Annotated in this window: 50 protein-coding genes and 1 pseudogene (2 of these 51 running past the window's edge); 19 read left to right on the plus strand and 32 right to left on the minus strand. The window is 34.7% G+C overall.

Annotated elements, in window-relative coordinates; translation table 11 throughout:
* The 12 genes and pseudogenes from tarK to ACXQH5_RS04465 all read right to left on the minus strand — a co-directional run.
* Positions 1–265, minus strand: partial view of a teichoic acid ribitol-phosphate polymerase TarK gene (tarK, locus tag ACXQH5_RS04410; protein ID WP_000167968.1) — the 5' end (the start) only. The gene continues 1,430 nt to the left of window position 1, outside the view; the window shows 265 of its 1,695 coding nt (coding positions 1–265); it begins with the start codon at positions 263–265; its stop codon lies off the left edge, out of view.
* Between the two features lie 21 nt (positions 266–286).
* Positions 287–1,312: an alcohol dehydrogenase catalytic domain-containing protein gene (locus tag ACXQH5_RS04415; RefSeq protein WP_000610193.1), complete on the minus strand. Its 1,026-nt coding sequence runs from the start codon at positions 1,310–1,312 to the stop codon at positions 287–289.
* Complete coding sequence (locus ACXQH5_RS04420) at positions 1,305–2,021, minus strand: 2-C-methyl-D-erythritol 4-phosphate cytidylyltransferase (RefSeq protein ID WP_000638474.1); 717 nt, start codon at positions 2,019–2,021, stop codon at positions 1,305–1,307. The genes ACXQH5_RS04415 and ACXQH5_RS04420 overlap by 8 nt, the downstream gene beginning before the upstream one ends.
* A 526-nt stretch (positions 2,022–2,547) precedes the next feature.
* On the minus strand, positions 2,548–3,591 hold the full coding sequence (locus ACXQH5_RS04425) for a galactitol-1-phosphate 5-dehydrogenase (RefSeq protein WP_000645593.1): 1,044 nt from the start codon (positions 3,589–3,591) through the stop codon (positions 2,548–2,550).
* Positions 3,592–3,614: 23 nt separating this feature from the next.
* Positions 3,615–3,761, minus strand: a complete 147-nt coding sequence (locus ACXQH5_RS04430; protein ID WP_000230358.1) for a hypothetical protein — start codon at positions 3,759–3,761, stop codon at positions 3,615–3,617.
* 1 nt (position 3,762) lies between these two features.
* The gene (locus ACXQH5_RS04435) at positions 3,763–4,818 is read right to left on the minus strand and encodes a zinc-binding dehydrogenase (protein WP_000646199.1); all 1,056 of its coding nucleotides are present in this window, start codon (positions 4,816–4,818) and stop codon (positions 3,763–3,765) included.
* A gap of 17 nt (positions 4,819–4,835) precedes the next feature.
* Positions 4,836–6,095 (minus strand): PTS galactitol transporter subunit IIC, encoded by a 1,260-nt coding sequence (locus ACXQH5_RS04440; RefSeq protein WP_000120115.1) that lies wholly within the window; start codon positions 6,093–6,095, stop codon positions 4,836–4,838.
* A gap of 226 nt (positions 6,096–6,321) precedes the next feature.
* On the minus strand, positions 6,322–6,600 hold the full coding sequence (locus tag ACXQH5_RS04445) for a PTS sugar transporter subunit IIB (RefSeq protein ID WP_000815795.1): 279 nt from the start codon (positions 6,598–6,600) through the stop codon (positions 6,322–6,324).
* Positions 6,601–6,622: 22 nt separating this feature from the next.
* Complete coding sequence (locus tag ACXQH5_RS04450) at positions 6,623–7,090, minus strand: PTS sugar transporter subunit IIA (RefSeq protein WP_000531476.1); 468 nt, start codon at positions 7,088–7,090, stop codon at positions 6,623–6,625.
* A complete protein-coding gene (locus ACXQH5_RS04455) occupies positions 7,075–9,171 on the minus strand; it encodes a BglG family transcription antiterminator (RefSeq protein WP_001012742.1) in 2,097 nt (698 codons plus the stop codon). Before ACXQH5_RS04455 ends, ACXQH5_RS04450 begins: the two co-directional genes overlap by 16 nt.
* Positions 9,172–9,301: 130 nt before the next feature.
* Positions 9,302–9,399: pseudogene (locus tag ACXQH5_RS04460) on the minus strand (hypothetical protein).
* A gap of 109 nt (positions 9,400–9,508) precedes the next feature.
* Positions 9,509–10,444 (minus strand): nucleoside hydrolase, encoded by a 936-nt coding sequence (locus ACXQH5_RS04465; RefSeq protein ID WP_000823215.1) that lies wholly within the window; start codon positions 10,442–10,444, stop codon positions 9,509–9,511.
* Positions 10,445–10,805: 361 nt separating this feature from the next.
* Between ACXQH5_RS04465 and ACXQH5_RS04470 the strand changes: the two genes are divergently transcribed.
* Both ACXQH5_RS04470 and ACXQH5_RS04475 read left to right on the plus strand, forming a co-directional pair.
* Positions 10,806–12,335 (plus strand): PTS transporter subunit EIIC, encoded by a 1,530-nt coding sequence (locus tag ACXQH5_RS04470; RefSeq protein ID WP_000838207.1) that lies wholly within the window; start codon positions 10,806–10,808, stop codon positions 12,333–12,335.
* 26 nt (positions 12,336–12,361) lie between these two features.
* Positions 12,362–12,487: a hypothetical protein gene (locus tag ACXQH5_RS04475; protein WP_001824062.1), complete on the plus strand. Its 126-nt coding sequence runs from the start codon at positions 12,362–12,364 to the stop codon at positions 12,485–12,487.
* Positions 12,488–12,655: 168 nt separating this feature from the next.
* Here the strand turns inward: ACXQH5_RS04475 and ACXQH5_RS04480 are convergent, their stop codons facing one another.
* Together ACXQH5_RS04480 and ACXQH5_RS04485 are read right to left on the minus strand one after the other, a co-directional pair.
* Positions 12,656–13,609 (minus strand): L-lactate dehydrogenase, encoded by a 954-nt coding sequence (locus tag ACXQH5_RS04480; RefSeq protein ID WP_001031880.1) that lies wholly within the window; start codon positions 13,607–13,609, stop codon positions 12,656–12,658.
* A gap of 310 nt (positions 13,610–13,919) precedes the next feature.
* The gene (locus ACXQH5_RS04485; RefSeq protein WP_001791329.1) at positions 13,920–14,027 is read right to left on the minus strand and encodes a hypothetical protein; all 108 of its coding nucleotides are present in this window, start codon (positions 14,025–14,027) and stop codon (positions 13,920–13,922) included.
* Between the two features lie 154 nt (positions 14,028–14,181).
* On the opposite strand from ACXQH5_RS04485, the gene ACXQH5_RS04490 reads away from it, so the two are divergent.
* The 4 genes from ACXQH5_RS04490 (at position 14,182) to nikA (ending at position 17,712) form a co-directional block, all read left to right on the plus strand.
* Positions 14,182–15,327 carry a globin domain-containing protein gene (locus ACXQH5_RS04490; RefSeq protein ID WP_000954819.1) on the plus strand — a complete coding sequence of 382 codons (1,146 nt, stop codon included), beginning with the start codon at positions 14,182–14,184 and terminating at the stop codon, positions 15,325–15,327.
* A 25-nt stretch (positions 15,328–15,352) separates the two neighbouring features.
* A complete protein-coding gene (locus ACXQH5_RS04495) occupies positions 15,353–15,526 on the plus strand; it encodes a hypothetical protein (RefSeq protein ID WP_000773989.1) in 174 nt (57 codons plus the stop codon).
* Positions 15,527–15,682: 156 nt separating this feature from the next.
* Positions 15,683–16,039: a DUF488 domain-containing protein gene (locus ACXQH5_RS04500; RefSeq protein ID WP_000215216.1), complete on the plus strand. Its 357-nt coding sequence runs from the start codon at positions 15,683–15,685 to the stop codon at positions 16,037–16,039.
* 197 nt (positions 16,040–16,236) lie between these two features.
* Positions 16,237–17,712, plus strand: a complete 1,476-nt coding sequence (gene nikA / locus ACXQH5_RS04505; protein ID WP_000669660.1) for a nickel ABC transporter substrate-binding protein — start codon at positions 16,237–16,239, stop codon at positions 17,710–17,712.
* A 313-nt stretch (positions 17,713–18,025) separates the two neighbouring features.
* Here the strand turns inward: nikA and ACXQH5_RS04510 are convergent, their stop codons facing one another.
* Positions 18,026–19,168, minus strand: coding sequence for a PrsW family intramembrane metalloprotease (locus ACXQH5_RS04510; protein WP_078055962.1), 1,143 nt, complete (start codon positions 19,166–19,168; stop codon positions 18,026–18,028).
* A 455-nt stretch (positions 19,169–19,623) separates the two neighbouring features.
* Here ACXQH5_RS04510 and fadX point away from each other — a divergent pair, with 455 nt between their 5' ends.
* The 6 genes from fadX (at position 19,624) to ACXQH5_RS04540 (ending at position 28,102) form a co-directional block, all read left to right on the plus strand.
* A complete protein-coding gene (gene fadX / locus ACXQH5_RS04515) occupies positions 19,624–21,186 on the plus strand; it encodes a fatty acid degradation protein FadX (RefSeq protein WP_000810046.1) in 1,563 nt (520 codons plus the stop codon).
* Between the two features lie 25 nt (positions 21,187–21,211).
* Positions 21,212–22,717, plus strand: a complete 1,506-nt coding sequence (gene fadD, locus ACXQH5_RS04520; protein ID WP_001008406.1) for a long-chain-fatty-acid--CoA ligase FadD — start codon at positions 21,212–21,214, stop codon at positions 22,715–22,717.
* A 111-nt stretch (positions 22,718–22,828) separates the two neighbouring features.
* A complete protein-coding gene (gene fadE / locus ACXQH5_RS04525; protein WP_000142189.1) occupies positions 22,829–24,040 on the plus strand; it encodes an acyl-CoA dehydrogenase FadE in 1,212 nt (403 codons plus the stop codon).
* Between the two features lie 185 nt (positions 24,041–24,225).
* Positions 24,226–26,487, plus strand: coding sequence for a 3-hydroxyacyl-CoA dehydrogenase/crotonase FadB (gene fadB / locus ACXQH5_RS04530; RefSeq protein ID WP_000154527.1), 2,262 nt, complete (start codon positions 24,226–24,228; stop codon positions 26,485–26,487).
* Between the two features lie 29 nt (positions 26,488–26,516).
* Positions 26,517–27,701: a thiolase family protein gene (locus ACXQH5_RS04535; protein WP_001154631.1), complete on the plus strand. Its 1,185-nt coding sequence runs from the start codon at positions 26,517–26,519 to the stop codon at positions 27,699–27,701.
* Between the two features lie 293 nt (positions 27,702–27,994).
* The gene (locus tag ACXQH5_RS04540; RefSeq protein WP_031774836.1) at positions 27,995–28,102 is read left to right on the plus strand and encodes a hypothetical protein; all 108 of its coding nucleotides are present in this window, start codon (positions 27,995–27,997) and stop codon (positions 28,100–28,102) included.
* A gap of 181 nt (positions 28,103–28,283) precedes the next feature.
* Here the strand turns inward: ACXQH5_RS04540 and coa are convergent, their stop codons facing one another.
* Positions 28,284–30,347, minus strand: coding sequence for a staphylocoagulase (gene coa, locus ACXQH5_RS04545; RefSeq protein WP_000744068.1), 2,064 nt, complete (start codon positions 30,345–30,347; stop codon positions 28,284–28,286).
* A gap of 189 nt (positions 30,348–30,536) precedes the next feature.
* On the opposite strand from coa, the gene ACXQH5_RS04550 reads away from it, so the two are divergent.
* The gene (locus ACXQH5_RS04550; protein WP_000211605.1) at positions 30,537–30,881 is read left to right on the plus strand and encodes a complement inhibitor SCIN family protein; all 345 of its coding nucleotides are present in this window, start codon (positions 30,537–30,539) and stop codon (positions 30,879–30,881) included.
* 163 nt (positions 30,882–31,044) lie between these two features.
* Here ACXQH5_RS04550 and ACXQH5_RS04555 read toward each other — a convergent pair whose 3' ends face one another.
* The 4 genes from ACXQH5_RS04555 to pflB form a co-directional block, all read right to left on the minus strand.
* Positions 31,045–32,808, minus strand: coding sequence for a glycerophosphoryl diester phosphodiesterase membrane domain-containing protein (locus tag ACXQH5_RS04555; RefSeq protein WP_001824374.1), 1,764 nt, complete (start codon positions 32,806–32,808; stop codon positions 31,045–31,047).
* Between the two features lie 37 nt (positions 32,809–32,845).
* Positions 32,846–33,040, minus strand: coding sequence for a hypothetical protein (locus tag ACXQH5_RS04560; protein WP_001250185.1), 195 nt, complete (start codon positions 33,038–33,040; stop codon positions 32,846–32,848).
* Between the two features lie 103 nt (positions 33,041–33,143).
* The gene (gene pflA / locus ACXQH5_RS04565) at positions 33,144–33,899 is read right to left on the minus strand and encodes a pyruvate formate-lyase-activating protein (protein WP_000911657.1); all 756 of its coding nucleotides are present in this window, start codon (positions 33,897–33,899) and stop codon (positions 33,144–33,146) included.
* A gap of 22 nt (positions 33,900–33,921) precedes the next feature.
* Entirely contained in the window at positions 33,922–36,171 is a 2,250-nt protein-coding gene (pflB, locus tag ACXQH5_RS04570; RefSeq protein WP_000894660.1) for a formate C-acetyltransferase, read from the minus strand.
* A gap of 587 nt (positions 36,172–36,758) precedes the next feature.
* On the opposite strand from pflB, the gene ACXQH5_RS04575 reads away from it, so the two are divergent.
* The 3 genes from ACXQH5_RS04575 to ACXQH5_RS04585 are packed head-to-tail and all read left to right on the plus strand — an operon-like array spanning position 36,759 to position 40,031.
* Complete coding sequence (locus tag ACXQH5_RS04575; RefSeq protein ID WP_000837101.1) at positions 36,759–37,727, plus strand: ABC transporter substrate-binding protein; 969 nt, start codon at positions 36,759–36,761, stop codon at positions 37,725–37,727.
* Entirely contained in the window at positions 37,724–39,280 is a 1,557-nt protein-coding gene (locus ACXQH5_RS04580; protein WP_000127984.1) for a sensor histidine kinase, read from the plus strand. The genes ACXQH5_RS04575 and ACXQH5_RS04580 overlap by 4 nt, the downstream gene beginning before the upstream one ends.
* Positions 39,273–40,031, plus strand: a complete 759-nt coding sequence (locus ACXQH5_RS04585) for a response regulator transcription factor (protein ID WP_000477521.1) — start codon at positions 39,273–39,275, stop codon at positions 40,029–40,031. The genes ACXQH5_RS04580 and ACXQH5_RS04585 overlap by 8 nt, the downstream gene beginning before the upstream one ends.
* A gap of 358 nt (positions 40,032–40,389) precedes the next feature.
* Here ACXQH5_RS04585 and uhpT read toward each other — a convergent pair whose 3' ends face one another.
* A complete protein-coding gene (gene uhpT, locus ACXQH5_RS04590) occupies positions 40,390–41,769 on the minus strand; it encodes a hexose-6-phosphate:phosphate antiporter (RefSeq protein ID WP_001008722.1) in 1,380 nt (459 codons plus the stop codon).
* 232 nt (positions 41,770–42,001) lie between these two features.
* On the opposite strand from uhpT, the gene ACXQH5_RS04595 reads away from it, so the two are divergent.
* A complete protein-coding gene (locus ACXQH5_RS04595) occupies positions 42,002–42,496 on the plus strand; it encodes an isoprenylcysteine carboxyl methyltransferase family protein (RefSeq protein WP_000603755.1) in 495 nt (164 codons plus the stop codon).
* Positions 42,497–42,856: 360 nt separating this feature from the next.
* Here ACXQH5_RS04595 and ACXQH5_RS04600 read toward each other — a convergent pair whose 3' ends face one another.
* The 8 genes from ACXQH5_RS04600 to ACXQH5_RS04635 form a co-directional block, all read right to left on the minus strand.
* Complete coding sequence (locus ACXQH5_RS04600; RefSeq protein WP_000690414.1) at positions 42,857–43,825, minus strand: sugar phosphate isomerase/epimerase family protein; 969 nt, start codon at positions 43,823–43,825, stop codon at positions 42,857–42,859.
* Between the two features lie 54 nt (positions 43,826–43,879).
* On the minus strand, positions 43,880–44,920 hold the full coding sequence (locus ACXQH5_RS04605; RefSeq protein WP_000163811.1) for a Gfo/Idh/MocA family protein: 1,041 nt from the start codon (positions 44,918–44,920) through the stop codon (positions 43,880–43,882).
* Positions 44,921–44,944: 24 nt separating this feature from the next.
* Positions 44,945–46,021, minus strand: coding sequence for a Gfo/Idh/MocA family protein (locus tag ACXQH5_RS04610; protein WP_000153490.1), 1,077 nt, complete (start codon positions 46,019–46,021; stop codon positions 44,945–44,947).
* Between the two features lie 177 nt (positions 46,022–46,198).
* A complete protein-coding gene (locus ACXQH5_RS04615) occupies positions 46,199–47,038 on the minus strand; it encodes a sugar ABC transporter permease (protein WP_000162661.1) in 840 nt (279 codons plus the stop codon).
* A 1-nt stretch (position 47,039) separates the two neighbouring features.
* A complete protein-coding gene (locus ACXQH5_RS04620; protein WP_000166890.1) occupies positions 47,040–48,308 on the minus strand; it encodes a sugar ABC transporter permease in 1,269 nt (422 codons plus the stop codon).
* 2 nt (positions 48,309–48,310) lie between these two features.
* Positions 48,311–49,582 carry a maltodextrin ABC transporter substrate-binding protein gene (locus ACXQH5_RS04625; protein ID WP_315929843.1) on the minus strand — a complete coding sequence of 424 codons (1,272 nt, stop codon included), beginning with the start codon at positions 49,580–49,582 and terminating at the stop codon, positions 48,311–48,313.
* 12 nt (positions 49,583–49,594) lie between these two features.
* Entirely contained in the window at positions 49,595–50,692 is a 1,098-nt protein-coding gene (locus tag ACXQH5_RS04630; RefSeq protein ID WP_000818914.1) for an ABC transporter ATP-binding protein, read from the minus strand.
* A gap of 383 nt (positions 50,693–51,075) precedes the next feature.
* Positions 51,076–51,654, minus strand: a complete 579-nt coding sequence (locus ACXQH5_RS04635; RefSeq protein ID WP_000166908.1) for a M23 family metallopeptidase — start codon at positions 51,652–51,654, stop codon at positions 51,076–51,078.
* 208 nt (positions 51,655–51,862) lie between these two features.
* On the opposite strand from ACXQH5_RS04635, the gene ACXQH5_RS04640 reads away from it, so the two are divergent.
* Positions 51,863–52,489 carry an FMN-dependent NADH-azoreductase gene (locus ACXQH5_RS04640; protein WP_001151456.1) on the plus strand — a complete coding sequence of 209 codons (627 nt, stop codon included), beginning with the start codon at positions 51,863–51,865 and terminating at the stop codon, positions 52,487–52,489.
* Between the two features lie 189 nt (positions 52,490–52,678).
* Positions 52,679–53,452 carry a tandem-type lipoprotein gene (locus ACXQH5_RS04645; RefSeq protein ID WP_000649320.1) on the plus strand — a complete coding sequence of 258 codons (774 nt, stop codon included), beginning with the start codon at positions 52,679–52,681 and terminating at the stop codon, positions 53,450–53,452.
* Between the two features lie 297 nt (positions 53,453–53,749).
* Here the strand turns inward: ACXQH5_RS04645 and ggt are convergent, their stop codons facing one another.
* The 3 genes in view from ggt to ACXQH5_RS04660 are tightly spaced (at most 37 nt apart) and all read right to left on the minus strand, a layout consistent with a single transcriptional unit that may run on beyond the window.
* Positions 53,750–55,756: a gamma-glutamyltransferase gene (gene ggt, locus ACXQH5_RS04650; RefSeq protein WP_000236434.1), complete on the minus strand. Its 2,007-nt coding sequence runs from the start codon at positions 55,754–55,756 to the stop codon at positions 53,750–53,752.
* Positions 55,757–55,793: 37 nt separating this feature from the next.
* On the minus strand, positions 55,794–57,569 hold the full coding sequence (locus tag ACXQH5_RS04655) for an ABC transporter substrate-binding protein (RefSeq protein WP_000821338.1): 1,776 nt from the start codon (positions 57,567–57,569) through the stop codon (positions 55,794–55,796).
* A 16-nt stretch (positions 57,570–57,585) separates the two neighbouring features.
* A protein-coding gene (locus ACXQH5_RS04660) for an ABC transporter permease (protein WP_000240095.1) crosses the window boundary here: on the minus strand, positions 57,586–57,671 show its final stretch. It continues 1,078 nt past the right edge of the window; only the last 86 of its 1,164 coding nucleotides appear in the window; the start codon falls outside the window, past its right edge; the stop codon is at positions 57,586–57,588.

Here is a 57,671-nt window from a genome sequence, read left to right on the forward strand (position 1 = left end):
ACTCTAACTGGTCATGATAAACAAATAAATATTTATCCATTGGTAAATAATACCCATCGTCTAATATTGCGACGTTGAATCTACATATAAATGTATTACCGTCTATTTTCATTTCATTTGCTTCTAATGTTTTTGTTTCGGTTAAATTCCTCAGAACAAATTGTCCTGATGTTAAATCTACACCTTCACTATGTCCTTCAATATATAACTGAACACGTTCCCAGTATATGTTATCAATATGTATTGCTTGTTTCGTTTTTGTCATTGTTATTCCCCCATCGGTTTATTAAATCGTCCATTTCAATACTGTTTTTCCCCAAGATGTCGATAAATCCATTTCAAACGCTTGGACGATATCTTGCATCGTACATACATTAATTTCATGTCCTTTTAATAATGCTAACTTTTCAACAATGTCTGGGTACTTACGATATAAATCAACAACTTGCTCAAAATCTTTAGAGCCACTTCGACTACTACCAATCAATGTTAATCCTTTTTCAAGTACTAATCGTGTATTCACTTCCACGGGTAATTCACTTACGCCTAACAAAGCAATACTGCCTTCTGGTGAAATATGTTCAACTATTTGTTGAAGTGCAACTTGACTTCCTTTACCTCCAACACATTCAAATGCATGATCAATTTTAAGATCATCTGGTATTTGATTTACTGTAAAGATGTCATCTACAAATGAAAAATGACTTAATTTATAGTCTGTCTTACCAAATACATAAATTTTAGCTTCTGGGTACAACTTACGTAGCAAAATAGCAGTAATATAACCTAAGTTACCATCACCCCAAATACCAAAACTGGTTTTCAAAGGTATAGATTTACGTTCAAATCGTTGTATAGCATGATAACTTACTGACACTAACTCTGTGTATGAAATCGTACTCAAATCAATGTCATTAGGCAGCGGAACGATACGATCATGTGCCATCACAACGTAGTCTTGCATAAAACCATCATAACCACTAGATCTAAAATAACTAGAGGCTAAGTAATTCTCCGCAATAATATGATGTTGCTCTGTAGGTGTACTCGGCACCATTACTACTTTCGTACCTTTTTCAAATACGCCTTTACTATCGAATACAACTTCACCAACAGCTTCATGAACTAGTGACATTGGTAATTTTTTGCGCAGTACATTTTCATCTCTTCGACCTGTGTAATACCTTTGATCAGCTGCACAAATAGACAAGTATAAAGGCCTTACGATGACATGATTACCATAAATATCAACATTATTATATGTGACGTCGAACTGTCTCGGTGCAACGAGTTGATATACTTGATTAATCATCGGCAATATCACCTTGAATAATGGCATTTGCTACTTTTAAATCATATGGTGTTGTCACTTTAATATTGTATAGTTCTCCACGTACCAATTTAACTGCATGTCCAGATTCGACAATGATTTTACATGCATCTGATAAGATTTCTTTTTGTGCACTACTTAAGGCGCGATAACTATCTTGTAATAATTTAATATTAAATGATTGTGGTGTTTGGCCTTGATACATTTCATTCCTTACGGGGATACTGTGTATGTTCTGTTTATCTTTAGACATTACAATAGTATCAATTGCTTCAATGACTGTATCTACTGCACCATATTTGGCTGCTACTTCAATGTTCTCTTTAATAATACGTTGAGTTAAAAATGGTCTTACGGCATCATGAGTTACAATCACATCATCATTATTAATTCCATTTACATTGCGAATATGGTCGATAATGTTCATAATTGTTTCGTTTCGATCCGTACCACCTGCAACTACTTTGACACGTTGATCTGTAATGTTATATTTTTTTAAAATATCCTGTGTATGGGAAATCCACTGTGCTGGCGTTGCGATAATAATCTCATTAAATTCACTCACTAAAATGAACTTCTCAATTGTATGGATTAAAATCGGTTTATTATCAATATCTAAAAATTGTTTTGGTAATGGCACGTTCCCCATTCTCGAACCAATACCTCCTGCTAAAATACCTGCATAAATCATGTTGTCCTCCATTCTGTCATTACATCATTTCCATTTATACATTACTGACCTATGCCCGAACATAAGCCTAACCTATTGCTCACTTGCCTCTTTTATTAAGTCAAAGGTAGTTGTCACAATAGTGTGATAATTTTTATAAAAATGTATTTTTGTAACTGACCTTTCTAAGTTGTTTTGCCATGCAGTTAATCATTAACACTGACGATATTAAATTGTTAAAGGTATTAATGTTTACTCTTTTTCAAATTCATTATTACTGCCATCATTTTACCATATATTATAATAAATTTATCTTATTAAGTGGCTGTACTTGATTTTCACTCTAAAAATTATCAAATATTGCCATCTTATTTTAAGTATACAAAATGCAAAACAACCGATTCACAAGCATATTTCACACAAGTAAACCGGTTATTTAGCAACGTATATTCGAAGATGAATTATTTCGATAGTATCTGTAGACCAGACGGCATTCGCACTTTCATAGCTATAACTATACCAGCGTTTTCGTCCTCAAAGGTGCATGCTAATAAATCGTAAACATGACTTTATCAAATCGTTCTTTCTTGTTAACTAATTTATCAAATGTCTCCGGGCCTTTTTCTAACGGTAAAAAATGAGAAATAATAGGCTTTACATTAATATCTTTCGTCTTCATATAATGTAAGGTTGCCGTCCACTCTTTCCCCGGAAAATTACTGGACAAACAGTTCCAAGAGCCACATATTGTCAACTCGTTACGCAGAATTTTTTCAAAATGAACGCGATCAATCTCAATATCATCATATGGTATTCCGAGTAATACCACCTCGCCACCTTTTTTCGGTAGCGTCAATATTTGACCAATCGTAACTTTAGCACCTGATGATTCTATAGCTAAATCGATTTGATTGGCGTAATGATTTTCGATGAATTTCTCAAGGTTTTCTTCTTTTGAATTGATTGTTTGATGTGCGCCCAATGATTTTGCAATATCTAGTTTATGCGCATCTATATCTATAGCGATGATATGTGCAGCACCAAATATTCGTGCCCATTGAATAGCTAACAATCCTATGCTGCCACACCCCATTACTGCAACAGTCATACCAGGTTGTATATTCGATTTATAAAACCCATGTGCAACAACGGCTGATGGTTCAACCATTGCTGCTTCAATGTAATCAACATTGTCTGGAACCTTTAAAACATTTTGTGCTGGCAATTTGACATATTCCGCGAACGATCCAGGTTCATATGAGCCAATGACGAATAACTTTTCACATCGCGCATATTCACCTTTTAAACAATACTCGCATTGATAACAAGGTATTGCTGGGCAACCTGTCACTTTGTCGCCTACATTAACATGCGTAACATCACTTCCAATGGCATCTACAACACCTGAAAATTCATGACCAAATGGCATACCTTTAATGTATGGCCCCATTTTTTTGTATCGTGACGTGTCTGAACCACATATACCCGTTGCGCGCACTTTAACAATAACGTCATTCGCACTTTCAATGACTGGCTTATCATTATCCTCATACCGTAAATCTTCCACGCCATATAATTTCAAAGCTTTCACTTGTAAATCACCTCAACTCTGATTTAATTCACAACTTTTTTCTTTTTAAAAATACCTGTCGCAAAATAACCTGCAATGACGATAGAATTACTTACGAGTAAATGTTCCATATAAAAATCAGTGATTTGTCTCAATGGCCCAAGCATAAAAGTTAGCATTGATTCTACCATATTAATTCTCTCCTTCATTTTCATCTAAATCGAGCGGCTTAAGTAATGCTTTAATACCTTCGCCAGATTTTAAATGTTGATACGCCTCGTCCCATTTCGAAATATCATATATTTTTGTCACCAGAGCTTCAGCATTTACTAAACCATCCGCCATAAGTTGCAATGAAGGTTCCCAATCTGCTGGCTTTTGACTTCTACTACCAACAACTGTTATTTCTTTTTGAATCACTTTTTCCATATCAAATGGAATTTCAGCATCCTTAAAAATACCTATTTGACTGTAGAAACCTTTTTTGCGTAAAATATCCAAACCTTGTCGTGCTGCTGGAACTGCACCTGAACATTCAACAACAACATCTGCACCGTAACCGTCTGTAATTCCATTGATATACGTTTTTAAGTCTGTTTGTTGTAAATTGACTACATAATCCATGTGCAATGCTTCTGCTTTATCTAATCTGACTTTGTCATTGTCCAATCCTGTTACCACAACAATTGCGCCTTTACTTTTTAACACTTGTGCTACAAGTAATCCGATTGGCCCAGGTCCCATTACAACTGCTACATCGCCAGAGTTCACTTGAATCTTAGAAACGCCATGATGTGCACATGCTAATGGTTCTGTCATAGCTGCAGACTGGTACGATACTTCATCTGGAATATGATGCAAACTTTCTTCACGTGCAATGACATAATTAGTAAATGCGCCATCAACTTGTGTTCCAATACCTTTTCGATAGTTGCATAAATTATAGTCTTTTGATTCACAGTATTCACACTCATTACAAACATAGAATGTCGTTTCAGAAGTGACACGGTCACCAACTTTAAAATCTTTAACGTCTGCTCCAACTTCAACGATTTCACCAGAAAATTCATGACCTAATGTCACTGGAAAATTAACTTTATAATGACCTTCATAAGTATGAATATCTGTGCCACAAATTCCTGCATAATGTACTTTAATCTTTACTTTATCATCTAGCGGTGTTGCAACTTCTTTATCAAGAAGTTCTAAGTTGCCATGTCCTTCTCTTGTTTTTACTAAAGCTTTCACCACAAACACCTCGATTTTTAATTGAATAGACTAAATAGTTTAAAGATAAGATAGTTAACGATATTACCACCTTGATCAATACTTGAAATTTCAGATGAACCTTTTGGCATTTGTACATTCGTACCTTTCGCCATATCTGTGAAAATAGGTGCTACGTCTGTTGCAATATATAGTGAAATTGCAATCATAATCGTACCCACAATGACAGAATGAATAATGTTTCCTCTTGCTGCACCAACAATAAACGCGACAACAAATGGTATAGTTGCTAAGTCACCAAAAGGTAGTACTTGGTTTCCTGGTAAAATAACGGCTAATAAAACAGTGATAGGTACTAAAATTAATGCTGTCGAAATAACCGCTGGATGACCTAAAGCTACAGCCGCATCCAATCCAATATAAATTTCACGTTCGCCAAAACGTTTATTTAGCCATGTTCTTGCAGACTCTGAAACTGGCATTAAACCTTCCATTAAGATTTTTACCATTCTAGGCATTAATACCATTACTGCAGCCATTGACATTCCTAAATTAATGATGTCTCCAGGTTTGTAACCTGCTAACACACCAATACCTAAACCTAAAATTAATCCGACAAAGATAGACTCTCCAAATGCGCCAAAACGTTTTTGAATTGTTTCAGGATCAGCATCTAACTTATTCAGACCGGGTACTCTTTGTAACAATTTAACTAAGTAAATACCTGGTGCATAAGAAATTGTACTTCCTGTAGCAATCGATACACCTGGTAAATCAAAGAACTCACTCATCATCGGTGCTGTCCAATCTGCTACTTTCAAACAGATAACTTGGAAAATAACTGCTGCTAATAACGCTTGCCAAATACTGCCTGATACGGCATAAACCATTGCTGCTGTAAACGTATAATGCCAAAAATTCCAAATATCTACATTCATCGTCTTTGTCACTTTAGTTACTAGCAATACAACGTTAACTATGATTCCGAGTGGAATTATAAATGCTGCGACAGATGATGCCCACGCGATAGATGATGTTGCTGGCCAACCTACATCAATCACATTCAGACTGACGCCTAAATTTTTAACCATCGCTTGTGCTGCTGGCCCTAAATTTTTAACTAATAAATCGATGACTAAGAAAATCCCTACAAAAGCCACACCTATTGTTAAACCAGACCTAAATGCCGCTCCAATTTTCTGCCTAAAGAATAGGCCAAGCAAGAATATGACAACCGGTAAAATAACAGTTGCACCTAAATCTAAAAATCCCCTTACAAAATCAGTGAAGTAACTCATATTTAAACCCTCCCTGTTATATATACATTGTCACGATACTTTCCGATTGTGATTACATTTGTCGTTACGGTCATTTCAACGACTACCCTTGCTACATTCGACTGCAATCACTTTGAATTACAGTCACTGCGTTTCTATGTCATCAACAATCATTTGTCGTGATAGTCATTTATATGCAATTTGCATATATTTATATGTTATTGACCCACATTACATATCAATTCAGTTATTTTTGTAACTCTGTTAAGATTTGTTGTTTTGTTTCTTCAATACCAATACCAGTTAAGAAATTACGTGCGTTGATAACTGGGAATTTATATTCTTTCTTTGTCATTGCAGTTGTAACTAATAAATCTGCAGTGTCTTCATAAGGTCCAACTTCTGTAATTTTGATTTGTTTAATATCTACTTTAATATTGTGTTCCTTTGCCATTTCCTCAATTGCATTATTTACTACTGTTGACGTTGCAATACCTGCACCACACGCTACTAATACTTGTTTCATTTTCAATTCCTCCAATTAATTTTTAGTTATATTCCAAATAATCATTGATTAGTGTTGCTAAAATTGTTTCATCTTTCGTTCGTAGAATCTGCTCCAATTTTTCTTCACTTTGAAAAATTTGCATCAACTGTTGTAACAGCTTAAGTTGATCATCTACTTTATCCATTGCTAACATAAAAACGATTTTCACTTCTGTCTGTTGATCAAGTGTTCCCATTTCAATAAACGGCACTTCTTTTTCTAGAACAGCCACACCTATCGTTCTATGGTTAATATGTTCGACATCTGTATGCGGTATAGCGACCGAACATAGATGCGTTGGTAAACCAGTAGCAAATTCTTTTTCTCTGTCGATGACTGCATCTTTAAACGTTGACTTCACGAACCCATTTTGAAATAACACATCTGACATTTGTGACAATACGGATTCTTTATCAGTTGCCGACAAATTGAGCATTATATTTTCTTTATGCACTAATTGCTGTCCCATCCATTTTCCCTCGCTTCTTTATTTGAATAATTTTTTAAAATCTCATTAACATCAGAATTTCTGCGACTTTGTATGATGCGCTTAATTGCGTCATTGTCTTGCGCCACATCTCTCAATTGTAGTAACGCTCTTAAGTGTGTCACTTTATCAACAGCAGCAATAGGTACAATAATATGGATTGCTGTGCCATCTGACATGTATATTGGTTCTTGTAATATCAACATACTCATCGCTGTTTTATGTACATGCTTTTCAGAGTATGCATGTGGAATAGCAATATTTTGCATGATAACCATATACGAATCATCAAATACCTGTTGCATCTCATGAATATATTTAATATCAATAAAATGATTAGCAACTAACACATCACTTGCTTTAGCAATAGCTTCATCAATATTTTCAACATGATGTATTCTTTTCACGTGCCTTGCTGGTATCAAGTCAGCTAAATCTAATGTCTTATTTTGTGTGACAATCGATCCATTAATGGTTGAAATTGAATTATAATTCGCAATAAAATCTTCTAGACCATCACGTAGTTCTGTAATGTCATTAACTGTCGTTGTGCGTTCAATTAATGCCATTAACTTGTTTATTTCCTTATCAATGTCAGCCGATTCCTTATTAATGTACTTCATCACATCTTTACGTAACTTTCGTTGCTCATTTTCAGATAAAGCTACTTTTGTGATAAATAATTTTTTATGTGTTAGGACAAACATTGGTGAAAAGACGATGTCATAATCTAATGTGTAATTTTCAAATGTTCTAAGTGAAATCGCATCTAAGAAAATAATTTCTGGAAATAAGTTTCGCAACTCGTATAACATCATTTGTGATACTGACGTGCCTTGTGTACACACGATAATAGCTTTTATCTTGCCATCGAAGTTTTCATCTTGACGTCTCAAACTACCTCCGAACAACATGGTTAAATATGCTATTTCATTATCAGGCAACGATTTTCCGAAATATTCAGTTAACGATTGACATGATTGTTTCACCATATGAAATAAGGATTGATAATTTCCTTGTAAAGGATTTATTAATTCATCACGATCCGTTAAGTTATATTTAATCCTATAAAAAGCAGGCGTTAAATGTAACAAGAGTTGCTGTGATAATTTCTCCTTATCTTCAATGTTAATAAAAGTGATTTGTTCAAAATGGTGAATCATTTGAGCGATGGCCATCGTTAAATTCGATATATTATCTGATTCCTGCAAATCAGTCCATTGCACACTTGTTGAAAGTAAGTGTAATGTCAAATATAACTTTTCCGCTTCTGGCAAATCCGGCTCATGTTGCGTCATAATCTCCGTTGCTTGATATTCTTTCGTATCCCTCAAATACTGATAATTAATATTTAATGGATTAATCACATGACCACTTTGAATTCGTCTACGAATCACACAAAGGACATAAGGCAATGAACTAAGTGATTTGTCTATAAAGCGACTCTTCAAAAATTGTTCTACCTGTTTGATCTTGTCTTTTTGATATGCGATATCTTCGAATGTTAAGTTGAGCGCCTTTAAAACTTCACTTTTAGTAATATCATGATTCAACCTTTGATCAATCAACTTAATGAAGAAACGGCGAACTTCAAATTCATCACCAACAATTTCATAACCATGTTTTCGAGAATACTTAAGTGACAAACCATGATTTTCCAATTGCTCTTTCACATGATTTATATCGTGAATGACAGTATTTTTACTGACTTGTAAATCAATTGAAAAATGGTTTAGAGACATTGCGTTTTCCTTACTAAAAAGCATGAGCATTAAATAATAACGACGTGTTTCTATGCTAAAAATGACATTGTTTCCGTTTAACATTTGCTGCTCCGATACATCTCGTTTGAATAACGTCATGATTTCAGAACTTACAATAAAATTTCCTTGGCTTGTTCTTTCAAGTTTTGGATAACCCTCTTGTTCAAGCCACAAATTGATTTTTTGAATGCGATATCCTAGTTGTCTACGAGACAAACCAAATATCGATTCAAGTTCTTTACCATGAATAGTAGGATTCAATACAATTTCTCTGAGTATTTGCTGATTATCCCCGTTCATGTTCGATCCTCCTTTGAGCATCTGAGCTCAATTTATCATCAATCGTCACACCGATGTACACACTTTGAACACATATTTTCAAAATGAGCATGTACATCATTGTGATGTTTTAACAACATTTCAATTATATCTATATTTTTTGTGATTTTAATCTTTTAAAATAAAGCAATTGAAATTTTTGCATATATTTTTGTATTTTGTGTTTTTTGAAGCATTTTTAACATACATAGCTCAATCATTATCAAATTGTCATGACCATTGTAATCCAATACAAAAACCCTAAGGACGCTTAAATCAGGCACCTTAGGGCTAACTGTATCTATTTAATTAAGTATTATTATTCGTATGTACGTAACTTATGATCTATCAAGTTCCACACTTCTTCAACATCAACTGCTGTAGCAAAATAAGCATTGGCAGGCTTACCTGTAACATGATTTAAATCGACAGCCATAGTGCCATAAGTTAGTGGACTTTGATGTTCAATGTCGATATTAACGGGTACCATTGTAAACAATTCTGGTTGTAACAAATACAAAATCGTACAAGCATCATGTATTGGACCACCGTCCATATTAAAGTGAGTCTTGTATGTTTTCTTAAAGAATTGCAATAATTCTACGACGAACTGTGCAACAGGATTATTGATACTTTCAAAGCGTTCAATCACGTGATCGTCGGCTAAAACTTGATGTGTTACATCTAAACCAAACACATTTATAGTAATCCCACTTTCAAAAACACGCTTCGCTGCTTCAGCATCTACCCAAATATTGAATTCTGCTGTAGGCGTCCAATTTCCAAATGTACCACCACCCATCAAAGTAATAGATTCAATATGCTCAGCGATTCTTGGCTCACGAATCAATGCCGTTGCTACATTCGTAAGAGGACCTGTCGCTACAATTGTTACAGGTGTATCACTCGTCATCACTTTGTTAATAATCACATCTGATGCTGGCATTGCAACTGCTTGACGTGATGGTGTCGACGGTAGTTTCGGACCATCTAATCCAGATTCCCCATGTATTTCAGAAGCAAAGGCAGCTGGTTTAATTAACGGCCTATCCGCACCTTTCGCTACTGCTATATCTTGGCGTCCCATAATATCCAATACGTTCAAGGCGTTTGTCGTATTCTTGTCAACTGATTGATTACCTGCGACTGTGGTTACAGCTAATATCTCTAGTGGACTGTCAATTGCCCCCGCTAAAATTAATGCTATTGCATCATCGTGTCCTGGATCACAATCCATAATAATCTTTCTTTTCATTTATATATCCACCTTTCTTAAGTTGTTATCGATTGCTTATGTATATTTATTTATGTGGTGAATCATGTTTATTTTGAAAAATAGTTTTAACTTTCTCATAGTTTTGGATACAAACACTATTTATCTATTTTATGGCTTATAAATTTATCCGATATTCTTTGTCACCCTACCTCGCTAAAAAATAGGATGTCTACAGATTTATACGACTTTTGTCAACTCATTTTCACAACAATATAAACAGCAATTTATATGATTGTTACATGATTCAAACAATTTTTATGAAAAATATTTTCATCCACAGAATATATATTGATATTAAATTTCTCAAAAGCTATATTGAGAATAATTAGGAGGGATGTTGATGAAATCTTTATTTGAAAAAGCACAGCAGTTCGGCAAGTCCTTTATGTTACCTATCGCAATCTTACCAGCTGCAGGTCTATTGTTGGGTATCGGTGGTGCATTAAGTAATCCAAACACCGTTAAAGCATACCCTATTTTAGATATTACCTTATTACAAAATATTTTTACATTAATGTCAGCTGCAGGTAGTATTGTTTTCCAAAATTTACCAGTCATCTTTGCAATTGGTGTCGCAATCGGATTATCTAGAAGCGATAAAGGTACTGCAGGTTTAGCTGCACTGCTCGGTTTCTTAATTATGAACGCAACTATGAATGGTTTATTAACTATCACGGGCACATTGGCAAAAGATCAGCTTGCACAAAATGGACAAGGCATGGTGCTCGGTATACAAACGGTTGAAACCGGTGTTTTTGGCGGGATTATCACAGGTATTATGACCGCAATACTTCACAACAAATATCACAAAGTGGTATTACCACCGTATTTAGGTTTCTTTGGTGGCTCTAGATTTGTCCCTATTGTCACAGCATTTGCCGCAATCTTTTTAGGTGTATTGATGTTTTTCATTTGGCCAAGCATACAAGCCGGCATTTATCATGTTGGTGGATTTGTAACGAAAACAGGTGCCATCGGTACTTTTGTTTATGGCTTCATCTTAAGATTGTTAGGTCCACTCGGTTTACATCATATTTTTTACTTACCGTTTTGGCAGACGGCACTTGGTGGTACTTTAGAAGTCAAAGGGCACTTAGTTCAAGGTACGCAGAACATCTTCTTTGCTCAACTTGGTGATCCAGATGTGACGAAGTATTATTCAGGTGTGTCACGCTTTATGTCAGGCCGTTTTATTACGATGATGTTCGGCTTATGTGGTGCCGCACTTGCAATTTATCACACAGCTAAACCTGAACATAAAAAAGTTGTCGGCGGTTTAATGTTATCCGCTGCACTCACTTCATTTTTAACAGGTATTACCGAACCTTTAGAGTTTAGTTTCCTGTTTGTCGCACCTATTCTTTATGTAATCCATGCCTTCTTTGATGGATTAGCATTTATGATGGCAGACATTTTCAACATTACAATTGGTCAAACCTTCAGTGGAGGCTTTATCGATTTCTTACTTTTTGGTGTGCTACAAGGTAATAGTAAAACAAACTACCTATACGTCATACCTATTGGAATTGTGTGGTTCTGTTTATATTACATCGTTTTCAGATTCTTAATTACGAAATTTAATTTCAAAACACCTGGTCGTGAAGATAAAGTTGCAGCACAACAAGTTGAGGCTACTGAAAGAGCACAAACTATTGTTGCTGGTTTGGGAGGCGAAGATAACATTGAAATCGTTGACTGTTGTGCAACGAGACTACGCGTCACACTTCATCAAAATGACAAAGTCGATAAAGTATTACTCGAAAGTACTGGTGCCAAAGGTGTAATCCAGCAAGGCACTGGTGTGCAAGTAATTTATGGGCCTCACGTTACAGTTATCAAAAATGAAATTGAAGAATTGCTCGGGGATTAAGACTAACCGAAATATCAACAGAACTAATGGCAACGATGTACGAAGTAAGAAGTAACATCGTTGCTTTTATTTTTAATGTTGCATTTGAAACATTAAGTTCATCATGCACTGTAGTGAGTCCGCAAATCGCCTCTGCTAGACAATCATCTTAATGCTATGATTAAAGCTTAAGTGCCAGATTTGAATTTAATTTCAACAACGACTTTCACTACATTAAAAATAGGGCTACTCGACACATATAGTTGTATCAAATAGCCCTTTATACAATTTTTTGGGGTAAGGTTTTACAATTTTTGGAATGGTATAGATTTTATAAAAAGTTATTTAAGTTCTTCTGCTTCAGCCATAATATCTTTTAATGTTTTAGCTGAATGTGCGAACTTGCTTTGTTCTTCGTCGTTTAATGGGATTTCTACGACGTTGCGAATACCGTTTCTATTGATGACTGCTGGAACACCAATATAAACATCTTCTTCATCATATTCGCCTTCTAATAATGCTGATACAGTCAATACGGCATCTTCATTTCTGAAAATCGCTTCAGTAATTCTAGCTAATCCCATTGCAACACCATAATAAGTGGCACCTTTAGCTTGAATAATGTCATATGCTGCATCACGTGTTTGAACAAAAATTTGTTCAATTTGCGCTTTGCCCTCAGGACGTTGTTCAAGTAATGTCTTCAAAGGTTGACCCGCAATATTAGCGTGTGACCATACTGGTAATTCAGTGTCACCATGTTCACCAATAATTTGAGCATCGACGCTACGTGGCGCAACATCGAACGCTTCGCTTAACAATAATCTAAAGCGTGCAGAGTCTAAAATTGTACCAGAACCTATAACACGTTCTTTAGGTAAACCAGAGAATTTCCATGTTGCATACGCTAAAATATCAACAGGATTTGTAGCTACCAAGAAAATACCATCAAATTTTGATGCCATTACTTCACCAACAATTGATTTGAATATTTTCAAGTTTTTAGATACTAAATCTAAACGTGTTTCTCCAGGTTTTTGTGCAGCACCAGCACAGATGACAACTAGATCCGCATCATGACAATCACTGTATTCGCCAGCTTTCACACGAACTGTTGTTGGAGAATATGGTGTGGCATGTTTTAAATCCATAACATCTCCTCGAACTTTTTCAGTGTCTAAATCAATGATGACTAATTCATCAACAATGCTTTGGTTCACTAATGAAAATGCGTAGCTTGAACCTACTGCACCATTACCTATTAATACAACTTTGTTCCCTTTAAATTTGTTCATTACAAAAACTCCCTTATGATTAATTCACTAACATACATGTAGTTTCAAATATGTTAGTTTAATGCTGCTTATTGACGATACAAAAGCAAATAAACATCTCTTTTATTTTCAACGCATAACTTAAAAGGTCATGTGTCATCCGCTTTTAAGTTTGTGATTTATTTCACATATAAAATGTAACATGCATTAAGTACTGGGTCAATATTAAATTGTGATTTATTTCACATTTTAATTTAATTTTTACACCTTTTTAATTTGTATACGATTACATCTTAGACGTCTTTAGTCTTCGTACTTCGCCAGTGATTATTTACACTTTCACATTTTTATTATCATGTTTACTTTTTTCTAAGAAAACAACAATGTTTTTTGAATTAGTCAAATAAATGCGCGCAATCGTCGGTGTGCAAACAGACAATTGTACACAATGCTTATTGATAAGTATTTAAAAAATTAAAAATGTCATACAATTATCAAATTTGCCATTTTATTTATATTTTCTCAAACCAATTAATTGAATATCGAAATTTTTAGTAGAATAATCAAAATAGACAGATTAAAGGAGGAGTATCATGCTTACAGAACAAGAGAAAGACATAATCAAACAAACGGTGCCATTGCTTAAAGAAAAAGGAACAGAAATTACGTCAACTTTTTATCCGAAAATGTTTAAGGCACATCCTGAACTTTTAAATATGTTTAATCAAACGAACCAAAAAAGAGGCATGCAATCTTCAGCATTAGCACAAGCAGTAATGGCTGCAGCTGTTAACATCGATAACTTAAGTATTATTAAACCAGTCATTATGCCAGTTGCATATAAACACTGCGCACTACAAGTTTATGCTGAACATTATCCAATTGTGGGGGAAAATTTATTAAAAGCCATTCAAGACGTGACAGGATTAGAAGAAAATGACCCTGTCATTCAAGCTTGGGCGAAAGCATATGGTGTTATTGCGGATGTGTTCATCCAAATTGAAAAAGAAATTTATGATCAAATGATGTGGATTGGTTTTAAACCATTCAAAATTACCAATATTAAACAAGAATCTGAAGACATTAAATCATTTACAGTTGAAACTGAAGAATATGACTTTAGTGAATTTACACCAGGCCAATACATCACAGTTGATGTTTCTAGTGATAAACTTCCATATAGAGCTAAACGTCACTATTCTATCGTATCAGGTGATAAAAACCATTTAACTTTTGGCGTTAAACGTGATGTTACAACAGAACATGAAGGCGAAGTTTCAACAATTTTACACGATGAGATTAAAGAAGGCGATACGATTAATCTAGCTGCGCCTGTAGGTGGATTCGTATTAGAGAATACGACTGAACCACAACTTTTCTTAGGTTCAGGTATTGGCGTCACACCTTTAGTAGCAATGTATGAAGCTGCCTCTGCCAAAGGTTTAGATACACAGATGGTTCAAGTTGCTGAAAATGAACAACATTTACCTTTCAAAGACAACTTCAACAGTATCGCAAGCCATCATGACAACGCTAAGTTATATACTCACTTAAAAGATAAACAAGGCTATATTGGCGCTGAAGAATTACAAGTATTTTTAGCAAATAAACCTGAAATTTATATCTGTGGTGGTACAAAATTCTTACAATCTATGATCGAAGCACTTAAATCTTTAAATTACGATATGGATCGCGTACACTACGAAACATTTATTCCAAGACTAAGCGTTGCAGTATAACTGAGAAAAGAGGTTTAGTGCTCATATGAAACTTAATCAACGTTACGTAAAAGTATTTGCATTATATTTCGTAAGTATTGTTACTGCAAATATTATTGTTAAAAATAATAATTTAATTAAAACATTGATACAAACCATAGCCGGGTACACGGTCTTTGCAGTTGGTTTGAAGTATTTAACTAAACGTAAAAATAAATGACATCTATACAAAAACAGCTATGACTTTACTTTGTCATGGCTGTTTTTTAATTGGGAGTTGGACAGAAATGATATTTTCGCAAAATTTATTTCGTCGTCCCACCCCAACATGCATTGATGTATGCTCACTGAATTTCATAAGAAAGGAGTTCACAAGATGACCGTAGATATTGGACGGATTTATGACAATAAAGATAATACCGACGCTATTCGTATCCTAGTCGATAGAGTCTGGCCGAGAGGTATTTCGAAAAGAACTGCTAACCTAGATTATTGGTTAAAAGACATTGCTCCATCTACTGAGTTGCGACAATGGTTCCAACATGATCCTAAACTTTTTGGAGCTTTTAAAGAAAAATACGAAAAAGAATTACGTGATCAGGATGCGCAAAAAGATGCTTTTGAAAAATTAAAGGATATTGTAAATCAGCATAATCATGTTCTATTGTTATATGCAGCAAAAGATACTAAACATAACCAAGCTGTAGTACTACAGCAGTTGCTCAATACTTAGGTATATATGTTTGTCGTGAATCACTATACATGTCGCTAACTTCATTTCTAATATTTATTTTTAAAAAGCATAATTACTACAATTAATTGAACTTTAATAATTACTAAACTTGAACAACATTTTACTTTAACAAAATAAAGTTTTAAAATATTAATTATTGGGTTTTACATAGTAATTAGAAAGAGAGTGTTAATGAAATGAAGTTTAAAAGACTAGCAACTATATTTTCAGCAGTATTAGTGTTATCAGGATGTGGCTCAATGCATTCATCTGGCAAAGACTTAAATATTTCGTTACCGTTAAAAACAAAGTCTATTGCACCTTATGAAACAGATGTACCAGTTAAGATTGGTGCTGCAGAATCATTATTTAAAACAAATGATCAAGGAAAAATAGAAAAAGTATTAGTGAAATCGTATCATCAACCAAATGATACAACGTTAGATATTGAATTAAAAGATAATATTAAATTTCAAAACGGTCAAAAATTGACTGCAGAAAAAGTGAAATCTAGCCTTGAAAATAGCATAAAAAAAAGCGACTTGGTCAAATATTCATTACCAATATCATCAATTACCGCTAAAGGTCAAAAACTGACAATTAAAACCAGCTCCGCTTACCCTGAACTTGTATCTGAATTAGCTAATCCTTTTATGGCAATTTATGATACAGATGCTAAATCAGATGTTAATCAAACTCCTGTTGCTACAGGCCCTTACCAAATAAAAGATTATAAGCAATCTCGAAAAATATCATTGTCGAATTTTAAGGACTATTGGCAAGGTAAACCGAAACTTGATCATATTACTGTGACGTACCAAGAAGATGGCAATAATCGCGTCAGAAATTTAGAATCTCAAAAAGATGACTTAATAACTGATGTCCCAGTTAATAAAGTTCAAGACATAGAAAATAATCAAAATTTAAAAGTGTCAAAAGAATCTGGATTTAGAACTTCTTTACTTATGTATAATCATACTAATAAAAAAATGACTAAATCCGTTCGTGAAGCATTAGATCATATCATTGATAGACAAGGTATTGCAGATCATATTTATCAAGGTTACGCGAAACCTGCAACGAGTCCATTTAATGATAAAATTCCATATATTAAAGAACCTAAGTTAACCAAACAAAATATCGAACAAGCAAAAACGTTATTAGCTAAAGATGGTTATACAAAAGAACACCCTTTAAAAATTAAGTTAATTACGTATGACGGTCGTCCAGAACTATCGAAAATTGCGCAAGTATTACAATCAGATGCTAAAAAAGCAAATATTGAAATCGACATTAAAAGTGTTGATGACATAGAAGGTTACTTAACAGACCGTTCTGCATGGGATGCAACGATGTATAGTTTCGGAACGATTCCTCGTGGAGATACAGGCTATTTCTTTAATCAAGCATATAAAAAAGATGGTGCTATTAATAAAGGAGACTACAATAATAGCAACGTTGATGCTTTAATTAATCAATTGAATCACACTGTAGATGTTAAGGAACGTCACAATATTTCTAATGATATTATTAAATTATCAAGTCGAGATGTACCAAACAGTTATATTGCTTACAACGATCAAATAGTCGCTGCTAACTCTAAGGTTAAAAATTATAAAGTAACACCTGAAGGTATCTATTTAATCGATTATCGAACAACGATTGAACGATAAGGGAGTGTGGGACATTGATTTATGTCTCAGCCCCACTTCAACTATAAAAACCACGCCGAAGTCATCCAATATGATTATGGCGTGGTTTAATTTGCTTATATGATTGTATTAATTTCTGTTTGATGAATTTCAATAAAATGATTATTACATACTTTCAGTGAATCATATTCATTTTATATAAACCTAATTGTCACTATTTGTTTAACGTGAAACACTTTTTTAACTCCAAAAAGTATTCCACTTCCACTCTTTTAAAGACTAATTATAAAAATAGCTTATGTCACAAACATATGAGCAACATTAGCTTTAATTATTATTCGTCTACTTTTTTCTGTTGTTCTTTAAATTCTTTCTGCAGTAAATTCACTTGTTTTAAACCTGCCCCCATTAAAATGAATACAAGTATCCACACAATAACGATTAAAATAAATATTTTCAACGTATCACTGCCAAGTATAGTTAAAGATGTATCCCAAATGCCATGTAAACCAACGGCTGATAAAAAGAATATTAAAAAGCGTTTATCAAAAATATCTTTGAATTCAAAGCCATGCTGTTCTTTCACAATAACTATTGCAGCACCAACAATCGCTGACCAAACTAAATGACCACCAATCGCAGTCCACGCACGTGTGAAGACAATATCTAATAATGGGACATTTTCCCCTAAAGCGAAATTCAAAATATAACCTGCTGATTCAAAAACTGCGAACCCTGCACCAATAGCAGCACCGATTAATAATCCATTCAAAATCTTATTTGTTTTCAATTTATTGACGAAATAAACAATAATGAGCGCTTTTCCAGTTTCTTCAACTAATCCTACTAAAAATGCATCGAAAAATGTTAAAGAACCAAACCTTTCGAATTGATCACTAAAAACGACAAATCTATATAATACCATCGTACTTAGTAATGAAAATACTCCGCCAATAAAGAACATGATAATAACTTCAAAAATGCTAATATTTTTAAACGCATTTGATTCATAAAAGAAGAACAAACCCGATAATGGTACTGTTAAAGCCCCTATAAAAATGAGACCCGGAATCGCGTTTGTGTTATTAAAAATCGCTGCCATGACCCATAATCCAATAAATGTTACTGTGAAAGCGATGAATACTCGAGAAAAGAGCCATGGCTTCCCCCATTCTTCTGATATATCACAAATTGCTGGCGTAGTTTTAGCAGTACCCGCTATAAATATTTCATCTGCTTCGTTTTTAGTATGTGGCTTAAATACTTCAGAAAACATATCTTTTAAATTAAGATTTAAGCTTTCATCATTGCCGGCTAGTCTACCGATTGATTTGGTTGCATTATCAAATAAACTTCTTGCTTCGTTTTTTAAATCTGCATTTTGCGCTGTTTCATGCGCTTTGGCTTCCATTTGTTTATCGATAGATTCATTATGTATGTCGGACGTCTTAGTTGATTGTGTAATTGCTGATGACATCCCCTCTTCACCTGTATTAGGTGCAACTGATTGCGTTTGTATTGTCTCTTCTTTTTCTGTATTTCTTCGATGATTAAGACCTTCCATAGACTTACCTACTTTCACTTTTCATAATAAAACTATTTTAATTTAATATTGATGGATTTTCCATATTTTAATATAAATACTTTGTTCGATTGGGCACCTTGTATTCCATATTTGAAAATCAAAACCTATTTAACTTTTTATATTCCGAGCAATATTTTTATATAAGTATTTTAATGATATTCAATTCATTACAAACCCTTGATATTACAATTGTTATCGGCCATTAAAATGTGTCTATACTGTGTCTATTATCAGAATAAAAAGATATTTCTAATTGATTTTAAACGTCGTTATGTTATATTTCTTGTAAGGGTTTACACAAAGTGTAAAAACACTATATTTTATCAAATGTGATGGAGGTGACTTGCTTGAAACAAATCACATGGCACGACTTACAACATATCATTAAAGATGGTGATGTGATTGGTTTACCAGCATTAGCTGTAGCCAACTTACCCGCCGAAGTTCTACGTGCTGTGTTAGCGCAACATGACACATATCATACGCCCAATGATTTAACGTTTATATTAGCGAATGATATCCATAGTTTAGGTGCCGCACCGGATTTAGATGATTTTATAGAACGTCGTATGATTAAACGTGTCATTATGAGCATTTTAACGGCTTCTTCCAAAACGGCACAAGCAATGAAAAATAATGACATTGAAGCTTATTTTTTACCACAAGGTATCATTGCAACTCATTATCGTCAGAGTAATCAATTATTACCTGGAGTTATTACTAAAATCGGATTAAACACAGCTGTTGATCCTAGATACGGTGGCGGTAAAGTAAATACACGAACAACTGATGATTTAGTTTCATTAGTAACCATCAACGATGAAACATACTTACACTACACATTCCCTAGCGTTGATGTGGCACTACTGAGAGGAACATACGCAGATCAACAAGGTAACATTTATTTAACTCAAGAAGCGTACTTGAGCGAGTGTTATCATGTCGCATTAAACACGAAAGCCAATCATGGGAAAGTTATTGTACAAGTTAAAGATTTAGTTGACGACTATCAACTAAAACCGAATGAAGTTGTTATCCCAGGAAATCTTGTCGATTATGTATACGTCACAGAAGATGAAAAGAATCACCGCCAAGTAATTCAGAGTCATTATTTACCAGCCTTGTCTGGAGAAGAACGAATTGATGGAATACCTGAAACCGCATTACCTTTTAATAGTCGCAAATTGATTCTCCGACGTGCTGCTCAGTTTTTAACTTATGGCGATACAATTAGCATCGGTTATGGCATCAATAATGAACTCTCTAATTTATTGCATGAAGAATGTGTTGAACATGATGTGCAACCGATTCTAGATGTTGGCATTTTCGGTGGATTCGTTGGGAGTCGTGAACATTTTGGTATGAATTACAATGCAGATGTGCGCATGCCTCATGATCGAGCATGGGATTTTATTTATAACAATGGTGTATCAGTTGCCTATCTTAGCTTTGCTGAGGTTGATCAATACGGCAATGTCAACGTATCTTACTTCAATGACCGACTAAATGGATGTGGCGGCTTTATAGACATTACGCAATCTGTAAATAAAATTATCTTTTCAGGTACTTTTGTAGCTGGCAGTCATGTCTCATGTCATAATCAACGATTAAACATTGAAACTGAAGGACAAAACCAGAAATTTGTATCAGATGTGAGCCATATCGACTTTAATGCACGATATTCACAATCACTCGAGCAAGAAGTCTATTTTGTTACTGATCGTGCAGTATTCGAGCTCACCAATCAAGGCTTGAAACTAATTGAAATTGCACCAGGTCTTGATTTGCATAAAGATATTTTGAATCAAATGGCTTTTAAACCAATTATTGCTGATCATTTAAAATTAATTGATACCAGCATTTACAAAGAAAAATGGGGACAACTTAAACAATCAATTCATAAAGTATGAAAGTGAAGCTAAAGGGGGTATACTAATGAATTTCGATTGGATAAAAACGCGTTCAGACTTCGATGATGACAAGCCTGCCGTTATTGATCACGCAAAACAAACATCTTGGACATACCAACAACTCAATGCACGCGCTGATAATATGGCACATTATTTAACATCTCAAGGTGTTAAAAAAGGCGATGTTATCGGTATTTTTGCGCCAAATGATATTGCAATATTAGATTTATTGTTTGCTTGTTTTAAAACAGGTGCGGTTTTTTTACCATTGAATTGGCGGCTTAACCCAAAAGAAATTGCAGCCATTGTGGAAGATGCACAATTAAAACTGCTCTTCTATGCTGAAAAACATTTAAGTTCACTCACCGATATTGACCAAAACTTATTGCATATGGATATTGATGTAGCGCAATATGATGAAATCGTAAATCCAGATTATCACCAACCTTTTCAAGCAACTCCTGTTGAACCACAAGACCTTGCAGCATTAATTTATACAAGTGGTACAACCGGATCACCTAAAGGTGTGATGTTCTCATATGAATCATTCGTTCATAACGGTGCAAACTTAGAGCTGACGTACAAGTTCAATTCAAACTATATTACGATTGTATCAACACCAATGTTTCATGTTTTAGGGTTTAACGATACTGTATTACCAGTATTAATGTCAGGAGGCACACTTATTCTTCAACGTTACTTTAATGGCGAAGAATTGAATAACATGATTGAACAATATCACCCTACATTTATTATCATGATTCCGACAATGTATTATAGTACGCTACGTGCTAGTAATTTTAATCCAGAAAATTTTAAAGCTATGGATTATATCATCCAAGGTGGTTCACAACCATTACCAAGTATCCAAGCAGCTTTTAAACAATATGGCATAAACATTATTAACGGCTATGGCTTAACTGAAGCACCGCTTGTACTTGTTAATACACCGGAAAATTCAAAACGTAAACCAATGAGTATTGGTAAAGCAGTCATGTTTGTTGATGCACGTATCCTTGATGATAACGGTGAAGAAGTACCTTCTGGCGAGATTGGTGAACTTGCAATTAAGGCTAAAAATGTCACGCCAGGATATTGGAATAAACCAGCAGAGACTGCTAAAGCGTTTCATGGTCGTTACTTATTGACAGGAGATTTAGCAAAAATGGACGACGATGGCGATATATTTATTATTGACCGTAAAAAAGAATTAATCATAACTGGTGGCGAAAATGTCTTACCATCCGAAGTCGAAAATGCTTTAGCTGAGCATCCACTAGTAGACCGGTGTGTGGTCGTTGGCTATGATCATCCAAAATATGGTGAGTCAATTGCTGCAGCCATTATACTTCGCGAAGATGAACCTCATTACGCTGAAATTTTAGATCAACATATGCGAAGTCGTTTAGCAGGTTATAAAGTCCCAAGAATGTATGTACCAGTGACACATATGCCGTTAAACAGTACGCAGAAACCAGATAAACTTGCGATTCGACAAATGATGAATGACAAAGTCTCACAAACACTTTAAAGGTGATAAAAATTTTCGGTATTCAGTGTAAGCGTTTACATTTGAAGCGTGTTGTTTTTTAATTAAATGCATTTCACATTAGTATTCATATTATTTTTAGGAGGAATTTATATGACATTTGAAAAAGAAACAGTCTTAAAAACATTATTTCCTGAAGATGTACTTAGTATTGCTAAAGGTTTAACAGACGGTGAAGTCGAATTTTTACAACAAGTAGATTCATTGCTAGAAAGTAAGTACCGTGAAAATATTAATCAACATTGGATAGACGCTACTGTACCCGAGGACTATTTTAAAGATCTGGGAGAATTAAATTATTTTAACAATCCATTACTTTACAAGGATCGTCCAAACGCCAAAATGCCTAGTCAACTATTTCAGTTTTTCATGTCTTACCTACTCGCGCGATTTGATATTTCCTTAGCTACCCTACTCGGTGTTCACCAAGGTTTAGGGCATAATACTTTCTATTTCGGAGGTAGCAAAGAACAAATTGCGAAATATGTACCTAAATTACAGTCACATGAACTGCGTACATGCTTTGCTTTAACTGAACCAGAACACGGTTCGGACGTTGCGGGAGGTCTTGAAACAGTCGCTGAACGCCAGGGCGATACTTGGGTTATCAATGGTGAAAAGAAATGGATTGGTGGTGCACATGTATCTGATGTCATTCCAGTATTCGCAGTAAATAAAGAAACTGGCAAACCCCATTGCTTTGTAGTCAGACCAGAACAAGATGGCGTCGATATTGAAGTCATTGATAATAAAATCGCACTTCGCATTGTTCCTAACGCACTAATTAAATTAACTAATGTCAAAGTAGATGAAGCGGATCGCTTACAAAACATAACAAGCTTTAAAGATATTGCTAAAATCCTTTATTCAACGAGAGCAGGCGTTGCCTATATGGCTACAGGTGGTATGGCTGGCGCTTTACGTGCCACATTAGATTATGTCACTGAGCGTAAGCAATTCGGCAAACCAATTAGTAAATATCAGTTAATACAAGAAAAGCTAGCAATGATGCAAGGTAATTTAGCTCAAGCAATGGCAACATGTGCTCAATTAGCTAATATGCAAGCACATGGTGAATATGACGAGGTTGCAACTTCAACGGCGAAGATGATGAATGCCTTACGTTTGCGTGAGACAGTAGCTATGGGCCGCGGTATTACAGGTGGTAATGGCATACTAGCTGACGATTATGATATTGCACGTTTCTTCTCTGATGCAGAAGCGATTTACACGTACGAAGGTACACATGAAATTAATGCCTTAGTAATTGGACGCGCTTTGACTGGAGATTCTGCTTTCGTATAAATAGCAAAGAATTATATGAGATGCATTAATTTCACTAAAAAAGACTTATTTTAAGCATAAAGCTTTTTCCTTAAATAAGAGGCTAAGATGACTGTCAAAGATACTTAATTAATTTTATAAAATAGCAACGTTATTCCAATTATCTTAATGGTTATCTTATCCTCAACTAAATTGGAGGAATCACTATGACAATTAATAAAGTAACCGTTCTTGGCGCAGGCACAATGGGCGCTCAACTGGCAGCACTCTTTGTGAATGCTGGACTTAAAGTAAAACTATTAGATATTGTAGTGGACAAAAACGATCCAAATCTCATTGCGAAAAAATCTTACGATAAAATTACAGATAAGAAACGACCGCTACTATTCGACTTAAATCTAGCGAGTCATTTAACATATGGTAATTTTGATGATGACTTGGTAAATGATGATGCTGATTTATATATCGAAGCAGTCAAAGAAGATATTGAAATTAAGCATGCTGTTTGGCAACAAGTTCTACAACATGCTAAAGAAGATGCTTTATTCGCTACAAATACATCAGGTATTCCAATTAATGCGATTGCTCAAGCATTTAACGAGAAGGATCAAGAACGATTCTTTGGTCTACATTTCTTTAACCCACCACGTATTATGAAATTAGTGGAGTTAATACCTACGTCACACACGAAGGAATCTATTATATTAGATGTAAAAAATTTCGCGCAAAATGTGTTAGGTAAAGGTGTCATTGTCGTCAATGATGTGCCTGGCTTTGTCGCAAATAGAGTCGGCACGCAAACAATGAATGATATTATGTATCGCGCCGAGCAACACAAGTTAAGCATTGTAGATGTGGATGCTTTAACTGGGCAAGCGATTGGTCGTCCTAAAACAGGTACATATGCCCTATCCGACCTAGTCGGTTTAGACATTGCAGTGTCTGTAATTAAAGGCATGCAACAAGTACCTGAAGAAACACCTTATTTTCATGATGTCAAAATTGTAAATACGTTGTTTGAAAATGGCGCACTCGGACGTAAAACGAAACAAGGATTTTACAAAAAGGATAAAGAAACTAAAGCTCGACTTGTTTACGATGTTGAAAAACAAGATTATGTACCTGTATCGCAACCACAATTACCAATTTTAAATGAATTTAATAAAGACTTAGTGCATAACCTTGATGTCATATTCAATGCGCAAGACGAAGCGGGACTATTTTTATGGGAGACATTACGTAATAATTTCTATTACTCTGCCATCAATGTACCTAAAGCTACCGATGATTTCCGAGACATAGACCGTGCGCTTGTCTGGGGGTTCAACTGGAAACTTGGTCCATTCCAATTATGGGATGCAATGGGATATGAACGTGTTAAAACACGTATGGAAGACGAACTTGGAGACTTACCACAATGGATTAGTGATTTAGATGGTGGCTTTTATAAACAAGATGAGACCATCGAATATGCAACACCTGTTTCTCACTTCGTAAAAGATGAACTTTGGGATAAAGGTGATGCCAAACTTTCCGTAACTCATGATGATCAACTGCTACTGAAATTACAAAGTAAAAACAATGTCATTACCGATGAATTCAACGATGCGTTAGTTGATGCGATTGATTTACTGGAAAATGACCATTACACAAGTATGGTTATTTATGCAGATGGTAATAATTTCAGTGTGGGTGCTAATCTTTTCTTAATGAAAAAGGCGCATGAAGACGGTCTTGTAGATGATGTCGTTGCACAATCAATTGATAAATTACATTATAGCTTTAATCGTTTGAAGTATAGTTTGAAACCAGTAGTCACAGCTGTTCAAGGTCGTGCCTTAGGCGGTGGCTGTGAGCTTGTACTTTACTCACCTATTGTTGTCGCTGCAAGTGAAACATATATCGGTCTTGTTGAAGCAGGTGTTGGCTTATTACCGAGTGGCGGTGGCCTTGCAGAAATGGCTGATCGCATATTACGCACATCGCATAAGTTTGATGACAAACAAGCTTCCATGACAAAAGTACTGACAAATATCGCATTTGCGAAAGTCTCTACAAATGCCTTTGAGGCACGCCGTTATGGTTATTTACGTGATACAGATACGATTATTTTCAATACAGCACAACGTGTCGAAGTTGCGCTCAAACGTGCGAAATATGAAGCAGAAACAAACTATATTCCGAATCCTAGACATCAATATATCGCTTTAGGCGAAGACTTCAAAGCATTGATCCAAGGACAATTAGATGCGCAAAGACGGGGTCATTTTATTAGCGACCATGATTATCATATCGCCTTAAATATCGCCACAATTTTAGCGGGTGGTGATTTACCAAGAAATACATTTATCAATCAACGTTACATTCAATCGTTGGAGAAAATTGGCTTTATTGACTTACTAAAATCTAAAAAATCATATGAAAGAATTGCGCATATGTTAAAAACTGGTAAGCCATTACGTAATTAAAAGATAGTCATTAAGAGAGGATGATAACCATGCAAGAAGCATACATTGTTGCTTATGGGCGTTCAGCCGCAGCGAAAGCAAAGCAAGGCGCATTATTCCACGAAAGACCTGATGATGTCGCAGCCAAAGTATTACAAGGCGTATTGAAACGTATTGACGGAAAATTCAATAAGAATATGATTGAAGATGTCATTGTTGGTACGGCTTTTCCAGAAGGATTACAAGGACAAAACATTGCACGAACGATTGCATTGCGTACGGGATTATCTGACACGGTACCGGGTCAAACAGTGAATCGCTACTGCTCATCAGGATTACAAACCATCGCGATTGCAGCCAATCAAATTATGGCTGGTCAAGGAGATATACTTGTAGCTGGTGGCGTTGAATTGATGAGTGCCGTACCAATGGGTGGCAACGAGCCCACAAACAATCCTACCTTACAATATGATGATATAGGTGCGTCATATCCTATGGGCTTAACTGCTGAAAATGTAGCATCCCAATTTGACGTATCACGCGAAGATCAAGATGCTTATGCTGTCAGAAGTCATCAACGTGCCTATGACGCACAACGTGATGGTCGGTTCAAAGATGAAATTATTCCAATACAAGTAAACTCAGTTGAATATACAAACACAGGACCAAAAGTACACACAAATATCTTTGACCAAGATGAATTTATACGACCTGACACCACGATGGAGGCACTAGCCAAATTACGTACAGTATTTAAAGCTGACGGCACTGTGACTGCAGGAACATCTGCCCCACTTTCTGATGGTGCAGGATTTGTAGTTTTAATGTCTGGAGATAAAGTGAAAGAACTCGGCGTGACACCTATTGCACGATTCGTTGGTTATAAGGCAGTAGGCGTTGACCCGAAAATTATGGGTATTGGGCCTGCATATGCGATTCCTGAAGTATTGTCACTCAGCAATCTATCTGTTGAAGACATTGATTTGATCGAATTGAACGAAGCATTTGCTTCTCAAACGATTGCATCTATTAAAGAAGTAGGTCTAGATATATCACGTACGAATGTGAATGGTGGCGCTATTGCTTTAGGTCATCCATTAGGTGCTACAGGGGCAATGTTAACCGCGCGTTTACTTAATGAAATGGGTAGACGTCCCGATAGTCGTTACGGCATGGTTACGATGTGTATTGGTGTCGGTATGGGTGCAGCTGCTATATTTGAATATGTGCGTTAGAATGGTTGATTTTGGATGAAGCGGATTCGTTTTGTTATTGAAGTAGGCTGAAGTTGAAACGGGTTGAAGCAGTTTCGTTTTATTATTGAAGCTGTGTGAAATATAGTGATTGAACAAAATAGTGGTTTAATAGGATAGCGGGTATTTCCGTTTTAGAATTTAACATTTACACGTCTAATTTTAATCATTGTTTTAAATTTTATGAATCGAAGTCCTTTGATTTAATAATATTTGCTAATGCTAGTAATTTATCTGATTGTTCATATTTAAAATAAAGAAAACCACTCACATCAGTGTGTGTTCGAACTAGACTTGTAAGTTCCAGTTCGGTACGACTTTCTAAAGCAATTATTATTGCTGTGATTGTCGTATGTCACATAGATGTGCGTGGTTTATTTTAATAGGTTAGTAATATATTAGGTCATGTTATGTTTAAGACTATAATGAATAAATAATTTAGAAATATGCTTCCGATTGTTCGATGCTTTAATTCAGTTAGAAGCATCATAGAATGCACGATTACTGTTGTAAAGATACATAATGTTTTATATTGACTGTATGTCTTTGGATAGAGTTATAAATTTATTTTGTTACTCTAGGCCCATATGTCGCAGTACCATCTGCATGTGTTGTTACGTTGTATGCGTTTGTTTTACTTGGCTTGTTTTGTGTCGGGCGAGCCCCATATGATACTTGGCCGTTTCCGTGTGTTGTTACGTTGTATGCATTCGTTTCGCTTGGCTTATTTTGTGTCGGGCGAGCTCCGTATGATACTTGACCATTTGCATGTGTTGTTACGTTATATGCGTTCGTTTCGCTTGGCTTGTTTTGTGTTGGACGAGCGCCATATGATACTTGGCCATTTGCATGTGTTGTTACGTTATATGCGTTTGTTTTGCTTGGCTTGTTTTGTGTCGGGCGAGCGCCATATGATACTGTGCCATCTTGATTTGTCGTTACGTTGTATGCATTTGTTTCTGATGGCTTGTTTTGTGTCGGGCGAGCGCCATATGATACTTGGCCGTTTGCATGTGTTGTTACGTTATATGCGTTTGTTTCGCTTGGCTTGTTTTGTGTCGGGCGAGCTCCGTATGATACTTGACCATTTGCATGTGTTGTTACGTTGTATGCATTTGTTTCTGATGGCTTATTGAATCTTGGTCTCGCTTCATATCCAAATGTTCCATCGTTGTATTCACGGATACCTGTACCAGCATCTCTATATTTCACATACTTAGGTGTTTTGTTAAATTGCGGTCTCGGACCATATTGAGAAGCTTCTGTTGTTTCAGTTGCTTGAGGTTTAACTTCAATATCACTTGATTCTCCTTGAATACCTTTCAACGTTGATTCAGTACCTTGTGGTTTTATTTCAAGTTTAGATGAGCTACCTTCAAGACCTTCTAAAATAGGGTTCGTTAACGATGGTTGAGTATAATTATCGCTTAAAGATGGTCTGTTTTGTTCCATTGTTGGGAAATCAGGACCTTGAACGATTTCACCTTGTAACGTTTTATTTTCCATCGTTGGATAGTCGGGACCTTTTACAATTTCACCTTGAGTCCCAATTTGTGGTAATTTAACTAGTGGTTGCGCAATTGGTAATGGTGCTTCTTCAGTTGTACCAACTGTTTCCTGAACATCTACTTTTTCAGAAACTTTAGGTGCTTGAGGTTCTTCAACTTTCTTCTCTTCTTTTACAACAGGAGATTTTGTTACAGTTTCCCCGTATTTTTTGACAGTTTTAGTTTTCCAAGATTCGTCAGCCTTAGAAACCGCTTCTCTTGTTTCTTTAACTAGAGCATCAAATCCATCTTTATGTTTATGGTAATCATGTTTAGTTCCATCATACCTAGTAATGTGTTGAGGTCTATTCAACTTTGTTTCAATGAAGAAATCATCAATAATAGATTCTAAATCTTTAATCATTTCTTTTTCAGTACGTTGATTCGTCACTCTAATTGGATCTTTTTCATCACCTAAAATCAAATCAATTTTTGCCCTAAGATTTAATGCTTCTGTTTTATGTTGAGCATCTGTAACGTAGGCAAAATATACACTATATGCTTGATCAACAAGTGAATCTATTTTACCATATGCTGTTCTTTCTTCTCTTTCAGAATATGGTCTTAAATCTGGATTCTCTGATTCAATTTTCTTTACTTCTAACTTAAAGTTATCCAATGCTTTTGTTAATAATTTTGATAAGTCATTATATTCTTCCATAGTTAAATCGCCAAGATCGTATTTATCAAATGCTTTCATTTTAACTTGAGTATTAGGATTCTCTTTTTTGTATTTTTTATATAGTTCTTTATAAATTTCGTATTTTTCTTTTTTTCTTTCTAGCAGGTATTGGTCTTCCTCTAAAACTCTAGTTTTTAATTTATCTACTGCATCTTTATATTCTTTTTCTGCATATTTATGCTGATCCAATAAATGAAAAATATTGTAAAACTGGTTCTCTAGATTTTCAATTATTCCCCAATAATATCCATCTGCAATTTGTTTCCCATTTTTACTCCCAGCATTAACTTGTGATTTCCCACTATAATCCTTTGTTACTATCGCATCTGCTTTGTTATCCCATGTAAATAAGCTAGATGCAACTGCTAATGCGCCTAGCGAAATTATTTGCTTTTTCATAATTTTTTAATTCCTCCAAAATGTAATTGCCCAATCTACATTAAAGAAACAAAATATTAAAAGACATTAACTATATATTAACTAGAATAAACAAAGCATTAACTATCTTTTTGTTATAGTTAATTAGCTTTGCAATATACAATAGTGTATAATTTTTTTGATTAATGTACATCAAAGGAGTAACAAAGCATGACAACACAAATGAAAATCAAAACATATTTAGTTGCTGGTATTAAAGCGGCGCTCCTTGATACGACTGGTATTAAATTAGCAAGCAAATCTGAAACTACATCACATACGTATCAACATCAAGCGCTTGTAGATCAATTACATGAATTAATAGTAAACACTGACTTAAATAAATTATCGTACCTAAATTTAGATGCGTATCAAAAGCGCGATATTTTAGCTGCACACTATATTGCAAAATCTGCTATACGCACTAAAAATTTGGATCAAATGACTAAAGCGAAACATAGATTAGAAAGTATTTGCGATTCAATTTCTAACCCTTTGCATTCACAAAACAATTAATAATTCACCAATAAATCATGTAAGTGTTTATGACGCCAAATTGCCTTATAAATACTTGTCATATGATTATAAACGAATGAAACGATTGCCTATCCCATAGATGACAACGTTAAAAAGACCTCTGAAAGTATCATCTTGATAACTTTAGAGGTCTTTGTTTATATTATTCAAATAATATTCTTATAGAACGATCGAAATATGTTTCGTCTTTCTTTTCTTCTTTAATCTGATCAGCTAATGCTGGGTCATCTGTGATAATACCATCAACATTGGTTTGTAAATATTTCGTTAAATCTTCTTCGCCGTTAATGGTCCAAGTATAGACTTCTTTATTTTCCAAGTGTGCTTGATTAACAAGTCTTGGCGAATAAGAAAAATCTTCAATGACAAAGAAATCTAAAGATGTTTCTTTAAAATGGCCAAACTGTAACGGAATGATATAACCACACTTGAGATATGGTGCTTCTTTTTTTAACTTAGTCATCACATCATAATCCAATGACATCACACGATATTGATGTTCAACACCATGCTTTTTCAAAATATCAATAACACGTTGTGTATAATCTGCTGGTTCTTTACCATGTGGCTTTAACTCTACTAGTAGCTTCACATTTGATTGTTTAGCCGTTTCAATAAATTCGTCTAAGGATACAAGTTTTGCTTCATGTCCATTTTGACGCATTTTCAAACCGACGACATCTTTGAAATTAGATTCAGAAATATTTTTATTAACACCTGTTAAACGTTTCAAATTGTTATCATGACTAACAACAAATTGTTTATCTTTCGTCATAATTGTATCTAACTCAACGTATTCGACATTCGCTTTTGCAGCAGCTTTCAATGACGGAATAGAATTTTCAACGCCTTTATCTTCGAAACCACGATGGCCAATAATGGAGATATTTGTATTGATAGTATTATTGTAAAGTAAGTACATGTTATAACCGATAAAACATGTCACTGCAAGCACCATTGAAATTATAAAGAACCTAGACTTCCGTTTCGGTTTTGGGTATTTAAATTCTAAGCCCGGTTGGTCTAATACATTCTCTTGTTTTAAGTGCAGTACTAACACACTGATTAATGATAATTTCGTAAATAAATAATAGAAGAACAATGAGCTTTTCAATACAACAAATAAAATTGATGAGACTAAAAACTTATCTCCTTCTTCATCTACACAAATAGCAAGATATGTTGCTCCTGAAATAATTAATGTTAAAATCGCACCAATGATGAGTTCTAATATAACTATTTCTATAACAAGTCGAAACTTATTTCGCTTCGTAATTTGCCAACTTAGTCTCATATTTTTAAATAACGACTGACGGTTTAAAATCGTTAACGGTAAAGTAAATATTAATTTAAAGTTTAATATAAATACAGCAATCATAAAGGTACCGTAAATGATTATACCTTTCGTCGTTTTCATAAGTTCTTCCGTTAAAAATTTAGGTATGTAAATATTTTTTGTTAATACTGAACTTAGTCCTAGGTTGGCAATGGGTATCATTAACATTAAATAAATGACAAAGAAAATAACTGGTACACCTATGAGTTTACGCACATTTACAAAGGCATTTTTAAAAATGGATTTAAATGGAATAATCTGTCGATCAAAGCCGGCATAAACCATATAAACTAACAATGAAAACTCTACATAAATCAGAAAGGCAACACTTAATATGAATATAATAAGAAGTATCACACTGGCAGGATGACTAACGATTTCCGTCCAATTGTTAATCGTAAGTTGGCTTTGCCCAGCTACTTTTAACATCATATTAAATAGTAAAATTAAGTATGTACTACTAATAAAAATCATGATTAACTGCAATAGTAAGGCATTAATGCTAAAACGCCCTTTATTTTGATACAGTAATTTAAATACTGCCCATATATCTTTACTAATTCTCTTCATAATCACGCTCCGCATTGCTTTAATATTAAGTTTCATCTTAATATTTTTCATTACTCAGGGTCAATAAAAATTTGAAAAGACTCATATTCATATGCAAGTAGCAAATAATAACCCATTCAACATCAGCTAAATGATGATATTGGAACCCCACCTTTAACAAGGCATCACATTCTTTATCAGCATAGCTACTTACAAAAACGTCTTCCTTCAACCATTGTAGGACTTGTCTCATATACTTACTACGTCTTGCTAATACTCAATACTCAATTGAAAAAGAAGCATATGCCCCTTCACTCTTGAAGTTACATATGCTTTCTTTTCGGTCTGAATTGTATTTATAATTCAACGGGAATTTTCCCTTTGAAGTTAACATAACGGTAGGCTGCTTTAACAGCTTCATCATCGGGCGCTTCGACATCTTCTAATTCATATGCAATGCCCAATGTTTTCCACTTATGAACACCTAACTGATGATATGGCAGAATTTCAAACTTTTCGACGTTATCAAGAGAATTAATAAATTCCCCTAGTTTAATTAAATCGTCTTTATCATCAGAATAACCAGGCACAAGGACATGTCGAATCCATACAGGTTGTTTCATATCTGACAGTTTGCGCGCGAAGTTAAGGATGTGTGTATTAGGCTTTCCTGTCAATCTAATATGTTTGTCATTATCAATATGTTTTATATCTAATAATATCAAGTCTGTATGTTTTTGTAATTCTTCAAAATGCCTTTGAAATGCTTTTGTATCATTAGCACATCCAGCCGATGTGTCTAAGCAAGTGTGCACACCATTTTCTTTTAATTCTGCAAATAATTTTTCTAAGAATGGCATTTGTAACAATGGTTCGCCACCACTGACTGTTACACCGCCACCCGATGCATCAAAGTATGGTTTGTATGGTAATATTTCATTCACCATTTCATCAACTGTGACTTCTCTTGATGGCTCACTAATTTTCCAAGTATCTGGATTGTGGCAATACAAGCATCTAAGTAAGCATCCTTGTGTAAATAATATATATCTTAATCCCGGTCCATCGACAGTACCTAAACTTTCGACAGAATGTAAGTGTCCCTTAAGCATAGTGCTCCCACCTTAAATTTTGTTACATACTTTCATGGAATGTACGAGAAATTACATCTAATTGTTGTTCACGTGTTAATTTAATGAAGTTAACAGCGTAACCAGATACACGGATTGTTAACTGTGGATATTCTTCTGGATGTTCCATTGCATCTATTAATGTTTCACGGTTAAATACGTTAATATTTAAGTGGTGACCACATTGCATTGCGTAACCATCTAACATACTAGTTAAGTTACGGTTTTGATCTTCTGGTTCTTTACCTAATGATTTTGGTACGATACTGAATGTATTTGAAATACCATCTTTACAGCAATCGTAAGGAATCTTAGCTACAGAACTTAATGAAGATAATGCACCTTTTTGGTCACGGCCATGCATTGGGTTTGCACCTGGTGCAAATGGTTCGCCAGCTTTACGTCCGTCTGGTGTGTTACCAGTTTTCTTACCGTATACAACGTTTGAAGTAATTGTTAATACACTCATTGTATGTTCTGAATCACGATATGTTTTATGACTACGTAATTTAGTCATAAAGCGTTCTACTAAATCAACTGCGATATCATCTACACGGTCGTCATTGTTACCGTATTTAGGGAAGTCGCCTTCGATTTCAAAGTCTACTACAAGACCTTCTTCGTTACGAATTGGTTTAACTTGTGCATATTTAATTGCAGATAATGAGTCAGCTGCTACTGATAAACCAGCGATACCTGTTGCCATTGTACGTACAATTTCTGTATCATGTAATGCCATTTCAATACGTTCATAGCTGTATTTATCGTGCATGTAGTGAATAACATTTAATGAGTTAATGTAAACACCTGCTAGCCAATCCATCATTTGATCAAATTTCTTGAATACTTCGTCATATTCTAATACTTCGCTGTTAATACCTTCGAAGTTTGGACCAACTTGTGCACCAGATTTTTCATCTTTACCACCATTGATGGCGTAAAGTAATGTTTTAGCTAAGTTCGCACGTGCACCGAAGAATTGCATTTGTTTACCAATTGTCATCGCTGATACACAACATGCGATACCATAGTCATCGCCATAGCTTTCACGCATAATGTCATCATTTTCATATTGGATAGAACTTGTTTTAATACTCATTTTTGCACAGTATGTTTTGAAGTTATCAGGTAAACGTACTGACCATAATACTGTTAAGTTTGGTTCTGGTGCTGGACCTAAGTTATCTAATGAGTGTAAGAAACGGAATGAGTTTTTCGTAACAAGTGGACGTCCGTCAATACCTACACCACCGATAGATTCAGTTACCCAAGTTGGGTCTCCAGAGAATAATTCATTGTAATCAGGTGTACGAGCAAATTTAACAATACGTAATTTCATGATGAAGTGGTCAATAATTTCTTGAACTTCGCTTTCAGTAATAACACCTGCTTTAAGGTCACGTTCAGCATAGATATCTAAGAATGTTGAAGTACGACCTAAACTCATTGCTGCACCGTTTTGTTCTTTAATTGCAGCAAGGTATGCTAAGTATAACCATTGAACTGCTTCTTTGAAGTTTTCTGCTGGACGGCTTAAATCGAAACCATATTTTTGTCCAAGTTCTTTTAATTCTTTTAATGCACGATATTGTTCTGATAATTCTTCACGTAAACGAATTACATCTTCTGACATTTCTGTAGACATCGTGTTGAAGTCGTGCATTTTTTCTTCCATTAAGAAATCTACACCATATAAAGCTACACGACGATAGTCACCGATAATACGTCCACGTCCGTATGCATCAGGTAAACCAGTGATTACACCTGCTTTACGGCAGTTCAACATTTCTCTAGAATATGCATCGAATACACCTTGGTTATGTGTTTTACGATAATCTGTAAAGATTTTTTCAGTTTCTTCGTCTAATTCGTAACCGTAAGCTTCACAAGCTGCTTTCGCCATACGAATACCACCGAATGGTTGCATTGAACGTTTGAATGGCTTTTCAGTTTGTACACCTACAATTGTTTCTAAATCTTTGTCTAAATAACCAGCATCATGAGATGTGATTGTTGAAGCTACTTTCGTGTCCATATCCCACATGCCGCCACGTTCACGTTCTTCTTTCGATAACTGCATTACTTGTTCCCAAAGTTTAGAAGTTGCTTCTGTTGGTCCTGCTAAAAATGAATCATTACCTTCATAAAGAGTGTAGTTTAATTGGATAAACTCTCTTACATCTACGTGTCTGTTCCATCTTCCATTTTTAAATCCTTGCCAAGCTGTTGCATGATTTTTATTTGTTTCTAACATACTAAACGCCTCCATCTGTATAATGTTGTGAATTTGAAATGCTATGTTAACGTTTTCATAGTCATTGTAGCATGTTTGTTGTGATTTTTTTCACATAAATTATGTACAATTTTCATCAAATGTATGTCAAAACATAGAAACTGTACTAATTTGTGTAACAGTAATATGCTAATTGCATTCTGTTACACAACAGTTATAATGTTCACTATTTTCATTGCTTTAAAAGTTAATTTAGGTGGATATATTTGTTTATAAAAAATGATTGTTAATAAGCGTTAAATCAATACTTAGAGAGATTTACTTTTATATATGAAGAGACAGGATTAAATACTTTTATTGACGTAAAAATTTACTTTTGAACCGTTCAATATCTTGCCAATTTTTATATAACAGCTTCAAATAAAATATAACAGTTTGATTTTACAGCCTCGGTAAGTCGTCTTGACAAACAAAAATTATGTGCTATCACAACATTTGCAACGTCTTAACAAGTCATCTATAAACATTTCTAAATATTTAACATTACTTATGCGTCATTTATTGCTAAAATTATTGTATTAAAATATACATAGAATTGATGGGATATCATGAAATCAAAAATTTATATCTTGCTATTATTTCTCATTTTTTTATCAGCATGCGCTAATACGCGTCACTCTGAATCAGATAAAAATGTATTAACAGTTTATTCTCCGTATCAATCAAACTTGATTCGTCCAATTTTAAATGAATTTGAAAAACAAGAGCATGTCAAAATTGAAATTAAACACGGATCTACTCAAGTACTACTTTCAAACTTGCATAACGAAGATTTTTCGGAGCGTGGTGATGTCTTTATGGGTGGTGTGTTATCAGAAACAATTGATCATCCAGAAGATTTTGTTCCCTATCAAGATACATCTGTAACACAGCAATTAGAGGATTATCGCTCGAACAATAAATATGTTACTAGTTTTCTATTAATGCCAACAGTTATAGTAGTTAATTCAGATTTGCAAGGAGATATTAAGATTCGAGGTTATCAAGATTTATTACAACCTATACTTAAAGGTAAAATTGCGTACTCAAATCCAATTACAACAACGACAGGCTATCAACATATGCGCGCTATTTATAGCATGCATCATCGAGTAAGTGATGTGCATCAATTCCAAGACCACGCGATGCAACTGTCAAAGACGTCTAAAGTCATTGAAAATGTTGCTAAAGGTAAATATTACGCAGGTCTAAGCTACGAACAAGATGCACGAACATGGAAAAACAAAGGTTATCCTGTATCAATCGTTTATCCAATTGAAGGAACAATGTTAAATGTTGATGGTATTGCTTTAGTTAAAAATGCACACCCTCATCCTAAGCGTAAAAAGTTAGTGCAATATTTAACAAGCCGCTCAGTACAACAACGATTAGTTGCAGAGTTTGATGCCAAGTCAATTCGAAAGGATGTTAGTGAACAAAGCGATCAGTCTATCGAAAATCTTAAGAACATACCTTTAATACCGAAATCTAAATTACCGGACATTCCGCATCATAAATTTTTGGAGATGATTCAATGACGGCATACAAACCTTATAGACATCAATTGAGACGATCGTTATTTGCGTCTACTATTTTCCCAGTATTTTTAGTCATTATTATTGGACTAGTAAGCTTCTATGCCATTTATATTTGGATTGAGCATCGTACGATTCATCAACATGTTGATGAAAGTCAGTCATCTTTACATCATACTGAAAAGCAGATTCAGACATTTATTACACAGCATAATAATTCGTTTCAAGAGCTCGATTTAACAAATCATCATGATGTTACCGCTACAAAACGTGAATTATTAAAATTAATACACCAACAGCCCGCAACACTTTATTATGAGTTATCTGGACCAAATCAGTTTATAACCAATAATTATGAACATTTAAACACTAAAAATATGTATTTATTTTCAACGCATCAGCTTAAGTTCAAAAATAGTACATATATGCTTAAAATTTATATGGCTAACACCCCACGTTTAAGTGAAATTAAGAAAGATAGCCGACAATTCGCACTTATCGTTGATCAATATGACAATATTTTATACGCCAACGATGACCGTTTTACTATAGGTGAAAAGTATAGACCTCAACAATTCGGATTTATGAATGAATCTGTAAAATTAAACCATGCTGACCATCGTCTCATTATTTATAAAGATATCCATGAAAACATTGAAGATGGTATCACGTTGTTAATTGTTATGGCTGTAGTTCTTGTTTTACTAGTAATATTTGGTTTCATTAGCGCAGATAATATGGCTAAACGACAAACAAAAGATATCGAAACGATTATTCAAAAAATTTACTATGCCAAAAATCGTCATCTAGGTACATATACGCCTTTAAAAAACAACAGTGAACTAGAAGAAATTAATAATTATATTTACGATTTATTTGAATCAAATGAGCAACTGATCCATTCTATCGAGCATACAGAACGTCGCTTGCGTGATATTCAGTTAAAGGAAATAGAACGCCAATTCCAGCCTCATTTCCTATTCAATACGATGCAAACAATACAATATTTAATTACGTTATCTCCGAAATTAGCACAAACTGTGGTCCAACAATTATCTCAAATGTTACGTTACTCATTACGTACAAACTCACATACAGTGGAATTAAACGAAGAGTTGAACTACATTGAACAGTATGTTGCGATACAAAACATCCGTTTCGATGACATGATTAAGCTCCATATCGAAAGTTCTGAAGAAGCGCGTCACCAGACAATTGGTAAAATGATGCTTCAGCCACTCATAGAAAATGCTATTAAACATGGTAGAGATACTGAGTCATTGGACATTACTATACGCCTGACATTGGCACGTCAGAATTTACATGTTTTAGTTTGCGACAATGGTATTGGGATGTCGTCATCTCGCCTGCAATATGTACGCCAATCTCTTAATAATGATGTATTTGATACTAAGCATTTGGGATTAAATCATTTACACAATAAAGCAATGATTCAATATGGTTCACATGCACGACTCCATATTTTTTCAAAGCGTAATCAAGGTACGTTAATTTGTTATAAAATACCACTTTCAAGGGGGAATGTAGATGTTTAAGGTAGTTATTTGTGATGATGAGCGAATTATTCGAGAAGGTTTAAAGCAAATCATTCCTTGGGGAGACTATCATTTCAATACAATATACACTGCTAAAGATGGTGTTGAAGCATTATCACTAATTCAACAACATCAGCCAGAATTAGTAATTACTGATATTCGTATGCCACGTAAAAATGGCGTCGATTTACTCAATGATATTGCACATCTAGATTGTAATGTCATCATATTATCGAGTTACGATGACTTTGAATATATGAAAGCCGGCATTCAACATCATGTTCTTGATTATTTATTAAAACCAGTAGACCATGCACAATTAGAAGTTATTTTAGGAAGACTTGTCCGTACCTTATTAGAGCAACAATCACAGAACGGCCGTAGCTTAGCATCTTGTCATGATGCCTTCCAACCATTATTAAAAGTAGAATACGATGATTATTATGTGAATCAGATTGTTGATCAAATTAAGCAATCTTATCAAACGAAAGTGACTGTTTCAGATTTAATTCAACATATCGATGTTAGTGAATCGTATGCGATGCGAACATTTAAAGATCATGTTGGTATTACAATTGTCGATTATTTAAATCGCTATCGTATTTTACAATCTCTGCAATTGTTAGATCGACATTATAAGCACTATGAAATTGCAGACAAAGTAGGCTTTTCAGAGTATAAAATGTTTAGCTATCATTTTAAAAAATATTTACAAATGTCGCCAAGTGATTATTGTAAGCAAGCAAAATAGATTAGCACATAACTAATGATTATGGAGCCTACATTTTGTTCTATGAAAAAGCGGACTGATAGAGAAGTTTTCACTTTTCTTTCAGTCCGCTTTTTAGAGAGTTTAAATATAAAACAATACTCCCTACAATATCGACACCGCTATATGTCTTTATTGTAAGGAGTAAATTCATTGAGTCACCCTAAGTCGGGCAAATAAGGATACTTCATAACAGGGAATTATGATCTGCCCCGAGACATAGAGATGATATATTTGCAAGGGTAGAAGCAGTATCTTTCATCTCTTCACGCACATGCCGTCGGGGCAGGATTGCCAACTATACTGCAATAAATTGGCGATACTTTTAATCCGATTGATATTAGATTTTTAAACTTCTAATTTTCTTTTCTTCATAGAAAGCAACGATTCCTAATAGAATCATGCCTAGGAATAATGCAACATAGAAGACGATGAAAACATCTGTCCATCCACTTAATGTATATCCAAAGATGTTTAAACCGTTACGTGTTGGATCAGCAATAGCCGCCAAACCAACTTTTGCCATTGAGTCACCGAATAGATACGCGAATGAACCTGTCATTCCGTTTGCTACACTGATGGCATTTTTAGGAACAAAACCAGTCAATGATACACCAATTAATAATTGCGGACCAAAGATTAACGCACCTAATGCAAACAATGAAATGTTAACCATCATTACACTTGTAGCATTTGTGTAGAATAAGACAACAAATGTAATCATAAACATACAGCCAATAGCTACAATTGCACGACGACCTTTTAATAAGTCTGATACGTAGCCCCATAATAAACTTGCAACTAAAGCACCAATTTCAAAGTAGAATATCGTATTAACTGCATCGCCTTTACTAAAGTGTAAATGCTCTGACACATATAACGGTGCCCAGTTATCAATACCGATTCGTACAATGTATACAAAGACGTTTGAAACACATAGAATCCATATAACAGGATTTCCCAGGATATATTTTTTAAAGATCTCCCATTTCGTCATACCTTGAGAATCAATATTTTCTTTATCGACCGGCTCTTCCCAAATTTCTTCAGCACGATTCCATCCTAATTCTTCTGGATCATCTTTTCCGATAAATAATGTTGCGATACCAATAAGTAATGCAATCACCGATGGGAAAATGAACATCCCTATAACATTTCCATGGAAGAATACATTAGCACCCCAAAGTGCGACACCACCTGCAATGGCACCACCGATATTATGTGATGTATTCCAGAATCCTAAGTATCGGCCACGTTTCGTTCTTGGTGCCCATCTTGAAATCGTTGAATAACTTGCAGGTCCACCAACTGATTGGAACACCCCGTTAAGTCCCCAAAGTACAATTAATAATCCCATTACAGAACCAAAGTAACTTAACACAAATCCCATAATTAAAACTGTAATCGCAGATAAGATAAGTAAGAACGAGATAATACGTTTTGTGTTACGTCCATCGACAAAATAACCAAGTAACGTTTTCCCTAAGCCGTACGTGATACTAAATGCTAATCCGATATAACCAAGTTCTAATGTAGATAATCCAATTTCCTCTTTTAAAAACGGTTGTGCCGCCTTAAAGTTGTTTCGAATTAAATACATAGCCATATAAACAAAGAACACTACGAAGAAAGCTTGCATGAAGTTTCTAAGCCATAATTTACGTTGCACCGATAATGGAATGCCTTTGTTCGGAATCTTATGGATATCAAAAAAGTTCATCTCTGTCACCTCAATCATTTTCGTTAAGCCAAATATATCACGTCGGTGTAAGCGCTTAATATCCTTAAAATTATTAAATTATCCAAAATACTGAACATAAACACATACTTAGAAACATATTTATGTACTAAAATTAATAAATAGTTAATAGTATTTGACAAGTTTTATCTATAAAATACTTTATGTTGTCAAAATCAACGCTTATACATATGACATAATGACGGAGGACATCATGATTCTATCTATATTACTTATCTTTTTCTGTATCAGACTTGTCAGCTTAAAGATATCTATTAATCACTCAAAACAATTAAAAGCAGACGGTGCAGTTGAATATGGCGTTAAAAATTCGAAGTTTTTAGCAATAACACACGTTTTAATTTATGTATTGGCTGGTGTAGAGGCATTTATTAATAAAGATACATTTAGCTTTGCAAATGGTATTGGCTTAGTTATATTAATCTTTGCTTATATTATGTTATTTATGGTTATTAAAACTTTAGGTGGTATTTGGACATTAAAATTATTCATTTTACCTAACCATCCTATTATTAAATCTGGATTATATAAAATTACAAAACACCCAAATTACTTCTTAAACATCATTCCTGAATTAATCGGTGTATTATTATTAACACATGCAACATATACAACTATTTTATTAGTACCGTATGCGTATTTCTTATATGTACGTATTAAACAAGAAGAGAAATTAATGAATATTTAAAAAGATGAAAGCCTGTCATCACATTAGTCGCCATCGACGTCCATCTTTAAAGTGCGTTCTGAAATATTATATTCAGAAACCTTTAAAGTATGTCGTGTCTATGACCATTGTGACAACAGGCTTTTTTTATTATCATATACCTCACTATTGAAAAGCTTATATACTCTTTTCAATGGTTCGGATTGTTACTGTGAATGGGTATGACCATCGCTATATACTTATATAAAGTACACCTTCTTTACAAACAATGACTTGATTTAAGGTATGAAATTTTTGGCAATGGCTTGGCGACATATGCATTTATTCAACACTGCCACCAGTCTTACTTCAGACAAACTTCAGACTAACCTCGAGTTCGTATTATGCCCACCACATGTCTGCTGGCTTGTCGTAAATATTAACAGATTTCAAAGTTTGACAAGCTTTTTGGAAACCTTCTTCTACTGACATAATAGGATCTTCATGTTCAATACTTAATACATAATCATATCCATTAATAATTAGTTGGCTTATGATATCTGCCCATACATATGGACTATGTCCATAACCAACTGTACGGAATGTCCATGCTCTTGTTGCAACGTTACCATATGGTTGCATATCAGTTAGACCATACATATTTACATTTTCTTGATTAATATACGTATCTTTAGCATGGAAGTGATGAATTGCATTTGCTTGGCCTAATATGCGAATCGCAGCAATTGGGTCAATACCTTGCCACCATAAATGACTAGGATCTAAGTTAGCACCGATATATTCATTTGTAGCCTCACGCAACTTCAACATCGTATATGGTGTATGAACTAAAAATCCTGCATGCAACTCTATGGCAATTTTTACATCTTGCTCTTTTGCAAACTCAGCTAAACCTTGCCAATATGGTATCAACTTTTCATTCCACTGATAATCATAAATTTCAGAGTAGGCTGTTGGCCAAGGTGTAACAGGCCAATTAGGCTTTTTAGCGGTATCATCTGATCCTGCAATGCCAGAAAATGTATTAACAACTGGCACGTCTAATAGATTTGCTAAACGGATTGTTTTACGTAACGTTTCATCGGCTTCTTTCGCTTCTGTCGGATCTGGAGAAATTGGATTGTTATGACAACTGAAACCACTTATTTGTAAGCCTCTGTCTGTGATTGACTTCATAAATGCTTGTCGCTTGTCTTCATTTTCTAACAACTCATCTAACTTACAAAATTTATCTCCTGGGTTACCACCTGTTCCAACTTCAATCATATCCAATCCAGATTCTGCGACATAATCTAACATATCTTCAAAATTTTTATCGTAAAATAATACTGAAAATACACCTATTTTCATTGAAAAGCACTCCTTCTTTTTATATTGAGAATTTTGTATTATATATAATAATCATTAAAGTTGTATGCTCTTGTTATCAAGATCGCTACGATAAATCGCTTCTATAAGGGCATTTACATTGCGTGCTTCTTCCGGTTTCACCACAATCTCTTCTATCCCTAAACACGCATTGACAAAGTTACGCGCCTGTCTCTCACCAGCAATGTCTTCGTTATGCTCAACATTAGCTTTGCTTTCAAAAATAGTTCCAAAGCGGGGCTCATATATTTCAAATGGAAATAAATTGATACCGCCATCTTCGCCTGATAAACTAACGTGTACCTTATCTTCCTTTATATTTGCAGACCACGAACATTCAAACTGCATGCTTGCTCGATTGGCAAATGTCATATAACTAGTAACATGATCATCGACATCAAATTTAGTGTGATCAAATGTTCCCCAATCATTAATTTGATTCGGTTGTTTGCTCAATTGATTATATGTTTTTCCTAGCACTTCATTCGGCACCATATCTTTACCTAGTAGCCACAAAGATAAGTCTAACAAGTGGCAACCATAATCGATTAAACTACCGCCACCTTGCAACGCTTTATTGGTAAAAACGCCCCAGCCAGGCACTTTACGCCTACGCATCGCTTGTACACGTGCTACTAAAGGTTTACCAACCACACCTGATTCAATTGCTTTTTTAGCAGTAATTGCCACATCTGTGTGACGATAATGATAAGCAACTGTTAATAACTTGTGATTTTTATTAGCCGCTTCAATCATGCGATCACACTCTTCTGTCGTCATTGCCATTGGCTTTTCACACAATACATGGACGCCATGATTCAATGCTTCTATAGAAAGATCAGCATGGAATTTATTAGGTGTACAAATGACCACCGCATCAACAAGTTTAAACAGCTCGCTAGGTGTCTCAACTGCATGAGGTATATTAAAGCGCTTCGCAACATCAATCATCTGCACTGTATTAATATCTTGTACTGCAACTAATGAGACTGTGTCTTTGAGTTTCAGCAATGCTGGAATATGACGGTCTTGTGCAATACCACCAACACCTATCACACCAACTTTTAATTTTGTCATGATGTGCCTCCTTACCGTATGATGTTATTCAAAGTAAATTGCTTTGCCTGATTTTGCAGACTGATAAATCGCTTCAAGAATTTTTGTAACTACCATTGCTTGTTCCGGTTTCACAACTGGTTCAGTATCATTTACAACTGCATCAATCCAAGCTTTTGCTTCTTCTTCAGCTTCATCCACTTCATTACCTTCATAAAAGTCGACGCCTTTGTTTTCCAATTCAACGTGTTTGGTATAAAGTGTGCCCATATCTTCACCATGAATACGTAGACCATCTTTCATATCAGCACCTGCTTTCGTTCCTGATAATGAGCATTGTGCCTCATCCACTTCTAAAGAATTAATCGCCCAAGCGGATTCTAAAATGATCGTCGCTCCATTCTTCATTTTAATAAAGCCAAACGCAGAATCTTCAACTGTAAATTCATCTGGATTCCATGAACCCCAAGCGTTTGCCGCATCATGCTGTTTATTTAATTTATGGAATGTTGAACCCATCACTGATTCTGGTTCATAATTATCCATCATCCATAACGTTAAATCTAAAGCGTGTGTACCGATATCGATTAATGGTCCTCCACCTTGAGCTTCTTCGTCTAGAAAGACACCCCATGTTGGTACTGCTCGACGACGAATAGCATGTGCCTTTCCGAAATAAATGTCACCTAAGTCGCCACGTTGCGCTGATTTATATAAAAATTGACTATCTGGTCTGAAGCGATTTTGATAACCTATTGTTAATTTTTTACCTGTTGATTTAGCTGTATCTATCATTTTTTGAGCTTCTGCTGTCGTTTTAGCCATTGGTTTTTCACACATCACATGTTTACCGGCATGCAACCCTGCTACAGTAATTTCACAATGCGAGTCATTTGGCGTACAAACATGGATAACATCAATCGTGGCATCTTTTAACAATGCTTTGTAATCATCATAAACCTTTGCATTGTCAGTACCGTATGCTTTTGCCGCACACGCTGCTTTCGAAATGTCTACGTCACAAAATGCGGTCATTTCAACATTTTCAACTTTTTGTAAACTTGGCATGTGCTTGCCATTCGCAATACCACCACACCCAATGATTCCAACTTTAATCGTCATCATAACGTCCTCCTTTAAATCTTTATCGTCATTAGTGCGTATGTCAAGCCTTAAACATCAATCAACGTTCTAGGCTATTTTTAGGTACATATTAGCTGTGGCTAATTTGTAAGAGCCACTAACACAATAAATTCATTAGTGGTTGTTTATCATTTCTGCCCCGCTCCTAATTTCAAACTAACCTTTTGTCGCACCTGTTGTTAAACCTGATACTAAATAGCGTTGCAAGAACAAGAATACGATTGCTATAGGTACTGCAATCATAATTGCCCCTGCTGCAAACACTGTGAAATTATTTGCATACTTATCATTAATAAAGTTGAACAATCCAACTGCTAATGTGAATTTTTCAGGACTTCTTAATAGTATTTTAGGTAATATAAAGTCCATAAATGGCCCCATAAAATTGAACAAAGCAACAACTGCTAAAATCGGCTTAGCTAATGGAAGCATAATTTGCAAGAAAATACGCATATGGCCAGCACCATCAATTTTGGCAGATTCATCAAGTTCTTTTGGAATCGTATCGAAGTAACCTTTCACTAAAAAGGCATTCATCGGTATTGACCCACCAATATATACAAGTGTTAGTCCAAATAAAGAATCTAATAATCCAATTGTATTTAGCAAAATATAGATTGCGACCATTGCCATTAATACAGGGAACATTTGTAAAATCAAAAATGTAATCAGCCCGTATTTACGACCAACAAAGCGATATCTAGAAAAAGCATATGCTGTTAACGTGACAAATATCACACTAAACAGTGCATTTGCAGATGCTACGATAAGCGTATTTTTATACCAAGTCAGGTATTGACTACTGTCATCGAATAGTAAGAATGCATAATTTTTAAATGTTGCATTGTCTGGTATCATTTTGGCACCATACAAGTTCGTACCTGGATTAAGGGAAATGCCAAATGTCCACAGTAGTGGATATAAAATGATGACAAACATCATCGCTATAAAACTGTAAATACCGATTGCTTTTAATATGTTTTTCTTCTTTGTCATCTTATAAACCTCCCTCATCTTTAAACGTACTTGTACGTCTGAATTGAATAAATGCGACAATAGCAACAATAAATCCAATAATTAATGACACAACTGCACCCATGTTAAAGTTGTTAAACTCAAATGTCAGATTATACACCCAAGATATCAAGATATCTGTACTACCAGCATTCTGCCCTGACACTGGTGGACCACCTTTATTAAATAGATAAATAAGATTAAAATTATTGAAATTACCTGCATATTGCATAATTAACAATGGCGCTGTGGCGTAAATGACATGCGGGAATGTGATGTTTCTAAACTTTTGCCAACTAGACGCACCATCCATATCTGCTGCTTCGTACCAATCTGATGAAATACTTTGCAGTACACCAGTGAACAGTGCAAAGACAAATGGGAAACCAAGCCATACTTGAATGCCGATTAATGCCACTTTTGCCCAAAATGGATCGCTTAACCATGCTGGTGCAACATCTAATAAAGGTTGCAATATATCATTATTTATCGCACCAAATTCATCATTAAATAACGCTACAAATATTAAAATTGTCACAAATGATGGTACAGCCCAAGGTAGGATTAATACCGTACGGATAAATTTCTTACCTTTGACAACAGGGTGATTTACAATAATTGCCAAAAACAGCCCTAATGCAATTTGAAGTGTCGTTGCAACAAGCGTCCATACTAATGTCCAAGTAATAACACTGAAAAATGTTTTACGCCAAACGCCAATTGTGAATAACGTTTTAAAGTTATCTAAACCAACCCATTCTAATGTGTGTCTCGGAGGCGCGTTGTATAAATTGTAGTTTGTAAATGCTACTCCAAACATAAATATTAATGGAAATACAACTACAAATATCAATAAGAATGTACCTGGTGAGATTAGTAAGTATGGGAACGTCTTGTCCCATGTTGCAACCATACGTGCCTTCGGATCCTTTATTTCCTCATTACGATTAAATCGTTCAGCATTACGATATGCATCTAAAATATTAATGACATATAGCATGATTGCAAAAGCAACGAGTAAGATAGAAATAATACCTTGTGCAAGTAAGACACGAGAATCGTCTAACTTAGGTACTGTCCCTAATGTGAACAATCCCCAAAAACCAATATTTAAAAAGCTATAAAATACAGAAATAAAACTGATGAAAAAGATAAAAAATATCGTCCCTTTAATGGGTCTTTTATTATAAAACTGTCCCAAACCAGGTATAACAGATAATAATGCCGCTAATTTAGGGTTACGTTTCGTCATAACTAATCTCCTTTCTTATCATTTTGTGACGGATGAAGAATCTTAATATTTTGCGTTATATCATTCGTCGCCTCATCTAACGCTTGTTTAGGATTCTTACCATTTGAGATAAATATGCTTGCATTGCCCATCGGTTCCCAAACTTGTCGCATTTCAGGAATATTAGGCATCGGTTCTGCATGACGTGCTTGCTTTTCAAACACTTTTAAATTTGGATTAGATGATTTCACGTCAACACGTCCAGTAATTTCGCTCATTTCATCTGTATATTTTTGTAATGTATCTTTACTAGTGATATACAGCATTAAATCTTTAGCCCAATACTTATGTTTACTATATTCAGATAAATACCAACCACGTACACCGAGAAATGGTTTCATAGGTTTGCCACCATCTGTAGGCAATTTTGTTACTCCTAAATCTTTACCAAACGTTTCTTGATATTCATTAATGTTCCATGGTCCAGTGACAAATTGTCCTACTTTTCCTTCTTTAAAAAGACCAATCATGACATCATGTGTTGCTGCCTTAGGAAGATACCCTTTGTCGTACCATTTTTGTAATCGTTCAGCATTCTTGACAACATGTTTTGAATTTAGTCCTAGCTGATGAATATCATATTCACTGCCATTTTTCTTGAAAATATAATCATCATTGCCGAATAAAAACGGATAATTAAAATAGAAATTTTTAGCATCAAATAACATACCGTATTGTTTCTTTTTACTATCAGTTAGCTTGGCAGCATTAGCTTCAACTTCTTCTAACGTTTGCGGTGCATTTTTCACTAATTTTTTATTATAAAAAAGTGCCGTTGTTTCAACGATAGCTGGCAATGCTAGTTGCTTATTGTCATAATTCATCGCTTTAAGTGCTTGCTTATTGAAACCTTTCAACTCATCTTTTGATAATTTGATTTCAGCAGCTAAGCCTTGTAGATAGGCACTTCCAGTATTATCATGTGCTAAGAAAAAGATATCTGGACCTTTTCCAGCAGGAGCGTCTAGCGAAATATTTTCTAGTTGATCATTTTGACCAATATTTACAAGCTTTACTTTTATGCCAGTTTTTTTAGTATATTGATCCGTAATCTTTTTATAAAACGCCATTTGCTTGTCGCCATCCACCCACATCGTAAGTTGGTTAGGCTTGTCTTTGGAATTATCTTTATTCAATGCTTTATCAATATCTTCTTTCGAACGATTAGGGCCACATGCAGTTACGATTAATAACATTACCACGGCTAACGTGATACATTTTAAAATTTTAGACATGAATACTCCCCCTTAGACGATACGATTTCCTGTTTTTTCATCAAAAAAGTGACACTTATTCATATCAAATGCTAGTGTAATCTTGTCGTTCGCCATCACTTGTGTTCTTGAATCTAATTTAGAAATCAATTCCATTCCTTGGAATGTGCTATGTACCATAATTTCTGAACCTAACAGTTCGGATACAACTACTTCAGATTCAAATTGTGTCTCTGGAGAAGTTTGAATAAATATTGGTTCTTCATGAATATCTTCAGCTCGAATACCTAAAATAATTTCCTTGTCTAAGTAGCCAGCAGCTTTTAACTTTTCAAATTTTTTATTATGTAATTTAAAATGGTGTGTTCCTACCTTCAATCCGTCCATTTCAACTGTAGCATTCAACATATTCATTGCTGGTGAGCCGATAAATTGCGCCACAAATATGCAATTAGGGGCATCATATATTTCTCTAGGTGTGCCGACTTGCATAATGTCGCCATCTTTCAAAACAACAATTCGACTAGCCATCGTCAATGCTTCAGTTTGATCATGCGTAACATAAATTGTCGTAGTATTAAGTCGCTTATGTAATTTCAATATTTCTGTGCGCATTTGTACTCGAAGCTTCGCATCAAGATTCGATAATGGTTCATCCATTAAAAAGACTTTCGCATCCCTAACAATAGCTCTGCCCAAAGCAACACGTTGACGCTGTCCACCAGATAACGCTTTTGGTTTACGACCAAGATACTCAGTTAATCCTAATATTTCAGCTGCTTCATTAACTTTTTGTTCAATCTCTTTTTTATTTACTTTACGTAGCTTTAGCCCAAATGCCATATTTTCAAAAACAGTCATATGTGGATATAATGCATAGTTTTGAAATACCATCGCAATATCTCTATTCTTTGGTTCAACATCGTTCATGCGTTCCCCATCAATATAAAAATCTCCAGATGTGATAGACTCTAGTCCAGCAACCATTCGTAATGTTGTTGATTTACCACATCCCGATGGTCCAACAAATACAATGAATTCTTTGTCAGTAATATGTAGATTAAAATCTTTCACTACAGTATTGTTGTTATCATACGTCTTTTTAATATGCTCTAACTTTAGTTCTGCCATGTTATGCCTCCCATACTTTGTTTACAGTTTGATTGTGCAATACACATTGTGAAAACGTTTGCACAAATACTTACATAAATCATATAGTCACTCATTATTAATGTCAATCATAAATTGTAAACGTTTACATTACTATCAGAATTAAACTTTTATACAGAGAATTGATATAGCACACAACTATTTTTAGTGTGACAATAATGATTTTTTACGTGCGAAATTTCACTGCCAATGCTAACAACCTTGTCTTACATTTTTTAAGTAATATCTAAATCAAACAAGTATGACTTAGCATTTCGATTTTCATTGAAAAAAGCAACCATTATGTAAGTATCATACTCACACAATGATTGCTTAATTTTTAGACTGCGGGCACTCTTCTATAACTACAAATCATATAGGCTACGTTCCCCATCAGGTAACTGATCGATAAACGGTTTTGGATCTTCTGCATATGCATTACCTACGCCACCCTTCATTCTTTGAAAATGTAAATGTGCGCCTGTCGTTTGTTTACCTGTATTGCCTGAATATGCAATAATATCACCTGCTTTGACTCGATCACCTACTTTGACATTATATTTGTCTAAGTGTAGATACCACTGGTGATATTCTCCATTGTCTTCGGCAACCTGTAATACCTTGCCGCCTAATTCATTATTAAAGATACGTGTTACTTTACCATTCGTCGGCGCTTTAATTGGTGTACCTATTGGCAATGCAAAATCAATGCCATAATGCTTACCATCAAATGGTGAATGCTGATATTTACCAAAAGTCTCAGTAATCCGACTCCCTCTAAAAAAGTCTTCCCATTTTGAGTGTCCTTTTCCTTTATGATTTTGTGTCAATTTATCGGTATATTGGTTAAACCATTTTTGAATGTCATCTATATAAATAATCGTAAATAATAGTGAAAGAAAAATGATAATTGTTGCCAAAATACGTTTTGGTCGCTTTGTCATAGTGGCATCCATCCTTCATATATTTTGGGTATTAAGTATATATTCTAAATCAACTATTTCATAATTAAATGCACTCATACTTTAGTAGTACTGCCAAATATAGATGAAGAAAATGATGGTAATTTGAATATTTTGATTGATATTAAATTTTATATTGAGTATAATAATTATACTTTAGAAAATAACAGAAACAGAGGAGAATTTTCAAATGGCAAAAGTATTATATATTACAGCACACCCTTTTAATGAACTGGTATCAAATTCTATGGCGGCTGGTAAAGCATTTATCGAAACATATCAACAACAACATCCTGAAGATGAAGTGAAACATATTGATTTATTTGAAAATTATATTCCAGTTATTGACAAAGATGTATTAACTGGTTGGGGAAAAATGAGTAATGGCGAAACGTTAACTGATGATGAACAAATGAAAGTTTCAAGATTGAGTGACATTTTAGAAGAATTTTTAAGTGCAGATAAATATGTATTTGTAACGCCTATGTGGAACCTTTCTTTCCCACCTGTAGTTAAAGCATATATTGATGCTATTTCAATTGCAGGTAAAACTTTTAAATATTCTGCTGAAGGACCACAAGGTTTACTAACTGACAAAAAAGTATTACACATTCAATCACGTGGTGGATATTATACTGAAGGCCCCGCTGCTAATTTCGAAATGGGCGACCGTTATTTAAGAACAATTATGACATTCTTAGGTGTGCCATCATATGAAACAATCATTATTGAAGGACACAATGCCGAACCGCATAAAACTGAAGAAATTAAAGCAACTAGTATTAATAATGCTGAAAAATTGGCAACAACATTTTAATTGTTATCTACACTGTGTGACTGATCAAACGTCATACAGTGTTTTTTATTGTATACCTTTCCCGTTTTTTATAAATATCTATTATTTTCATAAATTTAAAATTTGATATTCACTTTATTACTGATGTAAATATTTTTAAAATATATTATTATGGTGTTAATGAAGTATTTTAAGAAATGGTGGGAATGTATGAAAGCGTATAAAATTTTCTGGTTAAACTTAGTAGCAATTATTATTATTTCAATTGTAGTCAGTGGCGGTATGTTTTTGGCAATGAAGTGGGAACAGATTCATTTGAAAGATGGCCTTAAAAAAGTACTAAGTACATATCCTATTAAAAACTTAGAAACGCTTTATGAAATTGATGGTCACGATAATCCCCATTATGAAAATAATGATCAAGACACATGGTATATAGAATCCTCTTATTCAGTTGTTGGATCAGATGAGCTTTTAAAAGAAGACCGTATGTTGTTAAAGGTAGATAAGAACACACATAAAATAACTGGTGAATATGACACAACTACAAACGATAGAAAAAATGCTACTGACTCGACATACAAAAGTTATCCAGTAAAAGTAGTTAATAATAAAATCATTTTCACAAAAGACGTAAAAGATCCCGCGCTGAAACAAAAAATCGAAAACAATCAATTTTTGATTCAAAATGGTGATTTAACAAGCATTTTAAATAGCAATGATTTGAAAGTCACACATGATCCTACCACTGATTATTATAATTTATCTGGTAAGTTGTCGAACGATAATCCAAGTGTCAAACAATTAAAACGTAGATATAATATTCCCAAAAATGCATCAACAAAGGTGGAATTAAAGGGAATGAGTGATTTAAAAGGCAGTAATCATCAAGATCAGAAACTTTATTTTTATTTTTCAAGTCCTGGAAAAGACCAAATTATATACAAAGAAAGCCTTACTTATAATAAAATAAGTGAACATTAATACTTATGCTGTAATTATAGAAACATCCAAATCATCTATTAAAATCCTATATTATAAAAACACCTCACATAACTCGTTCAACTGTACCAAACCACATCACGTTAGATTTTAGACTAACTATTGTGATGTACATCAAAAACGAATTTGTGAGGCGTTGTATATTTTACAAAGGTGAATAGCGTTTCGTATAGCATTTCCAACATTACTACACTCAAGCGTCACGCTAAAGTTCGAAATCGAATCCTTTCATTCAACAAAAGCCCATATCCACTACAAACTCCATATCAAACGCATAAACTATCTTGTGATACTATCTCGATCATATCTATAGTACGCATGTGTATTTCGCTTCACTGAAGTATATGTATCATCAGTTAAGTATAAACCGTCATCCTTCAATGCCACTTGATAACCTTTCTTTCGTGCTAACCAGGCCACATCTATATAATTTTCTCCGGCGATATCATAACTTCTCAAATCTTCAATATGTGCACTAACTTCAGGGAAAATGATTCTGACAATACTTTCATCAACCCAATATTTGCCATGCATCCATCGCACTTGTTCAGCATATAATGGCAACTGTATGCCATTAAGATATACACGATATATATAATTATCATACATTTGCCGATATGGTAATGGCTGTTTTCTAATCTCTATCACCTCGCCACCCATTACGGTGCCTTCTCTAGTATCATCACTGCCACCCGAAGCTTCATACGTTGTTGGGTCAACTTGTAGTCCATGTACATCTCCAATATAGGCATCTGGTTTATGTTCCATTGCATGTCCACGTGCAATCAATGCTAATATTGTAGATTGTGAAAATTGAGGCTCCCATTCAATGCGATTAGGATGGCTACTATAAATTCTAGGTTCATCTATAGCCTGCTGAATATCCATGCCAAACACTAATACATTGATTAATGTTTGCGCAACACTGGCAATGATACTTATAGCACCAGGTGCACCTACTGTTAATATTGGCTTCCCGTGATGCATCACAATCGTTGGAGCCATGTTACTTAGTGGTCGTTTATAAGGTGCAATTTCATTGATCCCACCCGCCACAACATCAAAACCATCCATTGTGGTATTCAATAACACGCCGTAGCCTGGAATCGTGATACCCGATCCGTAAATCATACCGATTGATGTCGTAAATGAAGCAATATTACCTTCCTTATCAATCACACAAAAATGAGTTGTTTCGGTATGATTTTCTTCAACATCTGTATGACTAATGCAATCAGACACAACACCATGCTCTATATCAATATTTGCTTTATTGCTATCAATGAGCTTACTGCGTGCTTTTAAATAATCGTCATCAATTAATGACTGTACAGGCACCTCATGAAAATTATCATCCGCCAAGTATTGCGCGCGATCACTATATGCTAAATGCATTGCCTGTATCAAATGATGCAAGTAATCGACAGATCTTGAACCCATTGATAGTAAATCGATGGGTTCTAATAACTTCAATATTTGAATTACCGTGATACCACCGGAACTAGATGGACCCATTGAATAAATGTCATAGTCTTTAAATGTCGCACTGATTGGCTCTTTAATCTGAATGTCATAATTGGCTAAATCCTCTAAAGCGATTGTCCCACCACATGCTTTGACAACATTGACTAATTGTTTCGCAATGTCACCTTTATAAAATGCATTAAACCCTTGTTCTCTTAATATTTGAAATGTCTTGCCTAATTCGGGTTGTACAATCCAATCACCTTCGCGCCAATATTGATTTTCATGCGTAAATACTTGCGCCGTTTCGTGATACTTTGTCAATCGTGCGTGTTGCTGGCGCGAATATTTTTCAGTAGCCCAATTGGCTGAATGACCTTCAATGGCTAGTTCAATTGCAGGATTAATTAAATCTTCCAATGACAATTTAGCATAACGCTTGTGAATATAATCAAACAGCTTTGGAATTGCTGGCACAGCGACAGTTTTACCATGTGTAGTCATATCAAAAAATGATTTATATTCGCCTGAATCATCTAGATAAAATTGTTTGTCTACATGTGCAGGGGCTGTCTCACGCGCATCAAACGCAGTTATACTGGCAGTACTTTGCTCATAATATAGCAAGTACCCGCCGCCACCAATACCTGATGCAAATGGTTCTACCACATTCAATGCCAGTTGAATTGCAATCACGGCATCCATGGCGTTGCCACCTTGATCTAATACATCCTTACCAATTTTAGCGGCAAGAGGATGTGATACGGAAATTAACCCTTCTTTAGATGTTTGTGTCTGTTTGTCATTTAAGTTAATGACCATACTATATCCTCCTACTTTCTGTTAAATATTTAAAACATTATTGATTAATGGCTTTTTCTACTTTTTCTAAATCTTGACGTTGCTCGTTACCAGTATCGACAAGTGGTGTAATCGGTGAAGCAATTTTAAATTTATCGCCACGATAAAACTTAATAAATTGATCTTGATCTATCGCATTAACTACTGCTTGTCTCAAGTTTGGATGCGTCTTAAATATACCTTTTTTAATATTTAGCATTAAAAAGACTGACTTGCGTCCATTTTTGCGAATAATGCTTAAATTTTTATCCGACTTAATTAAATCAAAATGTTTTTGATTCACATCTGCCAGCATATCAATTGAATGATTTCTGAGTTCTGACAATGCATTATTCGGATCACCATTAAACTTCAATGTAATATTTTTAATTTTAGCTGGTCCATAACTACCTTTTTCTGTTTCGTTGAATCCTGGATTACGTTGAAACGTTGCTTGATATGCATTTTTCTGTGTCATAATGTATGCGCCACTTGCATAAAGCGCATTTTTTCCATCTGAATTTGCAGGAATTGTACTGCTATCCCCATATCCTTTTGGATATTCTTTATTTACTTGATTAACAAATTTTTTAGATAAAATGCCTGCCGAAGAGTGTGTTAAGTAATTTACCTCTCGAGGCATCGATTGATCTGTCGTAATTTTAACAATTTGATAAATACCGTCTTTATTATTTACTTTATGACCATCTGTCGTTAACGATTTGACGTTATAAGCTTTAATCAACTTATCATAGATGGAATTATCGTCCTTGTCTTTCTCTTTACGCAACTGATCGATGTCCTCATCTTTTAATATCTTGATGTCATTTATATGCTTGTGCATATTGTAAGTATTATTGTTAGGCACAGACTTTTTATCACGTGCTCTATCTAAAGAAAACTTAACATCTTCAGCCGATACACGCTCTCCAGTATTACGTGCTTGTCCATTGACCACTTTCGCAAAATAATCATCATCTCTTAACAAGAAATAAAACGCTTTATTGTCCTTATTCACAGCATAATCACGACTTAACGAACCTTTCGTTGTTAAGTGGTCATTTTCATCTAATAATAATAACCTTGTGTACATATTCATATTAATTGAATATACTGACGGCGCAATTGAACGTATTGGATCCAATGTAGGAATTTCACCATCTTGTTGTGTCATCACAAGTGGCCGCGTATCTCGTTCTCTACTATTGTTGTAATCAAATTGTTGCCATATTAATGCACGTGAATTTGGCAATCCAACACTATTTTTATCTAACACTTTATTGTCATATACTAAATTCTTTTTTGATCCATATAAAGGCGCCATATACCCTTTATCAAATACAACTTCATCTTCAATTTGCTTATATGTTTGTTTAACATCTGCTTCATTTTGAGTAGAAGCTTTATTTAACAACTGGTCTACATGTTTATCTTTCAATAAACTATTTGATCCTGTAGAACTAAATAATGCCGTCATAGCATAGTTCGGGTCACCGAATACTGTCATCCAGTCATCGATTTGGATATCATAATTGCCGGCTTGACGTTGTGTACGATAGCTACCATAATCTGGTTGGATATTCATCTTCACGTTAAATCCTGCATTTTCCAATTGATCTTTGACGATATTCATATCATTTTCATAACTTGCTTGTCCTAGGAAATGTATCGTTGGTCGCTCGCTTTTCACTTCAACTTTCGATGACTTTTGAGCCACTTCTGATTTCGTAGGGACACCACAACCACTTAATACCAACGCTAAAACTATAATTGCGATACTAATGATTCTTTTCACATCTATCCCTACCTTTTTAATGAATTCTTGGATCTAGTGCATCACGCACTGCATCACCTATAAAATTAAATGCTAAAACGACGAACATAATACAAATACCAG

Source organism: Staphylococcus sp. SA22 (assembly GCF_054165785.1).

What these genes read in the sequence shown, in the direction of transcription:
- pflA (WP_000911657.1), bottom strand. Translation starts at nt 33,899, where the DNA reads ATGCTTAAGGGACACTTACATTCTGTCGAAAGTTTAGGTACTGTCGAT.
- ACXQH5_RS04480 (WP_001031880.1), bottom strand. Translation starts at nt 13,609, where the DNA reads ATGAACAAATTTAAAGGGAACAAAGTTGTATTAATAGGTAATGGTGCA.
- ACXQH5_RS04640 (WP_001151456.1), top strand. Translation starts at nt 51,863, where the DNA reads ATGGCAAAAGTATTATATATTACAGCACACCCTTTTAATGAACTGGTA.
- fadE (WP_000142189.1), top strand. Translation starts at nt 22,829, where the DNA reads ATGACATTTGAAAAAGAAACAGTCTTAAAAACATTATTTCCTGAAGAT.
- ACXQH5_RS04535 (WP_001154631.1), top strand. Translation starts at nt 26,517, where the DNA reads ATGCAAGAAGCATACATTGTTGCTTATGGGCGTTCAGCCGCAGCGAAA.
- fadD (WP_001008406.1), top strand. Translation starts at nt 21,212, where the DNA reads ATGAATTTCGATTGGATAAAAACGCGTTCAGACTTCGATGATGACAAG.
- coa (WP_000744068.1), bottom strand. Translation starts at nt 30,347, where the DNA reads ATGAAAAAGCAAATAATTTCGCTAGGCGCATTAGCAGTTGCATCTAGC.
- uhpT (WP_001008722.1), bottom strand. Translation starts at nt 41,769, where the DNA reads ATGAACTTTTTTGATATCCATAAGATTCCGAACAAAGGCATTCCATTA.
- fadB (WP_000154527.1), top strand. Translation starts at nt 24,226, where the DNA reads ATGACAATTAATAAAGTAACCGTTCTTGGCGCAGGCACAATGGGCGCT.
- ACXQH5_RS04455 (WP_001012742.1), bottom strand. Translation starts at nt 9,171, where the DNA reads ATGAACGGGGATAATCAGCAAATACTCAGAGAAATTGTATTGAATCCT.
- ACXQH5_RS04420 (WP_000638474.1), bottom strand. Translation starts at nt 2,021, where the DNA reads ATGATTTATGCAGGTATTTTAGCAGGAGGTATTGGTTCGAGAATGGGG.
- ACXQH5_RS04430 (WP_000230358.1), bottom strand. Translation starts at nt 3,761, where the DNA reads ATGGTAGAATCAATGCTAACTTTTATGCTTGGGCCATTGAGACAAATC.
- ACXQH5_RS04575 (WP_000837101.1), top strand. Translation starts at nt 36,759, where the DNA reads ATGAAATCAAAAATTTATATCTTGCTATTATTTCTCATTTTTTTATCA.
- ACXQH5_RS04605 (WP_000163811.1), bottom strand. Translation starts at nt 44,920, where the DNA reads ATGACAAAATTAAAAGTTGGTGTGATAGGTGTTGGTGGTATTGCACAA.
- ACXQH5_RS04620 (WP_000166890.1), bottom strand. Translation starts at nt 48,308, where the DNA reads ATGACGAAACGTAACCCTAAATTAGCGGCATTATTATCTGTTATACCT.
- ACXQH5_RS04470 (WP_000838207.1), top strand. Translation starts at nt 10,806, where the DNA reads ATGAAATCTTTATTTGAAAAAGCACAGCAGTTCGGCAAGTCCTTTATG.
- ACXQH5_RS04465 (WP_000823215.1), bottom strand. Translation starts at nt 10,444, where the DNA reads ATGAAAAGAAAGATTATTATGGATTGTGATCCAGGACACGATGATGCA.
- ACXQH5_RS04495 (WP_000773989.1), top strand. Translation starts at nt 15,353, where the DNA reads ATGAAACTTAATCAACGTTACGTAAAAGTATTTGCATTATATTTCGTA.
- ACXQH5_RS04440 (WP_000120115.1), bottom strand. Translation starts at nt 6,095, where the DNA reads ATGAGTTACTTCACTGATTTTGTAAGGGGATTTTTAGATTTAGGTGCA.
- ACXQH5_RS04600 (WP_000690414.1), bottom strand. Translation starts at nt 43,825, where the DNA reads ATGAAAATAGGTGTATTTTCAGTATTATTTTACGATAAAAATTTTGAA.
- ACXQH5_RS04625 (WP_315929843.1), bottom strand. Translation starts at nt 49,582, where the DNA reads ATGTCTAAAATTTTAAAATGTATCACGTTAGCCGTGGTAATGTTATTA.
- ACXQH5_RS04635 (WP_000166908.1), bottom strand. Translation starts at nt 51,654, where the DNA reads ATGACAAAGCGACCAAAACGTATTTTGGCAACAATTATCATTTTTCTT.
- pflB (WP_000894660.1), bottom strand. Translation starts at nt 36,171, where the DNA reads ATGTTAGAAACAAATAAAAATCATGCAACAGCTTGGCAAGGATTTAAA.
- ACXQH5_RS04585 (WP_000477521.1), top strand. Translation starts at nt 39,273, where the DNA reads ATGTTTAAGGTAGTTATTTGTGATGATGAGCGAATTATTCGAGAAGGT.
- ACXQH5_RS04510 (WP_078055962.1), bottom strand. Translation starts at nt 19,168, where the DNA reads ATGTCATCAGCAATTACACAATCAACTAAGACGTCCGACATACATAAT.
- ACXQH5_RS04490 (WP_000954819.1), top strand. Translation starts at nt 14,182, where the DNA reads ATGCTTACAGAACAAGAGAAAGACATAATCAAACAAACGGTGCCATTG.
- ACXQH5_RS04550 (WP_000211605.1), top strand. Translation starts at nt 30,537, where the DNA reads ATGACAACACAAATGAAAATCAAAACATATTTAGTTGCTGGTATTAAA.
- ACXQH5_RS04580 (WP_000127984.1), top strand. Translation starts at nt 37,724, where the DNA reads ATGACGGCATACAAACCTTATAGACATCAATTGAGACGATCGTTATTT.
- ACXQH5_RS04450 (WP_000531476.1), bottom strand. Translation starts at nt 7,090, where the DNA reads ATGGGACAGCAATTAGTGCATAAAGAAAATATAATGCTCAATTTGTCG.
- ACXQH5_RS04445 (WP_000815795.1), bottom strand. Translation starts at nt 6,600, where the DNA reads ATGAAACAAGTATTAGTAGCGTGTGGTGCAGGTATTGCAACGTCAACA.
- ACXQH5_RS04500 (WP_000215216.1), top strand. Translation starts at nt 15,683, where the DNA reads ATGACCGTAGATATTGGACGGATTTATGACAATAAAGATAATACCGAC.
- ACXQH5_RS04415 (WP_000610193.1), bottom strand. Translation starts at nt 1,312, where the DNA reads ATGATTAATCAAGTATATCAACTCGTTGCACCGAGACAGTTCGACGTC.
- ggt (WP_000236434.1), bottom strand. Translation starts at nt 55,756, where the DNA reads ATGGTCATTAACTTAAATGACAAACAGACACAAACATCTAAAGAAGGG.
- ACXQH5_RS04630 (WP_000818914.1), bottom strand. Translation starts at nt 50,692, where the DNA reads ATGGCAGAACTAAAGTTAGAGCATATTAAAAAGACGTATGATAACAAC.
- ACXQH5_RS04555 (WP_001824374.1), bottom strand. Translation starts at nt 32,808, where the DNA reads ATGAAGAGAATTAGTAAAGATATATGGGCAGTATTTAAATTACTGTAT.
- ACXQH5_RS04475 (WP_001824062.1), top strand. Translation starts at nt 12,362, where the DNA reads ATGGCAACGATGTACGAAGTAAGAAGTAACATCGTTGCTTTTATTTTT.
- ACXQH5_RS04615 (WP_000162661.1), bottom strand. Translation starts at nt 47,038, where the DNA reads ATGACAAAGAAGAAAAACATATTAAAAGCAATCGGTATTTACAGTTTT.
- ACXQH5_RS04595 (WP_000603755.1), top strand. Translation starts at nt 42,002, where the DNA reads ATGATTCTATCTATATTACTTATCTTTTTCTGTATCAGACTTGTCAGC.
- ACXQH5_RS04610 (WP_000153490.1), bottom strand. Translation starts at nt 46,021, where the DNA reads ATGACGATTAAAGTTGGAATCATTGGGTGTGGTGGTATTGCGAATGGC.
- nikA (WP_000669660.1), top strand. Translation starts at nt 16,237, where the DNA reads ATGAAGTTTAAAAGACTAGCAACTATATTTTCAGCAGTATTAGTGTTA.
- ACXQH5_RS04645 (WP_000649320.1), top strand. Translation starts at nt 52,679, where the DNA reads ATGAAAGCGTATAAAATTTTCTGGTTAAACTTAGTAGCAATTATTATT.
- ACXQH5_RS04560 (WP_001250185.1), bottom strand. Translation starts at nt 33,040, where the DNA reads ATGAGACAAGTCCTACAATGGTTGAAGGAAGACGTTTTTGTAAGTAGC.